Annotated in this window: 59 protein-coding genes and 1 pseudogene (2 of these 60 running past the window's edge); 39 read left to right on the top strand and 21 right to left on the bottom strand. The window is 54.5% G+C overall.

Annotated features, from left to right (window positions below; translation table 11 throughout):
- Positions 1-272, bottom strand: the 5' portion of a protein-coding gene (locus QMG93_RS01120; RefSeq protein ID WP_281933060.1) for a hypothetical protein. It extends 184 nt beyond the left edge of the window; only the first 272 of its 456 coding nucleotides appear in the window; it begins with the start codon at positions 270-272; the stop codon falls past the left edge of the window.
- A 79-nt stretch (positions 273-351) separates the two neighbouring features.
- Here QMG93_RS01120 and QMG93_RS01115 point away from each other — a divergent pair, with 79 nt between their 5' ends.
- Positions 352-1635, top strand: coding sequence for an NCS2 family permease (locus QMG93_RS01115; RefSeq protein ID WP_281933059.1), 1284 nt, complete (start codon positions 352-354; stop codon positions 1633-1635).
- 4 nt (positions 1636-1639) lie between these two features.
- Here the strand turns inward: QMG93_RS01115 and QMG93_RS01110 are convergent, their stop codons facing one another.
- From QMG93_RS01110 to QMG93_RS01090, 5 genes are all read right to left on the bottom strand, one after another.
- Positions 1640-2533: an ATP-grasp domain-containing protein gene (locus QMG93_RS01110; RefSeq protein WP_281933058.1), complete on the bottom strand. Its 894-nt coding sequence runs from the start codon at positions 2531-2533 to the stop codon at positions 1640-1642.
- A gap of 72 nt (positions 2534-2605) precedes the next feature.
- Positions 2606-3316: a GNAT family N-acetyltransferase gene (locus QMG93_RS01105; protein WP_413789250.1), complete on the bottom strand. Its 711-nt coding sequence runs from the start codon at positions 3314-3316 to the stop codon at positions 2606-2608.
- Positions 3317-3399: 83 nt separating this feature from the next.
- Positions 3400-4041 (bottom strand): histidine phosphatase family protein, encoded by a 642-nt coding sequence (locus QMG93_RS01100; RefSeq protein ID WP_281933056.1) that lies wholly within the window; start codon positions 4039-4041, stop codon positions 3400-3402.
- A 240-nt stretch (positions 4042-4281) separates the two neighbouring features.
- Positions 4282-4797: a GNAT family N-acetyltransferase gene (locus QMG93_RS01095; RefSeq protein ID WP_281933055.1), complete on the bottom strand. Its 516-nt coding sequence runs from the start codon at positions 4795-4797 to the stop codon at positions 4282-4284.
- Positions 4794-5234: a GNAT family N-acetyltransferase gene (locus tag QMG93_RS01090; protein WP_281933054.1), complete on the bottom strand. Its 441-nt coding sequence runs from the start codon at positions 5232-5234 to the stop codon at positions 4794-4796. Before QMG93_RS01090 ends, QMG93_RS01095 begins: the two co-directional genes overlap by 4 nt.
- A 339-nt stretch (positions 5235-5573) precedes the next feature.
- Between QMG93_RS01090 and QMG93_RS01085 the strand changes: the two genes are divergently transcribed.
- The 12 genes from QMG93_RS01085 (at position 5574) to QMG93_RS01030 (ending at position 20390) form a co-directional block, all read left to right on the top strand.
- Positions 5574-6575 carry a PHP domain-containing protein gene (locus QMG93_RS01085; protein ID WP_281933053.1) on the top strand — a complete coding sequence of 334 codons (1002 nt, stop codon included), beginning with the start codon at positions 5574-5576 and terminating at the stop codon, positions 6573-6575.
- Between the two features lie 12 nt (positions 6576-6587).
- Complete coding sequence (locus tag QMG93_RS01080) at positions 6588-7361, top strand: MgtC/SapB family protein (protein WP_281933052.1); 774 nt, start codon at positions 6588-6590, stop codon at positions 7359-7361.
- A 123-nt stretch (positions 7362-7484) separates the two neighbouring features.
- A complete protein-coding gene (locus QMG93_RS01075) occupies positions 7485-8414 on the top strand; it encodes a metallophosphoesterase family protein (RefSeq protein ID WP_281933051.1) in 930 nt (309 codons plus the stop codon).
- Between the two features lie 346 nt (positions 8415-8760).
- On the top strand, positions 8761-11034 hold the full coding sequence (locus QMG93_RS01070; protein WP_281933050.1) for an AraC family transcriptional regulator: 2274 nt from the start codon (positions 8761-8763) through the stop codon (positions 11032-11034).
- On the top strand, positions 11031-12557 hold the full coding sequence (locus tag QMG93_RS01065) for an ABC transporter substrate-binding protein (RefSeq protein WP_281933049.1): 1527 nt from the start codon (positions 11031-11033) through the stop codon (positions 12555-12557). The genes QMG93_RS01070 and QMG93_RS01065 overlap by 4 nt, the downstream gene beginning before the upstream one ends.
- Positions 12558-12903: 346 nt before the next feature.
- The gene (locus QMG93_RS01060) at positions 12904-14250 is read left to right on the top strand and encodes an ABC transporter substrate-binding protein (RefSeq protein ID WP_281933048.1); all 1347 of its coding nucleotides are present in this window, start codon (positions 12904-12906) and stop codon (positions 14248-14250) included.
- Between the two features lie 75 nt (positions 14251-14325).
- Positions 14326-15252: a carbohydrate ABC transporter permease gene (locus tag QMG93_RS01055; protein ID WP_281933047.1), complete on the top strand. Its 927-nt coding sequence runs from the start codon at positions 14326-14328 to the stop codon at positions 15250-15252.
- Positions 15252-16139, top strand: coding sequence for a carbohydrate ABC transporter permease (locus tag QMG93_RS01050; protein WP_281933046.1), 888 nt, complete (start codon positions 15252-15254; stop codon positions 16137-16139). Before QMG93_RS01055 ends, QMG93_RS01050 begins: the two co-directional genes overlap by 1 nt.
- Positions 16140-16168: 29 nt before the next feature.
- On the top strand, positions 16169-17032 hold the full coding sequence (locus QMG93_RS01045) for a sugar phosphate isomerase/epimerase family protein (RefSeq protein WP_281933045.1): 864 nt from the start codon (positions 16169-16171) through the stop codon (positions 17030-17032).
- Positions 17033-17071: 39 nt separating this feature from the next.
- Complete coding sequence (locus QMG93_RS01040) at positions 17072-18127, top strand: Gfo/Idh/MocA family protein (RefSeq protein WP_281933044.1); 1056 nt, start codon at positions 17072-17074, stop codon at positions 18125-18127.
- Between the two features lie 29 nt (positions 18128-18156).
- Positions 18157-18834: an N-acetylmannosamine-6-phosphate 2-epimerase gene (locus QMG93_RS01035; protein WP_281933043.1), complete on the top strand. Its 678-nt coding sequence runs from the start codon at positions 18157-18159 to the stop codon at positions 18832-18834.
- A 29-nt stretch (positions 18835-18863) separates the two neighbouring features.
- Entirely contained in the window at positions 18864-20390 is a 1527-nt protein-coding gene (locus QMG93_RS01030; protein WP_281933042.1) for a DUF4127 family protein, read from the top strand.
- A 60-nt stretch (positions 20391-20450) separates the two neighbouring features.
- Here the strand turns inward: QMG93_RS01030 and QMG93_RS01025 are convergent, their stop codons facing one another.
- Positions 20451-20909 (bottom strand): DinB family protein, encoded by a 459-nt coding sequence (locus tag QMG93_RS01025; RefSeq protein ID WP_281933041.1) that lies wholly within the window; start codon positions 20907-20909, stop codon positions 20451-20453.
- A gap of 419 nt (positions 20910-21328) precedes the next feature.
- Between QMG93_RS01025 and QMG93_RS01020 the strand changes: the two genes are divergently transcribed.
- The 8 genes and pseudogenes from QMG93_RS01020 to QMG93_RS00990 all read left to right on the top strand — a co-directional run bounded on the left by QMG93_RS01020 (position 21329) and on the right by QMG93_RS00990 (position 25306).
- Complete coding sequence (locus tag QMG93_RS01020) at positions 21329-21538, top strand: PadR family transcriptional regulator (RefSeq protein ID WP_281933040.1); 210 nt, start codon at positions 21329-21331, stop codon at positions 21536-21538.
- A 77-nt stretch (positions 21539-21615) separates the two neighbouring features.
- On the top strand, positions 21616-22260 hold the full coding sequence (locus QMG93_RS01015; protein ID WP_281933039.1) for a DUF4180 domain-containing protein: 645 nt from the start codon (positions 21616-21618) through the stop codon (positions 22258-22260).
- Positions 22227-23120: an alpha/beta fold hydrolase gene (locus QMG93_RS01010; RefSeq protein ID WP_281933038.1), complete on the top strand. Its 894-nt coding sequence runs from the start codon at positions 22227-22229 to the stop codon at positions 23118-23120. Before QMG93_RS01015 ends, QMG93_RS01010 begins: the two co-directional genes overlap by 34 nt.
- Before the next feature lies 1 nt (position 23121).
- Complete coding sequence (locus QMG93_RS01005) at positions 23122-23316, top strand: hypothetical protein (protein WP_281933037.1); 195 nt, start codon at positions 23122-23124, stop codon at positions 23314-23316.
- Positions 23317-23418: 102 nt separating this feature from the next.
- A complete protein-coding gene (locus tag QMG93_RS01000) occupies positions 23419-23829 on the top strand; it encodes a VOC family protein (RefSeq protein WP_281933036.1) in 411 nt (136 codons plus the stop codon).
- Between the two features lie 55 nt (positions 23830-23884).
- Positions 23885-24223: a transposase gene (locus QMG93_RS00995; protein ID WP_281933035.1), complete on the top strand. Its 339-nt coding sequence runs from the start codon at positions 23885-23887 to the stop codon at positions 24221-24223.
- Positions 24199-24646 (top strand): annotated as a pseudogene (locus tag QMG93_RS35290) (transposase). Before QMG93_RS00995 ends, QMG93_RS35290 begins: the two are co-directional and overlap by 25 nt.
- A gap of 381 nt (positions 24647-25027) precedes the next feature.
- Entirely contained in the window at positions 25028-25306 is a 279-nt protein-coding gene (locus QMG93_RS00990) for a hypothetical protein (protein ID WP_281933034.1), read from the top strand.
- Positions 25307-25536: 230 nt separating this feature from the next.
- Here QMG93_RS00990 and QMG93_RS00985 read toward each other — a convergent pair whose 3' ends face one another.
- The 8 genes from QMG93_RS00985 to QMG93_RS00950 form a co-directional block, all read right to left on the bottom strand.
- Positions 25537-26154 carry a hypothetical protein gene (locus QMG93_RS00985; RefSeq protein WP_281933033.1) on the bottom strand — a complete coding sequence of 206 codons (618 nt, stop codon included), beginning with the start codon at positions 26152-26154 and terminating at the stop codon, positions 25537-25539.
- Positions 26155-26362: 208 nt separating this feature from the next.
- On the bottom strand, positions 26363-27211 hold the full coding sequence (locus tag QMG93_RS00980; RefSeq protein ID WP_281933032.1) for a hypothetical protein: 849 nt from the start codon (positions 27209-27211) through the stop codon (positions 26363-26365).
- A gap of 187 nt (positions 27212-27398) precedes the next feature.
- Positions 27399-27740, bottom strand: a complete 342-nt coding sequence (locus tag QMG93_RS00975) for a cupin domain-containing protein (RefSeq protein ID WP_281933031.1) — start codon at positions 27738-27740, stop codon at positions 27399-27401.
- A 32-nt stretch (positions 27741-27772) separates the two neighbouring features.
- Positions 27773-28546: a methyltransferase domain-containing protein gene (locus QMG93_RS00970; RefSeq protein WP_281933030.1), complete on the bottom strand. Its 774-nt coding sequence runs from the start codon at positions 28544-28546 to the stop codon at positions 27773-27775.
- A gap of 39 nt (positions 28547-28585) precedes the next feature.
- Complete coding sequence (locus tag QMG93_RS00965) at positions 28586-28966, bottom strand: hypothetical protein (protein ID WP_281933029.1); 381 nt, start codon at positions 28964-28966, stop codon at positions 28586-28588.
- A 19-nt stretch (positions 28967-28985) separates the two neighbouring features.
- Complete coding sequence (locus QMG93_RS00960; RefSeq protein ID WP_281933028.1) at positions 28986-29816, bottom strand: metallophosphoesterase family protein; 831 nt, start codon at positions 29814-29816, stop codon at positions 28986-28988.
- 13 nt (positions 29817-29829) lie between these two features.
- A complete protein-coding gene (locus tag QMG93_RS00955; protein ID WP_281933027.1) occupies positions 29830-30246 on the bottom strand; it encodes a GNAT family N-acetyltransferase in 417 nt (138 codons plus the stop codon).
- Between the two features lie 23 nt (positions 30247-30269).
- A complete protein-coding gene (locus QMG93_RS00950; RefSeq protein ID WP_281933026.1) occupies positions 30270-30815 on the bottom strand; it encodes a GrpB family protein in 546 nt (181 codons plus the stop codon).
- A 220-nt stretch (positions 30816-31035) separates the two neighbouring features.
- Here QMG93_RS00950 and QMG93_RS00945 point away from each other — a divergent pair, with 220 nt between their 5' ends.
- The 4 genes from QMG93_RS00945 (at position 31036) to QMG93_RS00930 (ending at position 33542) form a co-directional block, all read left to right on the top strand.
- Positions 31036-31578: a DUF1697 domain-containing protein gene (locus QMG93_RS00945; protein WP_281933025.1), complete on the top strand. Its 543-nt coding sequence runs from the start codon at positions 31036-31038 to the stop codon at positions 31576-31578.
- A 118-nt stretch (positions 31579-31696) separates the two neighbouring features.
- Positions 31697-32194: a DinB family protein gene (locus QMG93_RS00940; protein ID WP_281933024.1), complete on the top strand. Its 498-nt coding sequence runs from the start codon at positions 31697-31699 to the stop codon at positions 32192-32194.
- Positions 32195-32247: 53 nt separating this feature from the next.
- The gene (locus QMG93_RS00935) at positions 32248-33246 is read left to right on the top strand and encodes a helix-turn-helix transcriptional regulator (RefSeq protein WP_281933023.1); all 999 of its coding nucleotides are present in this window, start codon (positions 32248-32250) and stop codon (positions 33244-33246) included.
- Positions 33243-33542: a putative quinol monooxygenase gene (locus tag QMG93_RS00930; RefSeq protein WP_281933022.1), complete on the top strand. Its 300-nt coding sequence runs from the start codon at positions 33243-33245 to the stop codon at positions 33540-33542. The genes QMG93_RS00935 and QMG93_RS00930 overlap by 4 nt, the downstream gene beginning before the upstream one ends.
- Before the next feature lie 84 nt (positions 33543-33626).
- Here the strand turns inward: QMG93_RS00930 and QMG93_RS00925 are convergent, their stop codons facing one another.
- Both QMG93_RS00925 and QMG93_RS00920 read right to left on the bottom strand, forming a co-directional pair.
- Positions 33627-33950, bottom strand: coding sequence for a helix-turn-helix domain-containing protein (locus QMG93_RS00925; protein ID WP_281933020.1), 324 nt, complete (start codon positions 33948-33950; stop codon positions 33627-33629).
- Positions 33951-34036: 86 nt separating this feature from the next.
- A complete protein-coding gene (locus QMG93_RS00920; protein ID WP_281933019.1) occupies positions 34037-35107 on the bottom strand; it encodes an FUSC family protein in 1071 nt (356 codons plus the stop codon).
- Positions 35108-35266: 159 nt separating this feature from the next.
- On the opposite strand from QMG93_RS00920, the gene QMG93_RS00915 reads away from it, so the two are divergent.
- The 7 genes from QMG93_RS00915 (at position 35267) to QMG93_RS00885 (ending at position 44286) form a co-directional block, all read left to right on the top strand.
- On the top strand, positions 35267-35896 hold the full coding sequence (locus QMG93_RS00915) for a stalk domain-containing protein (protein ID WP_281933018.1): 630 nt from the start codon (positions 35267-35269) through the stop codon (positions 35894-35896).
- A 272-nt stretch (positions 35897-36168) separates the two neighbouring features.
- The gene (locus tag QMG93_RS00910; RefSeq protein ID WP_253415938.1) at positions 36169-37107 is read left to right on the top strand and encodes a carbohydrate ABC transporter permease; all 939 of its coding nucleotides are present in this window, start codon (positions 36169-36171) and stop codon (positions 37105-37107) included.
- A gap of 16 nt (positions 37108-37123) precedes the next feature.
- Entirely contained in the window at positions 37124-37960 is an 837-nt protein-coding gene (locus tag QMG93_RS00905) for a carbohydrate ABC transporter permease (RefSeq protein ID WP_010493293.1), read from the top strand.
- 112 nt (positions 37961-38072) lie between these two features.
- Entirely contained in the window at positions 38073-39416 is a 1344-nt protein-coding gene (locus tag QMG93_RS00900) for an ABC transporter substrate-binding protein (protein ID WP_281933016.1), read from the top strand.
- A 346-nt stretch (positions 39417-39762) separates the two neighbouring features.
- The gene (locus QMG93_RS00895) at positions 39763-41466 is read left to right on the top strand and encodes a sensor histidine kinase (RefSeq protein ID WP_281933015.1); all 1704 of its coding nucleotides are present in this window, start codon (positions 39763-39765) and stop codon (positions 41464-41466) included.
- A 32-nt stretch (positions 41467-41498) separates the two neighbouring features.
- Entirely contained in the window at positions 41499-43094 is a 1596-nt protein-coding gene (locus QMG93_RS00890; RefSeq protein ID WP_281933014.1) for a response regulator, read from the top strand.
- Positions 43095-43137: 43 nt separating this feature from the next.
- Positions 43138-44286 (top strand): DUF2264 domain-containing protein, encoded by a 1149-nt coding sequence (locus QMG93_RS00885; protein ID WP_281933013.1) that lies wholly within the window; start codon positions 43138-43140, stop codon positions 44284-44286.
- A gap of 108 nt (positions 44287-44394) precedes the next feature.
- Here QMG93_RS00885 and QMG93_RS00880 read toward each other — a convergent pair whose 3' ends face one another.
- The 3 genes from QMG93_RS00880 to corA all read right to left on the bottom strand — a co-directional run bounded on the left by QMG93_RS00880 (position 44395) and on the right by corA (position 47720).
- Positions 44395-45492: an acyltransferase family protein gene (locus QMG93_RS00880; protein ID WP_281933012.1), complete on the bottom strand. Its 1098-nt coding sequence runs from the start codon at positions 45490-45492 to the stop codon at positions 44395-44397.
- 169 nt (positions 45493-45661) lie between these two features.
- Positions 45662-46555 (bottom strand): putative RNA methyltransferase, encoded by an 894-nt coding sequence (locus QMG93_RS00875; protein ID WP_281933011.1) that lies wholly within the window; start codon positions 46553-46555, stop codon positions 45662-45664.
- A gap of 214 nt (positions 46556-46769) precedes the next feature.
- The gene (gene corA / locus QMG93_RS00870) at positions 46770-47720 is read right to left on the bottom strand and encodes a magnesium/cobalt transporter CorA (RefSeq protein WP_281933010.1); all 951 of its coding nucleotides are present in this window, start codon (positions 47718-47720) and stop codon (positions 46770-46772) included.
- A 313-nt stretch (positions 47721-48033) separates the two neighbouring features.
- Here corA and QMG93_RS00865 point away from each other — a divergent pair, with 313 nt between their 5' ends.
- On the top strand, positions 48034-50139 hold the full coding sequence (locus QMG93_RS00865; protein WP_281933008.1) for a methyl-accepting chemotaxis protein: 2106 nt from the start codon (positions 48034-48036) through the stop codon (positions 50137-50139).
- 60 nt (positions 50140-50199) lie between these two features.
- Here the strand turns inward: QMG93_RS00865 and QMG93_RS00860 are convergent, their stop codons facing one another.
- On the bottom strand, positions 50200-50535 hold the full coding sequence (locus QMG93_RS00860; protein WP_281933007.1) for a L,D-transpeptidase: 336 nt from the start codon (positions 50533-50535) through the stop codon (positions 50200-50202).
- 258 nt (positions 50536-50793) lie between these two features.
- Between QMG93_RS00860 and QMG93_RS00855 the strand changes: the two genes are divergently transcribed.
- The 6 genes from QMG93_RS00855 to QMG93_RS00830 all read left to right on the top strand — a co-directional run.
- Positions 50794-51882: a putative 2-aminoethylphosphonate ABC transporter substrate-binding protein gene (locus QMG93_RS00855; RefSeq protein WP_413789249.1), complete on the top strand. Its 1089-nt coding sequence runs from the start codon at positions 50794-50796 to the stop codon at positions 51880-51882.
- 221 nt (positions 51883-52103) lie between these two features.
- Positions 52104-53132: a putative 2-aminoethylphosphonate ABC transporter ATP-binding protein gene (locus tag QMG93_RS00850; RefSeq protein ID WP_281933005.1), complete on the top strand. Its 1029-nt coding sequence runs from the start codon at positions 52104-52106 to the stop codon at positions 53130-53132.
- Positions 53133-53155: 23 nt separating this feature from the next.
- Entirely contained in the window at positions 53156-54868 is a 1713-nt protein-coding gene (locus QMG93_RS00845; RefSeq protein WP_281933004.1) for a putative 2-aminoethylphosphonate ABC transporter permease subunit, read from the top strand.
- An 18-nt stretch (positions 54869-54886) separates the two neighbouring features.
- Positions 54887-55714, top strand: coding sequence for a phosphonoacetaldehyde hydrolase (phnX, locus tag QMG93_RS00840; RefSeq protein WP_281933003.1), 828 nt, complete (start codon positions 54887-54889; stop codon positions 55712-55714).
- Between the two features lie 33 nt (positions 55715-55747).
- On the top strand, positions 55748-56848 hold the full coding sequence (gene phnW, locus QMG93_RS00835; protein ID WP_281933269.1) for a 2-aminoethylphosphonate--pyruvate transaminase: 1101 nt from the start codon (positions 55748-55750) through the stop codon (positions 56846-56848).
- Positions 56849-56934: 86 nt separating this feature from the next.
- Positions 56935-57164 carry the 5' end (the start) of a DeoR/GlpR family DNA-binding transcription regulator gene (locus tag QMG93_RS00830; RefSeq protein WP_281933002.1) on the top strand. 556 nt of this gene lie beyond the right edge of the window, so the window shows 230 of its 786 coding nt (coding positions 1-230); the start codon lies at positions 56935-56937; the stop codon falls past the right edge of the window.

The raw sequence follows: 57164 nt of genomic DNA, 5'->3' as shown, positions 1-57164 counted from the left end.
ACAATAAAGCAGATTGCATAAAGAAAGGCGCGGAGGCTGAACTTATGCTTCCGTCGTCTTTGGCGGGGCAAGGCATCAAAAGCCGCATGAAAGGCCGTATGAAAAGCCGTATGAAAAGCATCCGTATCTTTGGCAGGCATCCACGGTCCGCCGGTCGTTGCCCTTACGTTCGTGAACCCGTCAATGATGCCGTTTGCAATCAAGTGTTCCATTTCCGTTTGCGAGAAAGGGCCTTCTGCAGCGGTTGCTTGATAGTACCAAGTCCGTTTCATCGCCGTGATCATCCTTTGGCATTTTAGGTGTGGAACTAAATGATATAGGGCGCGGGTTGTCGCTCGGGAGGGATGCCGCATGCTAACCAAACGGTTTTTTCTACAACAGCACGGTACAACCGTCCGTACGGAAATGACCGCGGGCGTCGTTTCGTTTGTTACGGTGGTTTATATTGTCGCCGTCAACGCATCGATTCTGGCGGATGCGGGCATTCCGTACGAGGCAGGGGTGATCGCGACGGCGCTCGCGGCATGTTTCGGGTCGCTGCTCGTCGGTCTTTGGGCGAACAGTCCGCTGGTCATCGTCCCGGGAATGGGCGTTAACGCGCTGTTCTCGTACACTGTCGTCCAAGGAATGCGGCTGTCGTGGCCGGAGGCGCTGGCGGCCGTCTTCGTATCCGGCTTACTCGTCTCGGCGCTTGCTTTTACGCCTCTGATCAAGCGGCTTGCCGCTACGATTCCCGACTCGCTCAAGCATGCGATCGGCGCGGGTGTCGGCTTATTTTTGGCTTTTATCGGACTGCAAAAGGGGGGCATCGTCGTCCCCGGCAGTTCGTCGATCGTTGCGCTCGGCGATTTCGGTAGTGCGCACACGCTGCTGACACTGGCCACGCTGGCCGTGACCTTGGCTTTGTACGTCCGCGGCGTCCCGGGAAACCTGCTGATCGGGATCGCGGCCGGTACCGGCTTGGCGGCCGTGACCGGGCAGCTTGCTTGGGACGGCGTGGGGACGGAATTATCGCTGGCGGCTTACGGCTCCGTGTTCGGAGCGATGTCGTTCTCGGGGCTGTCGTCCGTCGTATTCTGGACCGCGGTGTTTTCATTCGTGCTTGTTGTGCTGTTCGAAAACATCGGGCTCATCGACGCCCAGCTTCGGCTCATCGGGCAACCGGGGAAGGCGGCCCGCAGCCTTCAGGCGGGAGCCGTATCCGTAGCTGCTTCCGGCGTTCTGGGCACGAGTCCAACGGTGACTGCGGTAGAGAGCGCCGCAGGTATCTCTGCCGGCGGTCGGACCGGCTTAACGGCCGCAACGGCCGGAGCGCTCTTCGCCTGCGCGGTGCCGCTCGGTCCGGTCATGCGGCTGATTCCCGATTCGGCCATCGCGCCAGTGCTGATTTTGATCGGCGGATTGATGCTCCGAGGCGTGAAAGATATTCCGTTCGACGATTTGTCGGAATGGCTGCCTGCCTTTCTGATCGTGGCCGGAATTCCGCTCACCTCCAGCATTGTGGACGGCATGGGGCTCGGCTTCGTGGCTTTCCCGATCCTGAAGCTCGCGGCGGGCAAACGACGGGAAATTTCCCCAGTGTTCGTGGCCATCGCTGCTTTGTTCGTCTTGAATTTTGCCCTGCCGTTTATCTGACCTCTCAGTCCAGAAACGACCGGTAAAAAGTCTCCACATCCGTCATATCCTGAAGGCCGGATACTTGCCCGTCGCCGATCTCGATGATCAACCATTCTCCCGCGGTCGTTTTTGCGATGTCCATGGTGAAGAAGCTGCTGCGAATCCGCTGTGCGATCGTGACAAACACGTTTAAATCCGGCTGTTCCGCGTCGTAGGCTACTTCCTCCCAATAATTTTGCGCCGCGATCAGCCGGTGCCGGTAGAAGAAGAGACGGTATTCTTTCGATAGGGGCATACCGCTTTTTTCGTGCGCTCCCAGTTTTTCGAGCTCGACGTACTCTCGGAACACGATTCCGCCGTTCAACCCGTCGCCCTGCCGCTCGATGAAGGTTCGCAGCACCTTCTCGACCTGCTGCCGATCGGACGCATCGGGAATATAGCAGGCTTCCGCCCATTCGTGCTTCCGCGATTTGACGTAATCCTTCAGAAGAAGCGGCCGGCTGCCGAACGAGGCTAGCATGTTATGGACGCGGTTGATGTCCGAGTGGACCGCAGCGATGTCCAGCCAGCGGCTCTCGGGGGTATGCTCTTGAATGAAGCTGTAGCTGTGAGGAAAATGATGGCAGAGTACGTACTGTTCCGGCGTATTGACCAGATGGATGTTTTTTTGTCGCAGAGCCATGTACAGCTGCTCGTAATGCGCGGGCTTCAACATCCATCCGCGGTAAATCGCAGGCTCAGCCGTGTCCGCTTCCCGGACCCGCCGGACGGCGCGAGCCGCCTGTCCGTCCAGCAAGTCTTCGAGCGAGATCAGCTCGACGGGGAGCCCCAGTCCTGCGGCCGTGCGGTATTCAAGTTCGTAGTCGGCATCCGCCGTTTTCGGGTCCAGAGGATCGCTGCAAAATACAATGTTCACCGTAAGTCTCTCCTTCGGCTCTGGATCGGGGGCTTTCGAGGGTATCTACCCTGGATAAAACCGCACCCACTTCTAACCCTGCGGCTCCCCGAGCGTGTTCCACAGCTTATCGAATTTGGCTTTCGTCAAAATCTCGTGCGTGACAAACCGTCCGTTATAAAACGCACTGTACGTGGTGAAGGCGGAAGGGGCATTTTGCGCCTGCTCCTTGGTCGTGAGCTTCACGCGCTTCACCGGAATTCCGTACGCCCGTTCAATGGCATCGAGCTCTTCGCCGGTATAATGATCGGTAAAAGGGCACTGGTCCGTATACAGCACGACCAGGCCGTCGCCGTCCGCAACGGTCTGCTGCTTGGCGCTTTCCTTGAACCGGGGAAGCGGGGCGTTCGGATCGAACCGCTTGACGAGCAGCTCGAAATAGGGAGGAGCGGTATCGCACACCTCGAACCCGTGTTTCACGTAGTAAGACTTCTCCGACAGATATGGCCGCTTCTTGTGGCTCGATACCGCAACGATGCCTGCTTTGCCCTCCGAATCCCGGATGCATTCCTGCAAAAGCTGCGCCCCATGGCCTTGTCCCTTGTAGCTTCCGGACACCCAGAAACAGTTGATGAACGTGTAGTTCGGCGCATCGATCGGCACCCAAGCGTTCTCGGCAGGCAAGTATTCGATGAACACTTTTCCTTTGGCGTCCAGCTTTTTAAAGACAAGCCCTTCTTGAAAACGGCACGCCAGCCACTCTTTCTTCAGGCTGACGCCGTGCTGGGCTTTCTTGTCCGACATGGCGCAGCAGATGTGCTCCCGAGCGATATTATCTGAGGTAACTTGTAAGATACTCATTCCCAGACCTCCCGATCCTACGTCATTTATCCTTCTACAGGCTGAATCGCTTCCTGATAATGGCTGATGTCGCCGTGCTGCTTGATGTCTGGCTTGCCATCCTCAGTAAACTCAATCTTACACAGGCAGGCCGGATGAATGTACGGGAGCTCCCACAATTGCTCGATCGGCCTTTGCTCGAAGGCGGCCATCAGCAATTTGACCACAACCGTATGGGTAACGATCAGCACGGCTTGCCCGGCATGGTCGCGTAGAATATGCTGGAGCTTGCCGAAGGCGCGCCGCTCCACCTCCGCGAACGTCTCCGCTTGGGCCGCGCGGAAGCGGTCCGGCTGACGCCAGAAGTGCTCGTAAGCCTCCGGGCAGCGCTCCGCAATTTCAGTAGCGATCTGGCCTTCCCATTCGCCCAGATTGATTTCCTTCATCTCATCGCATTCCGTAATGGCAATCGTCCGGCTGCCGCGGATCAACTCGGCGGTCTTGACGGCCCGGGGACTGGAGCTGCTGTAGATCCAATCGAGCGGCTGCTCCAGCAGCGCTTCGCCCAGCCAACGAGCCTGCTTCAAGCCAAGCTCCGTCAGCGGAGAGTCCTGATGACCTTGAAACCGGTGCTCCACGTTCCATTCCGTCTGTCCGTGCCGGACTAAATATACGGTTGTTTTGTTCATCCGAAGCCTCCTAACTGATCCAATGAAAAAGATCGATAAGTTCGTTCCGTTCGTCCTCGGACAGCTTCCAGTCCGTCATCTGCTATCCAGAGAACGCATGGGTTAATAAGGAAACTTTATACGGAAAATGATCCGGCGCCGCCTGGTTGGTTTGCGCGGGCTTCGTTGACCGCCTCCGGAGTCGTGACCGGCTGGATGGCCAGCAGCCATGCGAGAAGGAGCAGGAGGTGCTTCATGGCGCTAAGCCTCGACCTCCTTGTAATAAAACACGGTATCGTTCAAGCTGCCGTCCACGGAGCGGGCATAGCGGGGAATGCGTCCCGCCTCCACATACCCGAGCGACCGGTACAGCAGGTTGGACGGATCGCCTGCGCGCGTATCGAGCACAAGCAGCGTTCGGCTTTCGGTGCGGGCGCATTCTTCGGCAGCCAGCATCAGAGCGTGGGCGATGCCGTTTCTGCGGCTGCGCGTATGGACCATCAGCTTGGCGATTTCCGCCCGGTGGGCTGCATTCTTTTTTTGCGCGAGCTGGAGCTGCACGGTGCCGACAATCGTCCGATCGAGCTTGGCCGCCCACAGGACGACGCCCGGTTCCAGCGCACTTTTCCAATAATCTACCGCTTCGTCCTTGCTTAACGGGGGCAAAAAGCCGACCGAAGCGCCGCTCTCCACGGCATCGATCAGCAGCTCGGCCAACTGCTCCAACGCTTCCGGCTCGTACGCCCGGATTTCGACGATTTCAACGGCTGCGATCATGTTTCCCGTTCCTCCTCCGGCTCAACCTCATAGGTGCAGCGAAACCGCTCCGCACCCGGATATTTTTCACCCAGACTGACGATCTCGAACCCAATGTTCCGGTAAAAATCGACCGCGTCCTCATCCGTTTCCGCGACGATTTCCGTGGGGCTTTTGAGATGAATCAGCTCCAAAATTTGGCCCCGGCCATAGCCTTGTCCCCGATAGTCCGGCTGGACCGCAATGTGCCGCAGCTCCATCACGCGCCCGGAATCGATCCGGAAGCCGACGAGGCCGATCAGCTTCCCGTCTTTTTCGTAACCGTACATTTCAAGTTCTTCGCTGCGCTTGTAGTCATCCAGGATTTGCGCCAGCCGAACCGGGTCGGGAAAAATGGAGTATTCGAGAAGCTCCGCAACTTCGGGCTGGTCCAATCTGGATTTGATATTGATTAGCAAGGGGATCGCTCCTTTAGGTATTTTACTATTTATCATCATGATGATAAATCCCGTTAACCGCTGATCGGCTTTGGCAGAAAAACTTCTTATTTATTCAGTATAAAGGATTTGAAAAGTTTTTCCAAAGCCATCCATGACCGTCCTGCCAAAATCGATTGTCTATGCCCGATTCATTTTGAGATTGACGGATGATGGAGAAAGGACTACAATAATCAACAAGAAACAACAAAAATAAAGTAATATATGCAACAATCAACAAAAAGATGATGATCGATCGTAAAAGCGTTGGAACACTTTTCGTGAGAGTTTTTTAAATCGACGGAGTGAGGAGGAAGCGGGATGAAGCTGGATTTTCATTTTCACCTGGAGGAGGGGCCGTACTCGACCGGCTGGCTGCAGCGGACGGCGAGGGCGTTGGAGAACGTGCACCAGAAGAGCGGGCGGTTGGGCGACCGGCCGCATTCGCTCGAATGGATGAACAAGCTGGGAGAAGTGCTTCAGCAGCGGCTTGCGGCGGGCTGCTTCAGCGACGAATGGCTCGCGTTCTATTTCGAGCAGGGGCGGCAGCGCGGGATCGAGCGGTTCGGGATGGTGGATCACCTGTACCGGTTTACCGAGTTCCGGCCGTATTACGAACGGCACATGATCGTGGACGAGACGCCGCTCGGCCGGCTGCAGCAGTACTGGTTGGACCGTGTCTGCGTAAGCTCCATCGAGCCGTATCTTCAGGCAGTGCGCCGGGCGAAGGCCGCGGGCGTACCTGTATCGCTCGGGGTCGAGACGGACTTTTTCCCGGGCGGCGAGGCGGAGCTTGGCGAGCTGCTGTCGCGGTACGAGCTGGATTACGTGATCGGATCGGTCCATTTTCTGGAAGGTTGGGGCTTCGACAACCCGGAAACCCAGGAGCTGTTCAAGGAAAAAGACCTGCTTGCGCTGTACCGGCAATTGTTCGACTACGTGAAAATGGCGGCTTCCAGCGGCTTGTTCGACATTATCGCGCATCTGGACAATCTGAAGGTGTTCAATTACCGGCCGGAGGAGAGGCTGCTGCTGCCGATGTACGAAGATGTAGCCCGTGCGCTTAAGCAGGCCGATGTGGCGACCGAGATCAATACCGGACTTGCTTACCGGTACCCGGTCAAAGAAGCTTGCCCGAGTCCGGCTTTTCTGGACATTTTGCATAAACACGGCGTTCCGATTACGTTGAGCTCGGACTCCCATTTTCCGGACGATATCGGTACGCAATTGGACGAGGCGATGGATTTGCTGGCCCGGACCGGGTACAAGGAAATCATCTACGTGCACGAGAAGAAACGGATCGCCGTTCCGCTCGGGCGGTAAGGGGAGGTCCCCATGGAACTGTCGTTGACCCCGGATGTGTGGCATATCGGCTATGCGGAGCTGACGCTCCGTATTGTTACGGCGCTGGTGCTGGGCGGCCTGATCGGCTTGGAGCGGGAAATCGGCGGGCATTCGGCCGGATTTCGCACGCATATTCTGGTCTGCATGGGCTCGGCTCTGATTGTGCTGCTGTCGAGCTACGGTTTTTCCGATTTTGCGGTGGAAGCGAACGTGAGGCTGGACCCGGCCCGTCTGGCCGCCCAGGTGATCAGCGGCATCGGCTTCCTGGGGGCCGGAACGATTATACGCACGGGGCCGACCGTGTCGGGGCTGACGACCGCGGCTTCGCTATGGGTCGTAGCGGCGATCGGCCTTGCGGTCGGCGCCGGTTTTTACTATGGGGCCGTCGTCTCGACGGCTGCGGTCATTGTTAGCTTGTTCCTCTTGAACAAGGTGGAAAAGGCGGCTCTGGCGAAGACGAAGCGCAAACGCGAGGTGGAGGTCGAGCTCTGGGACGGGGATGGAAATCTCGGCGCGATGCTGAACCGGATCAAGGCTTCGGGCGCTTCTGTCACTGTGCTGCATCTGGAGAGCCGGGCGAAGGAAACGGAGGAAGGCTTCCGCCAAGCCTTAAGCGTACGCATGGCGCTCAAGACGACGGCCGGGCAATACGAGCACGTCGTGCAGGAGCTGGTCGTGCTTCCGGGTATGGTGAAGGTCGAGACGCCGGGATGGAAGCCGTTCGAGCACGAAAATAAAACGAAAGCGGCGGGGAAGACGGCCTGAGGTTCGCCGCCGTTGCACGGAGCGGGTCCGACGCCGGCGGAAGCGATCCGCGTCAACAAGAGAGCATGTGTAGCTTCCGGCAAACGGTAACGCGATTGACATTAGCGAAGAGGAGCGATTCGAATGCAAGCTTTAACTTTTCGGGAAGACCGGACGTTTACGATTGTGCAGTTCACCGACGTGCATATGAAATCCGGAGGCGACGCGGACCGGCGCACCTTGGAGCTGATGGAGCACATTCTCGAAGCGGAGCGGCCGGACCTCGTCTACTTCACCGGAGACGTCATCGAAGACAAGGAATGCGACGATCCGCTTGGCCGGTTCGACCGGGCGGTTTCCGTCGTCGAGAAGCGGCGTATCCCGTGGGCGGTCGTCTTCGGCAATCACGATACCGAGATGAAAATCACCCGGCAGCAGCTGATGGACAAAGTGTCGGACTACGAATACGCGTTAGCGGCAAGCGGTCCGTCGGACATTGCCGGAGAAGGCAACTACGTGCTCGAAGTTCGGGATGCGTCCGGCCGTCCGGCTGCGTTGCTGTACGGCTTCGACTCCGGCTGTATGTCCACGCTGCAGCACGTGCAGGGCTACGGCTGGATTGGCCGCGATCAGATCGATTGGTATGTCCGGCAATCCGCCGCCTATACGTCGGACAACGGCGGCACGCCGCTGCCGGCCTTGGCGTTCTTCCATATCCCGCTGCCGGAGTACGCGGAAGTATGGGAGCGCGAAGTGTGCTGCGGGCACAAGTACGAGAACGTATGCTGCCCGAAGATCAATACGGGATTATTCGCAGCACTCGTCGAAATGGGTGACGTCATGGGCACGTTCGCCGGGCACGACCACGTCAACGATTACTGCGGCACGCTTCACGGCGTCCGCCTGTGCTATGGCCGGGCGACGGGCTACAACACGTACGGCCGGGACGATTTCCCGCGCGGAGCGCGCATCATCCGGCTGTGCGAAGGCGAGCGCGGCTTCGAAAGCTGGCTGCGTCTTGCGGACGGTACGGTCGTGACGGAGCAGCCGGAGCATCGGCCGGAGACGCGTTAGGACCCTCAAAATAAAGCTGAATTTTGGACAGGCGAACGGCTGGAGGAGCACCTCTTCGGCCGGCCGCCTGTTTTCGTTTTACGGTTATCGAAGACGGCATCCGTCCGGCAAACTCCGTTCCGACCTCGCGCGGAACCCTTGAAAATAGCGGGTTTTCGCCATTTGAGAACCGTTTTGGGCAAATGAGAACTGGGCGAATCCGGGGGACGAATGCTACGATGTGGACAGGAAATCCAATACGCCAACTTGCCCTGTCTCGATCAGTCCAATACGAATATCCGCTATCGGATGTATAGTATAATGAGAACGGTGACTACGACGACAGACTCGCAAGGAAGGTTGGACGATGCGACATTTATTCTCCAAGAACTACGTTCGGATTTATTTGTGGATCGGAATGATTTTTACGATGATCATTATTCCGTTCTCCATGTTTTTGGCGAACCAGTTCTCGAAATACGCCTACTCGCAAATGGATCTGTTCAACCGAGATACGATGCTGCAAACGGCAAGCCGCACCGAGTTTCTGCTAAACAAGCTCAAAGCGTACGGGCTACATATGTACCAGGACCGTACGGTGCAGGAATGGCTGCAATCGGCCGGCCGCAGTCCGTTGGACGACATGGATGCGCTTCATGCGCTGACGAATTACATGTCGACCGAGCCGTTTATCAAGCGCGCCTATCTGGTGAACGTCCACAAGGAGCAGGTGATCGATTCGCTCAAGGGGCTCGTTTCGTTCGAGAAATTCGGGGATGCGGCGATACTGAAGAAGATCCGGGAGGACCGGCCGCTTTTTTTGCAGTTTTTTTATCATGAAACCGGCGGCGAGCCTTATCTCGCGCTCATCGTTCCGTCCACGCCGGCCAGGAAAGACCATCGCGGCTATCTCGTGCTTCTGTTGGATAATAGAGCGCTGCAGGAAAACCTGCTCGGTCTGAACAAGGAGCCCGGCATGGACCTGATGATTGTGGACGGCCAAGGCCGGAATGTGCTGGGCACCACGGAGAACGAGGCTGCAATTCTGAACGAGCTGCGCCACCTGAAGCCGGCGGGTTCGGAGACACAGGTCATGACCGTGCGCGGGATGCAATTGTTTGTCAATTCCGCACCGCTGGCCTCGCAGAAATGGACGGTGTATTCGTTAACCGAGTTGAAAGCGTTTAAGCATCAAGCGCAAGCGTTCCAGACAAAAATCGTCGGCTACTCGCTGCTTCTGCTCGTCCTGCTGCTTCTCGCCGCATTCTGGAATTCCCGCCGGATGGTGAAGCCTTTCCGCAGGCTGGCGGACCAGTTGCAGCGCCGCATTGTGCAGGAGTCACGCCATTCTGCGCTGGCTCTCCCTGCTGCGGGAGACGAGTACAGTATCTTGAAAAACGGGATCGAGCTGCTGTCCAGCCGGGTCGACGAAATGCACCAATCGCTTCGCGGCCATTCCGGCTTGATCAAGGCGGAATATTTGCGCCAGTGGCTGCTGCAGGGAAGAATGAATAGGACGCTGCGGGAAGGGATTGCGCGGGAATCGGAGCTTCTGGCGTCGGATCTCATCCGGCTCGCCGTCGTCAAAATCGATGCGTACCGGGACGTTGCCGAAACGTATGATTTTGCTTCCCGGCAGTTACTGAAATACGCGATGGGCAACATTGCCGGAGAAATCTTCGCGGGCGAGGGCGGCACGCTGGAGACGATCGATCTGGCCGGCGACCACATCGTCTTCCTGATCGGGCTGGATCGGGACGATGCCGAAGTCCGCAAGCTGCTGGAGACGATCAAGGGGCATATTGCAACGTATGTCCGGCTTCAGGTGACCATAGCGGTGAGCGATCTGAAGCACTTGGAGGACGATTTGCGTTCCGTCTACGACTTCGTTCTGGAGCTTACGCTGCTCAAGTTCATCAGCGGCGAAGACAAGGTGTATACGGAGGGCGATTACGAAAGCTACGTTCGGCTGCTGCAGCCGCTATCCGATCCGAAGAGCCTCGACAAGCTGCTTGTCGCGGTCAAGTCCGGGAAGAAGGACCAGGTCGTCCTGCTGCTGGAGGAGCTGTTCGGGCAGATGGCGGCGGTCAAATACTCCGAATGCAAGGTAAGGCTGACCGTCATTTTATTTACGATCATGAAGGAATTCGACAAGCTTCGGGCGCTGCAGGGCGTGGACGGTATCGACAAACAGCTCGACCGGTTCTCGACGCTGCAGGAAGCGCGCCACTGGCTGGAGGCGGAGCTGTTCGCCGTCATGGATCAGCTCAGCTCCCGCAAAGGCGGTGACCGGAAGGAGAAGCTTGCGGAGGAGATGATCAACTACGTACTGTACCATATTCACGATCCGATGCTGTCTGTCGAAGCGATTGCGGAGCATGTCTCGCTGTCGGCCAAGTATGCCCGCAGCATTTTTCAGGAAGTGCGCGGCGTGTCGCTCTCGAACTACATCCTGAATACCAGGATCGAGAAGGTAAAGGAACTGCTTGTCACGACAACCATGTCGGTGGCGGATATCGGGGAGCGCTCGGGATTTTTGACGCGGAGCCATTATTTCACGGCGTTCAAAAAAGCGACGGGGCTGACCCCGAACCAATACCGGCTGCACCATACCGAAGGGGAAGGAGGGGAAGCGGAATGAACCGTTCGCTGCGATGGGGATGCTTGCTCGCTGCGCTTCTCTTGCCTGCGGGGTGCGGAGGGCCTTTCGCTTCCGATGCGGGCCGGCCAGCCCCGGCCGCCACGCCTTCTCCGGTGACGCTCCGCATCATGCTCCCGGGCGATCGGGCCGCCGATTACGATCTTGTGCTGAAGGAAGCGCAACGGCGTCTGGCGGGAACGCTCAATGTGAGCCTGGACATCAAGTTCGTGCCATGGAACGACTTCGGCCGGGTATCCCAGGTGGCGCTGGCTTCGGGCGAGGAGATCGATCTCGTTTTCGACGCGCCGTGGCTGCATTTGAGCGAGATGATCTCGAGCGGCTACTACGAGCCGCTCGACGTGCTGCTGGAGAAGTACGGCGAGACGATCCTCGCCAAGCGGCCCCGGCCGATGTGGGAGGCCAACCGGTACGGCGGCAAAATTATGGCGGTCCCGCTCGGCGTCTCCTATGCGATGGGCCACTCGTATTTTGTCCGCAAGGACCTTCGCGAGAAGCTTGGCGTGCCGCCGATCCAAAGCTACGAAGAGCTGATCCGGTTCGCCTACCTGCTGAAGCAGAAGGAGCCGGACATCGTGCCGCTGATCGCAGCGGGGAACACGTCGCAGCAGCTCTACAGTCAGGCGGCGTTCCGGCATTACGATGATGTCCAGAACCAGGTCCGGCCGACGCAGGCGCTGGGCAGCAGCCTGATGCTGTATTACCAGCGCAATGACGGCAAGGTGCACAATCTGTTTCGCGAAAAGGATTCGCCGGTCCGCGACTGGATTCGCGAGGCGCGCCGGCTGTATGTGGACGGCGTCATGCATCCGAACGTGCTTGGCATCAAAGATTTTCAAGACCCGGGCTTCTCGGGCGAGGCAGCGATCTTCCCGGCAGGCTCGTTCTCGGTTGACGAGGGAAATCAGGAAAAGCTGAAGCAGTATGCAACTGGCGGAGAGCTGGAGAGCGTGACTTTTTATCAGGACATTCCGAAAGCGAATCTGTCGAATTTCGCTCAATGGAATTTTATCGCGGTTCCGGTGACCAGCAAGCATAAAGAGGAAGCGATCCAGTTCCTCAATTGGGCCAACGAGAAGGACAACTACGACCTGCTGGCGTACGGACTTCCGGGCGTCCATTGGGAGCCCGTAGGGAGCGACCGTTACCGGACGCTGAAAAGTGGCTATCAGCAGTTCCCGTACGTCTGGTTGTGGAACCCGGACAACGACCGCGTTCCGGCGACCGATGACCGCACCGAGGCGCTGGACTGGTTTATTCGGCGGGCGGAGCATTTTACGCCGGATCTGCTGACCGGGTTCCAGTTCGATGGAACTCCGGTACAGAACGAGCTGAACGCGTACGCAAGGATCGAGGCGGAGTACTACACGCCGCTGTTTAACGGAGTGCTCGACCCGGAGGAAGCGATGCCGCGGTTCGAAGCGGACGCTGGCGTGCTGCTGGATGCGATCGGGTCGGAGCTGCAGCGCCAGATCGACGCGTTCCTGCGGAACAAGCGGCGCTGACGAGTTCGGCGCGGCGGTGGAGGCCGCTTCGCGACGCGAAGCCACCCTCTCTAGGTCCGATATTTCGACGTAGAGAGGGAAGCCACAGCCGGTACCCAAGTGCGGCGAATTCGTGCAGAGGGGGCAGACGGAGGAAAATTGTCCCGAAGTATGTCCTTTTGTGGAGGATTATTCCGTTTTTATATTCATTGTAGGAGGTGGTTTTCATTTAATCTTGTCCGATGAGCTGAAGGAGACAGGGCAGGCGACTATTTGGCATTTACCTGCCCGAAGCGGAAAGCCCGGAGTGTTCCGGCGCGTCGTGGTGGCAGAGAAGCGTAAACATACGATCGAAAGGGTGGCTGACATGAAACGGAATACAACGCATAAAACGATGACGGCGCTGCTGGCGACCGTGCTGGCGGCGGCAGGACTTAGCGGATGTGCCGGGGGCAAGGACGCGGGCGGAACGGGGTCTGGGGCTGCTTCCGGCGACGGAAAGGCGGAAGGGAAAGTAACGGTTCAGCTCTGGAACCATTACACCGGCGATAAAGCGGCCGTCCTCGATCAGATGGTGTCGGCTTTCAACGCCAGCCAGAACGAAATTATGGTCAAGGCGCTGAGCAACCAGGACCCGCAGAAGCAGCTCACCGCGATCTCCGGCGGCAGTGCACCCGATCTGATGTTCACGTTCTGGAACAACATCGGTCCATGGTCCGAAGCAGGCGCGGTGCTGAACCTTGACGATTTCGTCAAGCAGGCGAACTTCGATACGAAGAAAATCATTCCCGCCGCCTTGGAGCGTATGAAGGTGGACGGCAAAGTATACGGCTTCCCGATCTCGATGAGCATGGCAAGCCGGCTGTACTACAACAAGAAGATGTTTCAAGACGCGGGCATTTCCAAGCCGCCGGAAACGCTCGAAGAGATGTTCGAGGTCTCGAAAAAATTAACCAAGAAGGACGGCAAAAACGGCTACGAGCAGGTCGGCTTCATCCCCGACTATCCGTGGATCGACAACGTCTTCTGGCCGATCATCTTCGGCGGCTCCTGGGATGACGGCAAGGGCAAGCTGACGGCCGCCCAGAAGGCGAACGTCGATGCGATTGCTTACCAGACGGAGTATTACAAGGAGTTCGGCAGCGAGGGCATCTCCAAGTTCAAATCCGGCATGGGCAAGGCCGACACGCCGCAGGACCCGCTTGTCACCAGCAAGCTCGGCATGATGATCGGCTGGGAGAACATGTACAACGACAAGCGCGGCGAAGGCGGAGCGATTGGCGTCGCTCCGTTCCCTTATCCGAAAGAGCGGCCCGAGCTGAAGAACGCGGGCATGGTCAGCCCGGTCGCCATGTTTATCCCGGCGAAAGCGAAGAACAAGGAAGCGGCCTGGAAAGTGATGCAGTATTTCTTGTCGGAGGATGTGCAGATCGAGTACGCGACCAAAGCGAAGACGATTCCGGTGCTGCTGAGCGCGCTGGATAACCCGAAGCTGACCAAGAATGAAGCGACGAAATCGCTGTGGGAATTTTACGAGAGCGCGAAGAGCGCGAACCTGAACGGGTTTCCGAACAGCGTCTACATCAACGAATATTTGCAGGCGCTGAACGAAGAGACGGAAAAAGCGCTCAAGGGCCAGATCGCGCCGCAGCAGGCGATGGATAACGTCGTGGCCAAAATCCAGCCGAAAGCGGATAAAGCAAGCAAGAAATAAGAAACGGTGAGGTTCGCGCGTGCGGTTATCGTGCCGTTCGCGCGAACCGGACATCGAAGAGGAGGAGGACCGGAGATGGATGCAGTCAATCGAATCGGAATCAAACGCAGAGAGCGTCAGCGTCTCTTCGTCGGGTTGTGCTTTATCAGTCCGTGGCTGATCGGATTTTTGCTGTTTCAGCTGCTGCCGATCATATCCTCGTTCTATTACAGCCTGACGGAGTACAACCTGTTCGAAGCCCCGCAGTGGGCGGGCGCCGCGAATTACACGGAGCTGGTCACGGACGGCAAGGTGTGGCAATCGCTGTACAATACGCTTTTTATGGCGGTGTTCGGGTTGTTCCCGCATCTGGCGTTCGCGCTCGGCATTGCCATGCTGCTCAACAAAGACGTTAAGGGAAAATCGCTCTACCGTACGATTTATTTTCTGCCTACGCTCGTGCCGACGGTTGCCGCGACGCTGCTGTGGATGTGGCTGCTGAACGCGCAGTACGGGCTGATCAACGAGCTGCTGGGCATGCTGGGACTGCCGCAGCCCGTGTGGCTGCTGGAGCCGCAATGGACGAAGCCCGCGCTGATCCTGATGGGCTTCTGGGGAACGGGGACGGCAAGCATCATGTATTTGGCCGCCCTGCAGGACGTGCCGCGCATGTATTACGAAGCGGCAGAGATCGACGGAGCCAACGCCTGGCAAAAATTCCGCCACATTACGCTGCCGGCGATCTCGCCGATGACGCTGTTTCAGGTCATCATGGGCGTTATCGGGGCGCTGCAAATGTTCACCCAAGGCTACGTGTTCGCGGACGGCAACGGGCAGGCGATCGGCGGACCGGAAAATTCGCTTTTGTTCTACGCGGTGTACTTGTACCAGACGGCGTTCTCGTTCCTGCGGATGGGCTACGCGTCTGCGATGGCCTGGGTGCTGTTCGTTATCGTCTTTCTGTTGACCTTTCTTGTCTTTAAAACATCGGCCCGTTGGGTGTACTACGGAGGTGAGCGCTAATGTCCAAGGCAACTGCCGCAACGTCTTCCTTATCCGTCAGCCGGAATAAGCGGAAGCACGCCTTCGGGGCACGTCCAAGCTGGGTGACGCATCTGCCGCTCGTGCTCGTCGGCCTGCTGTTTCTGCTGCCGTTCGTCTGGCTGGTCATCACGTCGCTTAAGACCGATGAAGAAATTTTCGTCGTGCCGGTCCGGTGGTGGCCCGAGACGGTCCAGTGGAGCAACTACGTCAATGCGATGAAGGCCATCCCGTTTTTCCAATACACGATGAATACGGTGTTGATTTCCGGCCTTTGCGTGCTTGGCGTTGTGGTGATCGCGCCGCTTGTCGCTTACGGGTTCGCACGGGTTCATTTTAAGGGCAGAAATGCGTTGTTCCTCGTCATGATGAGCACGCTGATGCTTCCTTTTCAAGTGACGATGATTCCGCTTTACGTGCTGTTCAACAAGCTGGATCTGATCAATTCGTACTGGCCGATCGTGCTTTCCTCGTGGTTCGGCACCGGCATGGCGTACTACATTTTCATGGTGCGGCAGTTTTTTATGGGCATCCCGCACGAGCTGACGGAGTCGGCGAAAATCGACGGCGCTTCGGAGTTTCGCATCTATGCGCAAATCATCCTTCCGTTGGCGAAGCCAGCGATCTTGACCGTGGGGCTGTTCACGTTTCTGGCGGCGTGGGGCGATTTTCAGGGACCGCTCATTTATTTGAACGATCCGGAGAAATGGACGCTATCCATCGGGCTGAAGCAGTTCATCCGCGAGAATCAAGTGGCTTGGGGGCAGCTGATGGCAGCTTCGACCTTGTTCACCGTTCCGATCGTCATTCTGTACTTTTTTGTGCAGAAAAAGTTTATCGAGGGCATCTCCATCACGGGGATGAAATAACCAAAGCAGTATCCGGGGAGGAAATGACAATGAAGCTGGGTATCAGTTCCTACAGCTTGTATCAGGCGGTGCAGCGCGAAGGCTGGACCATCCTGGACATTATCGAATGGATTGCGGAGAACGGGGGCGAGCATGCGGAAATCGTGCCGCTGGAGTATGACTTGCTGGAGCAGCCGGAGCTGGCGGACCGGATCCGGGAAAAAGCGGCGCAGTGCGGCATCGAGCTGTCCAATTACGCGATCGGCGCGAACTTTGTGACAGAGTCTGACGAGGCGTACTTGGCGGAAATTGAGCGGGTCAAAAAGCACGTCGAGCTTGCGCACCGCATGGGCATCCGGCTCATGCGGCACGATGCGGCGTCCCGGCCGCTGCCGGAAACGACGATCTCCCGATTCGAAGCCGATCTGGAGCGGGTAGCGGAGGCTTGCCGTCAGGTAGCCGATCATGCCGCTTCGTACGGAATCGTCACGAGCGTGGAAAATCACGGGTATTACATCCAGCACAGCGACCGGGTGCAGCGCCTGGTGGAACGGGTGGGCCGGGACAATTTTCGGACGACGCTCGATGTGGGCAATTTCCTATGCGTCGACGAGCTGTCCGTTCCGGCCGTCAGCAAAAACATTCCCATCGCCTCGATGGTGCATGTGAAAGATTTTTACGTCCGGCCTTCGTACCGGAATCCCGGCGAAGGATGGTTCCGGTCGGCGGGCGGCGGCTACTTGCGCGGGGCGATTGTCGGTCAGGGCGACATCGATATGCCGGAGGTGCTGCGCATCATCAAGGCGTCGGGCTACGACGGGTATGTGTCCATCGAGTTTGAAGGCATGGAAGATTGCAGGCAGGGAGCCAGAATCGGCATGGATTATGTTCGCGCACTGTGGAAGGAACTGTAAATTTTAAGCTTGAACATATTCGGATCGGGAGGATTCGTCATGAGTAAAGTGAGAATCGGTGTTATCGGAGCGGGAAGTATTTCGGAAATGCATTTGAAGGCTTATGCGGGCAACCCGGAGGTGGAGCTTGCGGCGATCTGCGATTTGAACGAGGGGCGGGCGAAAACTAAGGCGGAAGCCTACGGAGCGGGAAAAGTATTTACGGATTACAAGCAGCTGCTTGCCGATCCGGACATCGACGCGGTGAGCGTGTGCACATGGAACAACAGCCACGCCGCCATCAGCATCGCCGCCTTGGAGGCGGGCAAGCACGTGTTGTGCGAGAAGCCGCTGTGCAAGACGGTGGAGGAAGCGCTTCAGGTGGAGGAGGCGGTCGCCCGAAGCGGCAAGACGCTGCAGATCGGGTATGTGCGCCGGTATGGCACCAATGTGCGCGTGCTAAAGAAGTTCATCGATGCGGGCGAACTGGGCGAAATCTATTACGCCAAAGCGACCTGCTTGCGCCGGCTCGGCAATCCGGGCGGCTGGTTCTCCGACATCGAGCGCTCGGGCGGCGGTCCGCTCATCGATCTCGGTGTTCATATCATCGATCTGTGTTGGTACTTGATGGGCAAGCCGAAGGTCAAATCCATCAGCGGCAATGCGTACCGGAAGCTGGGTAACCGGAGCCATATTCAACATTTGGATTACTATAAGGCAGCCGACTACAACGAGCACAATACGGTGGAGGATCTGGCCAACGCGATGATCCGTTTCGAGAACGGAGCTTCCTTGCTCGTTGATGTCAGCTTCACGCTTCAGACCAAGAAGGACGAATTCGCCGTCAAATTGTACGGGGACAAAGGCGGGGTCGAAGTGGAGCCGGAGCTGACGATTGTCACGGAGCGGCACGATACAATTTTGAACATAACGCCGCAGATCGATCATCTGACGTTTGATTTCGAACGCGGCTTCCAGAACGAAATCGACCATTTCATCGCGTGCTGTCAAGGCCGAGAACAGACGATCAGCCCGGTGCAGGACGGCGTGGAAATGATGAAAATGCTGTGCGGCATCTACGAATCGGCGCAGTCGGGCGAGGAAATCCGGTTTTAGCATCCTATTTGCGGTTGGGAGATCATAAGATGAGACAAAGAATTACGGAGAGAGGCCTGGTCGTCTCCTGCCAAGCGTATGAGGGGGAGCCGCTGTTCGGCCCCCACCATATGGCCGAGATGGCCAAAGCGGCCGTGCTTGGCGGAGCGGTCGGCATTCGCGCGAACGGGCTCGCGGATATTTTTGCCGTGAAGCAAGCCGTCGCCGTACCGGTGATCGGCTTGAACAAACGAAGCTGCGAAGGCAGCGACGTGTATATTACGCCGACGCTGGAGGATGCACTCGCCGTCCATGCGGCCGGCGCGGATATTGTTGCGCTGGACGGTACGAACCGGCCACGGCCTGACGGACGGACGCTGGCGGATACGGTGAAGGAGCTTAAGCGGCGGGACATCCTGATTATGGCGGATATTTCGACTGAGGAGGAAGGGCGGTACGCCGCGCAGCTCGGCGTCGACTGGATATCGACGACGTTGTCGGGCTACACGCCGTACAGCGCGCAATCGGCCGAGCCGGACATTGTGCTGGTGGCCCGCTTGGCTGCAGCCGTGCAAGTTCCGGTTGTCGCGGAAGGAAGATACGGCAAGCCGGAGGATGTCAAGCGGGCGCTGGACGCGGGGGCGCAGTTCGTCGTCATCGGCGGGGCGATTACCCGTCCACAGCACATTACCGAGCGGTTCGTACATGCCATTCGGGAGAGCGGCTAGAGATGACGAGGCCGGGGGAGGGGGAAGCCATGCGAACCATACTGTACGTTCCGCTGGACGAACGTCCGTGCAACTTCGATTTTCCGGCCGATCTGGCCGCCGGTACGGATTTTCGGCTTGTGAGGCCGGAGCCGGAGGCGATGGGGCGTAAAAAGTCGCCTGCAGACGTGGAGCAGCTATGGGCTTGGTTGTTCGAGCGGGCGGCCGAAGCTGACGGCGTAATCGTGTCGCTGGATACGCTGGTGTACGGCGGCATCGTGCCGTCGAGACTGCACCAGTTGTCCCCGGAGCAGTGCCGGGAGCGGTTGGATCGGCTGCGCAAGCTGAAGCAAATTAATCCGAAGCTGCGGCTGTATGCTTTCAACCTGATCATGCGCTGTCCGAGCTATTCGAGCGGTGACGAGGAACCGGATTATTACGAAGCGTGGGGGAAGGACATTTTTCGGCGGGGATATCTTAGGCACCGGGCGGAGCTTGGGCTGGCGGACGAGAAGGAGCTTGCGGAGCTGAAGCGGCTGGATACGGCTATCCCTGACGTCGTATGGCAGGATTACACGGAGCGTCGAGACGTCAATTTGCAGGTCAACCGGTGGGCAGTCGAGCTGGTGAAGGAGCGGATCGTCGACTTCATGATCGTGCCGCAGGACGACTCGGCGCCCTTCGGGCTAACGGCCGTAGACCAGCAGCGCGTGCGCGAGCATATCCGGAGCCTGAGCCTGCAGCTTCAGGTCTATATGTACCCGGGAGCCGACGAGGTCGGCTGTACGCTGCTGGCCCGTATGATCAACGGGTTTATGGGCGTCCGGCCGCTCATTTACCCGCATTTTTCGAGTGTGCAGGGTCCGTTCGTGACGCCGTTGTACGAAGACCGGATGCTGTACGAGACGCTAAAATGCCACATCGTGGCCGCAGGCGCGCTGATGGCTTCCTCCGTCAGCGAAGCAGATCTGGTTCTGTGCGTGAATTCGCCGGGGGAGCAGATGATCGAAGCCGGCGAGCAGGCTTTACCGAATACGAACCGTGGATATACCGTGCTGCGGAACCTCGTCGAATTGACGGAAATGGCGCACGAGGTCGTTCACCGCTGGAAAAAGCCTTGTCTGGTCGCCGATGTCGCCTATGCCAACGGCTCTGATCTGGAGCTGCTTGCGCTGCTGCGGCAGAAGGGGCTGCTGTTCCGCTTGGCCGCCTATGCCGGCTGGAACACCAACGGCAATACGCTCGGCACGTGCCTCTCGCAGGGACTCATTTATTACTTATACGGCGATACGCCGGGCCATCGCGATTTTCTGGCCATGCGGCTCGTGGAGGATGCGGGCTACTGCGCCTCCGTCCGTCAGCAGGTCACCCAGTCGTGCCTGCCGTCCATGGGGCATACGTACTTCTCGGTCGACGGAGAGCGTGGGGCGGTGGCGGACCTCGTGAAGCGGGAGCTGCAGGGGTTTGCCCGGGAGCAGATCGACGACGAAGGGCATCGCGTCGTGATTGACGACTGCCGCATGCCGTGGAGCCGGATGTTCGAAGTCGGCCTGCGCGTGCGTGTCGAGAGGAGGTAGAGGGGGTTAGTCCCACAGCTTAGGCACCCGCTGGCCCCCAGAGAGCCGGCGGCTGCCTATCTATAAGCCTCTGCGGATGAAGTTAGCCGAAACCGCCCGCAAACCCAATTCCTTGGCCCAGACGGACAATTGTCCGACATGGTGGATTTCATGGGCGATCACATGTCTTAAAATTTCGCCTTGGGTAAACGTTTCTTCCGCCCCGGAAGGCGTGACCGGTTCGCCATCGGACTCATTGGTCCAATGTACGAGAAAGTCCTCGACTTCGCTCCGATACCGCGCAGACAGCTGCCGGACTTTGTCCAAGCTCGCGAAGTCATTGAAATCGGGCTCTGGGTCCGGCTCGCCCTTGATGACCCGAATCCAGCTGCACTCCACATCGACGATATGAAACAGCGTCTTCAGGATGGAGCCGACTCCGCCGGTGCGTTCGCGCAGCAGCTCTTCCTCACTTATTGCCCCGAAGGTCTCAAACCATTCGTCCCGCACCATCCAATTGTATCGAAATAACCGCAGCATTCATTTTCCTCCTCAGACCGGTTCAGATTACTTCCATAATCTTTTCACGTTTAATAAAGCTTTGCCCTGGAAATCCAGCTTATAAATATCCGGCATGGTCGTCGATTCCCAGAAATCAAAGTGATATGCCGGGTTAAAATAGTTGGGTATTCGGATTTTGTGGTGGAATTATTTACATATATCAATAGCCTCGAGGTAAGTCAACTCCAGTAATTATTCACCTTGCTCAATCAGCTATTTCAGAAAAAGTCCTATGCATGCCTATTTGAGTCTTCAGCTGATCGTAGTAGTATCCATTCCAGAAGTACTATAGGTCCTCATTAAATACCTTCGTCTTAGGTCAATTAAAGATAATTCGATTTACATCCACAATAACATGTGTTACTATTAACCTATGTTATTGATAACGAGGTGTAATTATGTCAATTCAATTAGCAATATTAGGCATACTGAGTTGGAAGTCCTCAACAGGATATGAACTAAAAAAGATTTTTGAGGATTCTTCCTTCATGTATTGGTCCGGTAATAATAATCAAATTTACAAGGCTCTAATGAACATGGAAAATAATGTATTTGTTTCCAATGAAGTGGTCCATCAGGATAACTTTCAAAAAAAATATATTCCATAACAGAAGAAGGACTTAAAGAACTAAAAAAATGGCTTGTATCATCACCAGATGCTCCTGAGATAAAAAAAACATTTTTGGTGCAGCTTGCTTGGTCAGATATGTTAAGTAATCAAGAATTAAGTAATGTACTCTCAGAATATGAAAATGAAATCAAACTGCAATTGATTATGCAGAATGAGAAATACAGACGTGCTCTTCATTCACCTAATAGAAGCACTAGGGAAAGCTTAATATGGGAAATGATTTCAGAAAACATTATTTCAACCTATAATAATGAACTAAATTGGGTCCGTGAAACCCGTCAGAAGTTGTTTGAAAATGAAGTTGTGGAGGAAGCGGAGAAAATGAACTATCAAATTAGAGAAATAGAAAGTAAAAAATATATTGAACTGATCTCTACTACTGAACCTTTAAGCACAGAGAATGATGCACTTGATCTAATAGCTTTGTGTTGGGAGCATGAGACAAATGCGATTATGATACACTATGCAGCATTATCAGAGGACTTCTTCAAACTTAAAACCAAAGTTGCTGGTGATATTATTCAAAAATTTATAAATTATGGTATAAAGGTTGCTGCTATTATTCCTCAGGAGACCATTCAAAATGGCAGATTTAAAGAAATGGCCATGGAAACGAACAAAGGCCATCATTTTAGAATGTATGAAAGTAAAGAAGAAGCTGAAGAATGGCTTCTGAAAAAGAGAGAAGGCGAGAACTGATGGAAAATATATATAAGTCAGAAGCAGGTAAACGAGAAGTTTTAGGACAGTACCGAAAAATACTTGCCAGCTGGCCGGTGGAAAACCGCAAATATGAAGTTGAGACAAGTTTCGGACCGACTTTTGTCATTGAGTCAGGATCGAAGGACAATCCCCCGCTGATCCTCCTGCATGGAAGCGTATCGAATTCTTACACTTGGTATGGCGATGTAGCTTCTCTTTCTAAATCTCACAATGTTTATGCAATCGACATTATTGGAGAAGCAGGATTATCAGCGGCAAGCCGGCCAAGCTACGAAAGTGGTGCATATGCTCTATGGTTGAACGAAACAATAAACGCACTTAGATTAAGCTCCTGTTCAATTGTAGCTATGTCATTAGGCGGCTGGATGGCGTTGAGTTTCGCTACCACGTATCCCGATAAAGTTGAGAACTTGGTTTTGCTTTGTCCCGGAGGGCTTGCGCATGAAAAAGCCAGTTTCCTATGGAAAGCAATCTTCTTCTCACTTCTTGGAAAATGGGGTCAGCTACAAACTCTTAAATTAGTGGGTGCTGGTAATCTTTCTTCATCATCGGCCGGATTGCAAGAAGATCTTGCATTCTCATCACTTACTTTCAAATATTTCAAGCCACGTACTGCAAAAATGCCACTATTTGATAATCAGTCACTTAATCAATTAACGATGCCGATATTAATGCTTTTTGGCGACTCTGATCAATTAATACCTGCTAGCAAGAGTATTAATCGACTTCAACAATTTGCACAACAAGCTAAGATTGAGCTGCTGCCGGATACGGGCCACCTTATTGTCAACCAGGCAGTTAGAATACTAAAATTCTTAAACCCTCAGGGCAGTTGATATGTTACTACTCTTTACCGAAGGGCTTGCAAAGGAACGTAAGCCTAAGTATCAGCGGCGGATCGATAACTATGAACGGGAAGAATACTTCCCAATGTTCAAAATGCCACCAGTTATTCGTGAACCGGAAGAAACAACCCTGCTTGGTATCGATCTTTCCACCTTAATCGAGAAATTGGAGAAGGGCGAATTATAAGCTCTTTTCCACCATAAAATCCGAATTTGAGCAATCGAGAAGAAGTTATACAGGAATTGAAATGCTAGAATAAAAGGGAATAAAAAGAAGGAGAGATGTTCGATGGTTAAGGTAAACGTGTATTTGAAATTTAATGGTCAAACAGAGGAGGCTATGTCGTTTTATAAAGATGCGTTGAAGGTTGATTTGGCAGGGCCAATTGTACGCTATCAGGATATGAGTGACAAAGAATTACCGGATGAAGAAAAAAATCTTATTTTAAATATGGGTCTTGATTTAGGTGAAAGTAGGTTAATGGCAAGCGATACTAAGGAACCAATGCACTGGGATTTGATTCCAAATGTAACAATAAATCTCAATCCAAAATCCCGAGAAGAAGCTGACCGCTTATTTGCAGCGTTAAGTGAGGGGGGAAATATAATATATCCGCTTGAAGATCAACCATGGGGAGACTATTTTGGTCATTTTAGGGATAAGTTTGGTGTAGCATGGGATGTTATGGTTAATGACTGAATTCTCCTCTCATTCAATTTAACATTCGGTATTCCCCAAACGGGTGCGATTCGATATGCTAGAGAATCGCAATAAGGAAACGATTGTAAAGTACCTCAGCAGGCTTCCTAACAAGGAATTAATACAATATGTCGCCATGGATATGTGGAATCCCTATAAAGACGCTGTGAAGGCGTTTCTACCGCAAGCTATGATTGTCGTTGATAAGTTTCATGTGGTTCGCATGGCTAACACCGCCTTAGAGGATATTCGCAAAGCACACCGCAAAGAAATTGAACCAAAACAATGCCGACAACTCATGCGTGACAGATATGTACTGCTGAAGCGTCAATATGACCTCACTGCCCAGGATATGCTACTGCTGGACTTATGGACGGCAACTATCCCAAGCTGAAAATGGCTTATGACCTCAAGGAAGATTTCTTCAAGATATGGGACTCCAAAAGCCGCCTGGAAGCCTACGACAAGTACCAGCATTGGCTAAGACGCATTCCTGATGAGATGCGAGCTCCATTTAAGTCTATCGTTACGGCGATGAAGAACTCATCCCGTCACAAACGCCTATACGGAGTCTGTGAATAACCTTATTAGGCTTGCTAACCGTATCGGTAGGGGCTACTCTTTCGAATCCTTAAAAGCCAAAATACTCTTCACAGAGGGCATACGTAAAACCAAGACAACGAAACATTCTATGAGGTCGCAGTACAACACCTACTACTCGTTGATGTCCTACAACTGCCAAGGTTACGAGGAAACTGTGTTCCTCGGATCAGACATTTCAACTTTCCGCTACCGAATGATTATGTGGCACAAATAGAAGGATTATTTATTGAATTACGGCTAATTGTGATAATGAACGCTCTCGGTGTGCCTGAAGCGAACAATTGGCTGCCGACCGATGTGAAAAAGTCTGCATCTCGTGAATTTAGCAGGTATGCAAATGGAGAAAGCTTTTTATTTACTGGTACACCATTTTGGGAATGATAAGCAATTCTATATATAAAATAATTCACGATTTCAGGAAAAAGATAACTTGATTACGCTTACGGAGCGATAGCTCAACGAAACAAGTAACAGTTTGCCGCGGCAGCTGTTCTTTGTTTTTATTACGCTCTAACGGGCAGCATAGTTTAACAAACCTCCACGTCAATTAGCAAAAATTGTTATAGTATGGATAGCAATTTGAAGGAGGTCTAAAATGAATAATCCTTCCTACAATCCATTTAATGACGAGACGCTTCACTCTACTGTAAATCAAACCCAATCGAATTCTTTAGACGAGAGAGTTCCCTATAACGATGTAATCAAACATGGGGATATTGTTCAAGGTTTCCAAGCCCCTAAGCGATTGGAACAATTTCCAAAGTGGTATCAGAATCCCCGAAGAATTTATGCAACTATCTCGGTACTTGGCTTCGCTTCGTTTATGATATATCAGATTATCCAAATTATCACAGCTATTGCATTAGGGAAGTAGCCCATTTGTATATCGACGGTAACTTGTTGAAGTAACGGTGAACGATAGCTCAATGGTTAGTCTACAATTATATTATTCGAATTTTATTAAGTAATATCTTTCAATACTGCATTGAGTCTAAAACTTTTTTTAATATTTTGAAAAATAAAATGACCGAGATTCCTTGATTGATAAGGAGTCCCGGTCTACTACTTTATTATCACTAAACACTAGGGGCAGTATTCCCAAGCTTAATAGGTAGATTTACTAGGTTGTCCCTCCGGCGTCAACTGATAGAAGCCGTCCTGTACGTACAACCGGTAGGCGCGGCTTTCCTCATCGTAAGCGGCTGCGTGCTGCCATGCCTCTTCCAGCGATTCCGTCTTGATCAACCGATGGAAAAAGTGCATGATGAACAGCGCGGCCGATTCTCCCGAAACGTCGATATCGGCGGCGATATACGCTTTAAGGTTTCCTTGCATAAAAGCCTTTCCCGCCTTTTCCACGCCCGCGGAGCAGGCCGTATTGATAACAACCGTTCCCGGCAGGTTGATCGCTTGGCCTATCGTCTCCGGAAGCATAACCTCATCGTGCAAGCTCGAAACGTCGATTTCTTCGATATATTCGCCGAAAATAATTCCGCCCTTGTCCCCATGAGCGCTAATAATAAGGTAAGGCGGAGCATTCTCTTCTCCTTGCCCGATCACTTGAAGAAAATCCCCCGGCGTGCCGATCGCATGAAACAGCGTAACCGTATTGAATTGTTCCAGAACCGTACGAATAAAATTAGCCTCGCCGCCGTCGTCGATTGCAGCGATCGCAACAGGCAATCGTTTGGCGTAAAATCGGGTATCAACAGGCTTCCACATGGTGTACCACTCCTCATCTATTTTTATATGCTTACGACGAGGGGGTTCCATGGTTTCGCTATTTTTGGATTTAGACCCCAAGGCGGGACGCAAAAAAAGCACCTTTCATGAAGGACGAGGCCAGCCGTTTCATGCCGCCCGTCCGTTCTAGAAACGTGCTTTATTTTGTAAGTAGTTGTGTCGGAGTCCGGTACTTGTACGATGAAGCTTACAGCGTCAAGTTCACGATCGTTCCGACGGGTGATTTATTTGCTTTACGCTTCTCCGAGTACGTCTCGATTTCTTGCGCCGTTAGCTGTCTCCTCCCGGATTGCTGCGGCTTATCCGAGTTTTCATCTTCCTTCGTTTGTTTTGCGGGCTTGGCAGAAGCGATCTTATCGTCCTCCCGGACCGCTTTAGCGAGGTCGCTTGCGATATTACCGGACAGTTCCATAAGCTTGCCGTTTAAGTTCTCGGCTTTTTCCTTCAATTCGCTTGAGCGCGCAGGGTTGCTGTGTTCCCAGCCTTTAGCCTCCGTTCGCAGCGTATTTTGCGCCATCTTGATGCGGCCGAAGTTCTGCTTCTCCTGGCTCGCCGACACAACCGCTTGCATTGTGTTCGAAAATTCAACGGAGTCTTCTTGGGATCGTTCATTCGGGTAGCTGCCGCCAGGACTGGAGGCGTTCGACTTCTCGCCCTTTTTCTTGCTCTCTTCGTCTAATCCCGCTGCCTTCCGCTGTTCTTCGAGCTGGATTTTTCTCATTTGTTCTTCCAGCTCCCGGATTTGCTTGTCGATGTTTTCGAGTTCCGCTTTCATCGATTCCGCACTGGTGCCTTTTTTCAAAGCCTCGCTTAAATAGTTGCCTCGTCGTTCCATCAGCCCTTGCTTTTGTTCCATTAACCGCTCCATGGCCACCATTTTTTGACCGGGACCGTTAAGGAAAGGCTTGCGGATGGTAACCTTGTCCTGCTGCTGTTGCTTGTGCTCCTGCTGTTCGTTCGCATTGGATCGCCGAGCGTACGTGTGATTACCATGTGCGCCGACAAACGAAGACCGTAAGTCTAGGGAAACGCGCATGAATAGGATCCTCCTCCTTGATTTTTTTGTAAAAGCAATCCTTATTTTACTATATCGTCTAATCCCATTAATTTTTAAAACGATTTACTAAAAAAATTTATTGAAATAGATTTTTTGCTTCCAAATCCCGTCCCTAATATGCCGACTTTAACCACATGGCATCCTCCATATTTTCGTTGTAAGAGCCTTAAATAAACACCGTGTCGGCATCCGTATGCTCGAAGCACAGATTAACCGTCCGCACGTTCGATCTGGTCCGGTGAACGACTCCGGCAGGGATGGTGATGGAATCGTTGGCTTTCAAAGATACGGTGTCGCGGTCTTGGAAATCGATGAGCAGCTCGCCTTCCAGCACGATAAACAGCTCGTCGGAGGTCGGGTGATAATGCCATTGATATTCGCCGGTGAAGACGGCCAGCCGAAGGCAGCTTTCATTGACAGTACTGACGACAACGTTGCGGTACTGCTCTTCGACGCTGCCGCTTAATTGAGACAGATTGACAACTTCGAGTTCTTGGGCTGATTTCACTGTGTACCATCCTTTGCTATTCGTAGTGGAAGCTATGATTTTTTTCGGGCAATGAGGTGGGTGAATACCGCAATATCTCTATACGGACTTAGACGTCCTAATTCGAGCTCCAGTTTTACGGCCCGGCGGTGCCACTCTTCCTGCTGCTTGATTTCGTTATCGGCAATGTATCCGTAGATGTTGTGGATGCCGCACCGGTCGAGAACTTCGTAACCCGCTTCCTGAAGCCACTGATACAGCCGTTCATAGGGATACGTGGTGATGCCCGTTTCAATGACGCTGCTATATTCCTGATCGCTTTCGAGGCCATGCAAGGCTTCCTCGGGATCTTTAAGGATGACCGCTTTCTTCATTACTTTTCCAACCGGATTATGAGCGATGAGGGATAAATAGCCGCGTTCATTCTGCTTCGAGCCGATTTGATTGAGCAATTTTTCGGGCTCCTCCACATATTCCAGGACGTTATGGCAAAATATCCAGTCATACTGTTCCGGTAAGGCAAGCTCCTCTTGAAGCGTGGACACCCTGTAATCGATACTTATGCGGTGGTCCGCTGCGGATTGCTTCGCGATTTCGATCATTTCCGGCGTAGGGTCGATGCCCGTTACCTGATTCCCTCTTCTGGCATACTCCAAGCTGGTGATGCCGAAGCCACAGCCGATATCCAGGATCGATTGTCCGGCCTCTTCGAGAAAACGGTCGATTTGATGCCAGGCTGTCGCATAGAACAACTGTCCCCAGGGCATCTGGGTAGAAGTTAAGTAGGACTGAATCGATTGGGAGAACGAGGAGGTCTTGGAAGCCATAGGATATCGCTCCTTTATGTATGTTGGTATAAAGGCGAATTAACTACTAAACGGATCTTTTCCTCTTGAATGTTGCATATGGTAGTCAATCCATTTGTCTAACGTGCTTTTGCTGTAATATCGGTGACCGTTCATTTGGAAGAACGAAATATACTTGTGCGTATCATAAGCCGACAGCTTCTCTCTGATCGCTTCCGACTTGTTGACCAGCTCTTTGAAGCTGGCTTCAGGCAGCCCCACATAGCTCGCCGCCTCTTCGTCCGTTAGGAGCATTGTGGTGGACAGTGTTTGTGGCTTGCTCGAATGCTTGGGCACGAAGGCAGCCTGAATGGCATCGGCGATGAGCTTGGCTCCGTAGATGAAGGACAGGCAGCACAGAATAACCAAAACCACATGCAAAATGGGATAGGTTTTATGCATTGGCAACGCGATCCTTTCGTTACGGCTTGTGTTGAACAGTCACGATAGGTTGCGGTACTCCGTCATTCTCGTCCGGATAACCCAGCGATGCATTAATAAACCGGCAGCCATGGCTGGTGTAATCCATTCGGCTGTGCACATGCCCGAAGCACCATATCTTATTGTGAATGTGCCCAAAGTACTCCGAGCCGTCAAAATAATAAAAGCTCGTCGCTAGTTGTTCTGCCCGGTCGGCAGGGACATGCGTCCAGTCCGGCGATACATGGGTTACGATAACATCACTGTCCGGGAGAACTTGGTGAAGCTTCCGATTCTCTTCCTGAAACATCCAGTTCACCAATCGCGGTCTTCCTTCAATTAACGCGGAATCGTTCGAAATGGTTTTCCAATGGTCGTAGATCTGGTCCTCGTCGGCTTTTAATACTTGGAGACCGTACTGGAAATCGTACCACATGCCGCAGCCGCCGAACCGAATCCCGTCGATTTCGATCGAGCTTCCATCCAGGATATGCACGTCCGGCAGTGGCTCAAGGAGCCGCTTCATTTCGGCCCATCGGTGGAACGAGTTCTTTTTGTATTTATTTTTGATGGATTTCGATACTAAATAATAGTCGTGGTTGCCTGCTGCAATGATTATATGATGGTAGCGCTCCTTGAGCCTTGTAAGCATCATCATATTCTGCTTATTGAAGTGTCCGAGATCACCGGCGATGACTAGGGTGCTTGAGGGAGAGGCAGGCAAAAGCAACTGAATAAAAGCATCCAACTGCCGGTTCATTTTCGTCAAATTCCCCGAATGCTCCACCCAAAAGTCCAAGTGAACGTCCGATATCAGGTCGAATTTCACCATTTTCCATTACCTGCTACAGAGTCTTCTTCAAAAAGTATTTCGTGCACCCTTGGACCGGAAAATCCTCCAGAGTCCCGAACACCTCGAAGCCGTGCTTTTTATAGAAATCCGGAGCCTGGAAGCTGAAGGTGTCCAAATAAATGAGTTTTACGTCCTGCTGCCTTCCGGCTTGTTCGATCTCTTCAAGCAAGCGCGAACCCAGTCCCAATTTACGCGAGCCTTCATCTACCCACAGCATTTCAATAAAAATACCTTCACCGAACTGACGGCTAAGCAGTCCGCCGATGATCTTTTGGCTTTCGTTTTTTACGATGAAGTTTATGAAATCGTAGGAAGCGTCCACGTTCTTGAGATTGTAGGCTATCAATTGATTCCGAACGAACCCGTATTCGTCCGATTCGCTGTCGACTCTTTCTAAATGGTAGTTCATGTTTTTCTCCTCCGTTTCGTGGTTTACCTGTCGCTATTTCCGGGCTTCCATCCCGTTTTTTGAGACCAGGAATGCGCTTGCTGCAAAATGCTCCAGATCACAGGGGTTTTCCCTTCCACGTAGCTCTCCCGCTCATTCCGGTATAGCTCCATGAGACGATGCTTTTCCTTGACGTAGGCCGTACAAGCTTCCGGATGGGAGCGCAAATAGTCTCTAAATAGAAGGGTCAGCTGCTCGGACCAACTGCCATGCTCCCTGACATGGATATGGGTTCTTTTCGCTCCCGGGCGTTCTCTGAAATAGGCTTTGGATTTGTCGGGGTTATCCTCCCGGTGAATGAAGCCGATGCTTTCCAACTGCGGCTTGTAAGTCTCCGGGGATGTAAGCTGCTTCACCGAAATTTGAATGTCGATGATGGGCTTCGCATCGATCCCCTTCACGGAAGTGGACCCGACATGGTCGATTCGTATGGCGGCATCTCCCAAGGCTTGTCTTATGCGCTCTCCGATGATTTTGAATTCATCAGGCCACGAATCGTTGTAAGGCAAGACGATAACCGGGTCTTTCATGATTCACCTCGCGCTGTTCCTTTTAAAGTTAGTATACCAAAAATTGGCTCCCTGCGAAAAAACAATACCGTACTAGCTCCGGTCCGTCATGGACAACATATCGTTCCGACCTATGACAAACATATTCAAAAGGGGGCGGCGAAGGTATACTAAGAATTAGCAAATTCACGGCCAAGCACAACCCGATTTTATATTTATACTCCGAAGAAGAGGTGGCAGAATGACTATTTATATCGCACTGCTGCGGGGAATTAACGTGAGCGGACATAATAAGATCAAGATGGCCGAATTGAAGCGCATGCTGGAAACGATGGGCCTGCATCGGGTCCAAACGTATATTCAAAGCGGCAATGTCCTGTTCGAATCGGAAGAGAGCCCGGAGACGCTACGTCAGCGGATCGAAGAGGAGATTAGAACTGCTTTTGGCATTTCGATCACCGTTGTCATAAGAACGGCCGAGGAGCTGGAACGAATCATTGCGGATTGCCCATATGCGGATATCCCCTTGGCGGAAGGCGAGAGCATCCACGTTTCCGTCTTGACCGAAACGCCGCCGCAGAAGGTGATCGACCTATTATCCGCCAGCGAACGAGATAACGATGAATACCACATCCATGGATGCGAGATTTACTTCTTGTTCCGTCGAAGCATACTGGATTCCAAGCTGGCGAAGCATTTGAACAAGCTGGGCGATACGGTAACCACGCGCAACTGGAATACGATGAACAAATTGGCCGCGCTGGCGAAAGCGATGCAGGCTTAACTGGAAAACTGCCGTCCGGAAAAGAATGAATGGCTCATCAGAATGACTGACCGTTTCTGTCAGGGATCTGAAATTATACTCATAATGAGGATAAAAAAAGATCCCGGGAGGAATGGGTATGTTTACGACGATAACGAATTTTGCGGCGGAGTGGGAGAAGGAGGCGGAATTGACCGCTCAGGTTTTGAGCGGACTGACCGACGAGTCGTTACAACGGAGGATTGACGCCGATCGCCGCACGTTGGGAGCGCTGGCTTGGCATCTGGTCACGTCGATTGATTTTATGACCTCGTTGGGTCTTGATTTCAAGGGAGTGAGCGAAGGCGCGAAAGCTCCGGAATCGGCGGAAGGCATCGCCGAGGAGTACCGGCGCATCAATCAGGCTTTGCTCGAAGCCGTAACGACGCAATGGACCGAGAACACGCTTCGCGAGTCGCGCACGATTGGGGGAGGGAAATGGCCGATCAGTGCTGCTTTGCGGTATTTCCTTATGCACCAAGCCCACCACCGGGGCCAGATGACGGTGCTGATGAGGCAAGCCGGATTGCGTCCCCCTGAAATCTACGGTCCGACTTACGACACTTGGGTGGATAAGGGAAAGGCGCCTTTGGACTGACCAGCGTACAAAAGAAACGTTTCCAGACGATTGCGGGAAAGAAGGTTTGGACCATGACGAAAGCGGACAACATGTTATCGATCCTCTGGATGCTTCGCTCGGGCAAGCGGATGACTGCCAAGCAGTTGGCGGACGAGCTGGAGATCCATGTGCGGACAGTCTACCGCTGCATCGATTCTTTGTGCGCCAGCGGAGTGCCGATCGTCGCGGAATCGGGTCCAAACGGCGGCTACAGCATTCTGAGCCGTTTTGCCGATTCCCCGCTCGTCTTCGATGCCGAGGAGCAGAAGGGGCTGATCCATGCCACGATCTTCGCCAAGGAGGCCGGGTATCCGTACTCAGACGCTTTGGCCCGGGCAGTGGACAAGCTGAAGCGTTATGCGAACGAGAAGCAGCTAGACCTGCTTGAGCGCCATAGCGGCGGCTTGTCGGTCATTTATCCGCCCGCCGACGGCGGGGATCAGAGCCATCTGCAAGTGCTGGAGGAGGCGGCCGGACAGGGGCGGACGCTGGAAATGGAATATGACCGGGGCAAGGGGGAGGCCTCTCCTCCGCGGCTGTTCGATCCTTACGGCATTGTCTTCTGGAAAGGGAGCTGGTATGCGGTCGGGCATTGCGGCTACCGGGGAGAGATCCGGAGCTTTCGCGTGGATCGCATACGCCGGCTGCGGGAGACCGAGGGACGCTTCGAGCGTCCGGCGGGGTTCTCCGCCAAGGATCATATGCTCAGCAGCCTGCTTCCTGATCCGTCCGGGCCCGCAGAGTTCGAGACCGTGCGTATTCAAGGGAAGGAGCAGGTGCTGAACGAGCTTTGCCGGCATTGGTTGTTCGGCCATGCGCTTGTGGAGCGTCGGCCTGAAGAAGCCGTATTCCGGTTGGAACGTTCGACGCTGCAGACATACGTGCCCTGTTTTCTGATGCCGTACAGTACGGCATTGCATATTGAGTCGGAGCTGCTCGTCCGGAAAATGTCGGAGACTAGCGCCCGCATATACGCGCATTACGAAGCGATGCTATCTAACCACACAAGCAGAAAGGAAGATGAATTATGAGTAAATACGCCATGTTCGGAAAATTGACCGCCCACCCGGGGAAACGGGAAGAGCTTGCGAAGATGATGCTGGAAGCCGATACGCTGAACGCCATGGAAGGCTGCATCTATTATATTCTGCATGAGGCTGAAGAAGATCCGGACGTCTTGTGGATCACGGAGCTGTGGGAAAGCCAGGAGGCGCATGCCGCGTCGCTGAAGAACGAAAAAGTGCGCGAGCTCATCGGGCGCTGCCGGCATTTGATCGCGGAAGCTAGCGGCGTAAAGGTCCGGCCGATCGGGGGAAAAGGGTTTTGATAAGGTAGTTCTACGTATAGGTAAGCGAAAAACCAGGAGTGTGCGTCACAGCGCATCCTGGTTTTTATTATGTCAGTCATGTCATTACTTATTTCTAATCCGTTGTATGAATCCTAGCACGTATTCCTTATCTTCATCGCTTAAGATGCGAATCGCTTGAAATAGCTTCCGATCCAGCTCATCTAATGCCGGAAACTGGACATGGTCCGATGCTCCGGTTAAATAATCTGTGGTCACTTCAAAGATTTGTGCAAGCTTGACCAACGTTTCGGTATCCGGATCACGTATCCCATACTCCCAATTGGCGTAAGTGCTGCTGCGTTTGATACCTAATCGTTCGGCTACATAGGTTTGGGACCAGCCTTTATCTTCTCTTAGGTGCCGCAATCGTTCGGCAAGTACGGACATAGCTCGTCACCTCACATTTCATCCCGCGCGGTTACTTGATGCAAAAGCCCTCCTACAGCGCATCGTCTGCAAAAGGGCCGTTTCCCCTACTTCTTACTAATCCACGCTGACACGGATTCCAGCAGCTCGTTCTCCTTATCCTCCGCGCCGCGGTCGAACTGCTCGACCAGCTTGTTCAGCCTGCCGGTTTGGTAGCCGTAATCATACATGGCCGCGGCTACGATCGAGAGGCGCAGGTCGCCGTCGCTGGCATCGGCGTACCGGTTTATTAGGCTCTTCAGGAAACCGTCATTCTCCACTTCGATAACTGCGGCTTCGGAAATGTTCTCTTTCAGCTTATTCTCGAATTTCAAGAGCACGTGCTCGTGGAACTTGATCAGCTTCTCCAGATGGCGGTCGAATTCCCGGTCGATCTCCGCAGTGCGGTTCGCTTGAAAATAATGCTCCTCCACCGCTGCCAGCACGGCCATCCCTTTATGCAGCGTGTGCAGCATTTGCTTGTAGACGACCAAATGACGGGCCTCGCTGAATTTGGCGCGCTTGAGCTTATGCAGTTCTTCTTCGAACAGGGTGTACTTGTCCGTCAGCGATTTAAGGGCTCCTTCGAGCGCCTGCTTTTCGTCGCGGAATACGCTTTCCTTGATTTCGTCCGAAATGACCGTGCGCAGCAGCAGAGACATTTTGAAGAAAATCGATTCGATCTGCTTCACGAACTGTACTCTGGGACGGGGAGGGAAGAACGTAATGTTGATCAAAAAAGCGGAGCCGATCCCGATTAAGCTGAGCAAAAACCGGTTGAGCGCAAAGTCCCATTGCCCGGACGCTTCCATGACGGCGATGACGGTCACCAGTGTCAGCCCGACGGTTTCTTCCATTTTGAGTTTCAGACAGATCATAATGGCAAGGATACAAACGATACCGACCGCGACCGGGTCGTTCGAGAAAATCATACCGGCGACCAAAGCCAGTACGGCCCCGAGTGTATTCGTTTGCAGCTGTTCGAGAAAATAACGCCACGACCGGTAAATGGACGGCTGCATGGCAAAAATCGCAGCGACTCCGGCGATGACGGGGGGCGTGAAACCGACCAGTACGCTAATATACAGTGCCAGGGTAACCGCAATCCCCGTTTTCAATACGCGGGCTCCGAACGTCACAGTCACCCCTCCTTTAATAATAGTATTCACGACTATCTTACACGGAATCCGGGCTCGTTGGCAAAATGAAAAATAATAGAAAAAAGTGAAACATTTGTCGTACAACTTCCGTCTTACTTATATGAAAATTATTCCACATTTGGAGAGGAGTTTACTAGAATGAAAAAACTCATAGTCGGTCTTACCGTGGGAATGATGCTTGGTTCGGCGGCAACGGCATTTGCAGCAGAAGATATCGGCAAAGAAATCAAGGCGGTCTTTGCCAAATTCAATTTCAAAATCAACGGTGTGGACACTCCATTGGAAACGGCTCCGCTTGTATATGAGGGCACGGCTTATTTGCCGGTTCGCGAGGTAGGGAAATTAACCGGATACACCGTGTCGTATAAAGAGGACACCCAAACGATTGAACTCACCAATGTGACAAGTACGACCTACACACCCCTCGCCAAGAGCGAAAAACCGGCCACAGAAACCGTAAAAAAAGTTGATGCGGACGTAAAGAAAGACACGGGGAAAGCGGAGGAATCCGTAAAAAAATCGAATGAGGCCGCAAGCAAAGCAGACGGTGCGGCTTGGGTTGATCTCAGAGACTTGCTGGATGCCCTGGATAAAAAATATAAAGGTACCAGAGGCGGGGCAACAGGCGACGAAGCAACAATCGTGATCAATGAAAAGGAGTACAAATTGAAGCTTATCATCAACGGCATGAACTTTAGTGTGGAGATCACTCCGCTGATCGAAGCGAATGTCATCACCCTGGAAGAAGTGAAAAAGGGCAATAAGTAATAAGTAAGTACCCGGCTGCTACATTATCCACACGATATGAATGGAAATTACGAATAATACCCCGAAGAGGACAATTCGGTTGAGACTCAACCCGGATTGTCCTTTTTGCTATGCCCGACGCCGAACAAAACCGCCCGCCCCGCCTCCTTCCAATCTACCGGCATGGTAAAAATTTTGCACAACTCGGTCAGAATCGTCCGCAGCGCGGGGGGAGGAGCCTCTTATATAGTAAGAATCAACAATAGTATTGTTCACTTACAGGGGTGATAACGATGGAGACAAACAAGCTTTCGAACCGGACGGCGGGCGACGCGGCCAAATCCAAATGGAACAATTCCAAAAAGGAAGCGCTTGTCGGTTGGCTGTTTCTGGCTCCCGAATTTGTCGGGATCGTGCTGCTTTACGTATTTCCGGTCGTGTTCTCGCTATATCTCAGCTTCAGCGATTGGAATCTGGTCGGAGGCATTTCTTCCATTAAATTCGTCGGACTCGAGAACTTCGCGAAGCTCTTCGATGACGAGAAAGTGCTGATGGCGCTCAAAAACAACTTGATTTACACGGTGCTCACGGTGCCGGTCGGCATGCTGCTCGCCTTGATTCTAGCCGTGCTTATTCATTCGCGCGTTTACGGGAAAAGCTATTTTAAGGTCGCTTTTTTCATTCCGTACATTTCGTCGCTCGTCGCGCTTGGTGCGGTATGGAGTGCGCTGTATCATCCTTCGAAAGGGCCGATCAACCAGTTTCTGATCAGCCTCGGCATCACGGACCCGCCCAAATGGTTGGCGGATTCGAACTACTCGCTGCTCTCGATCATTATTATTGCGATCTGGGCCGGCATCGGCTACCAGATTGTCATTTACTTGGCGGGCCTGACGAACATTCCCGAAGAAATGTACGAAGCGGCCAGCATCGACGGCGCCTCGCCTTGGCATAAATTTACGAAGATCACGCTGCCGCTGCTCGGGCCGACGACGTCCTTTTTGTTCATCACGCTGCTGATGTCTTCGTTCAAGGTGTTCGACCTTGTCGCCTTTATGACCGGCGGGGGACCGAACGACTCTTCGACGGTTATCGTCTTCCGGATCTACGAGGAAGGCTTCCGCAACTTCAAGATGGGCTACGCTTCCGCGATTTCCTGGCTCCTGTTCGCGATTGTCGGACTGGCGACGCTGGCCACTTGGCAGCTCCAGAAGCGCAAAGTACATTACTAGAGAGGAGTAGAAGGGTATGCCAGTACGAAAATTCGATCTCACTAAATGGCTCCTGACGATCCTTCTCGGAGCGTTCTCCGTATTGTTCCTGGTTCCGCTGATCTGGATGATCTCGGCCGCGTCGAAGTTCGAGAAGGACGTCATGGAGTTTCCGATCCGCTGGATTCCGAAAGATTGGAACTTTATCGGTAACTTCCAAGAGGTTTGGCTGGGCAAGGTACCGTTTTACCTCTTTTACTTAAATTCGCTCAAGCTGGCGCTGATCATGACGGCGTGCACCATTTTCTTCTCGTCGATGGCGGCGTTTGCGTTCACGAAACTGCGCTTCAAAGGCCGGGATCTCGCCTTCGGCATGCTGCTGACGTTCATGGTCATTCCCGAGCAGGCGACGCTCGTGCCGCGCTATCTTCTGATGAAATGGCTGCATCTGTACAACACGCACGCAGGCATGGTTCTTATGGGTATGTTTTCCATCTACTTCACGTTTTTGCTTCGGCAGTTTATGATGGGGATTCACAGTGATTTTATCGAGGCGGCCAGAATCGACGGCGCAGGCTATTTCAAAACGTACTGGAGCATCATCCTGCCGCTCTGTAAGCCGATTCTGGCAACGGTCGGCATCATCAAGTTCATCTGGACGTGGAACGATTACCAGACGCCGCTTATTTTCCTGATCAACAAAGGTCTGTATACGATCCCGCTGGGGATGCAAATGTTCAAGGACGAATTCGCCGACAACTACGCGGTGATCATGATGGCTTCGCTGTCTGCGATTCTGCCGCTGCTGATTATTTTCGTCGTGCTGCAGAAGCAGGTCATTAACGGCATCTCGCTGGGTGGGGTAAAAGGATAAAGGTCAAAATATTGCACGGGACAGGCAAAAATTAGACACATCGTTTTGGGCGTGAAAGCATTAGAATGCAGCTATAGAGACCTACATCATCATGACCCGAGGGGGAGTTCACATGAAGAAAACAAGCGCGTTGCTGTTGAGCGGGGCGGTACTTGCGGTTTCCGTACTGAGCGGCTGCGGCCAAGGGGCGGAGAAGCAGGAAGCGTCCGGCGAAGGCGGACAGAAGAACGTGACGCTGAAATATTACAACTGGGACAATGAGGTTATGGGCGCGACGACCAAGGCGCTTATCGACCAGTTCCAAGCGAAATATCCGAACATCAAAGTCGAGTCCGTGCCGCTCGTGCCGGGCAACTCGGTAGAGACGCTCAAGAAGCTGGACGTAACGATGTCCTCCGGCGAGCAGATCGACTTGGTACTGTTCCCAAGCATCGACGAGACGCTGGCCCGCGCGGCGCAAGGCGTGTTGGCTCCTCTGGATGATATGTACGCTAAAGAGAACGTGAAGCCGGAGGACGAATATTACGTCAATCCGAAGTACAAAGGCAAAAACTACGCCGCCATGTACCAGCGCAGCAACTGGATCGTTCTGCTGAACCAGAAGGCGCTCGACGAAGCGAACCTGCCGGTGCCGGAGGTCGGCTGGACCTGGGACGACTTCCGCGAATACGCGAAGAAGCTGACCAAAGGCGAAGGCAACAGCAAACGATATGGCGCATACTTCCATAACTGGGGCGATTACGCCAACCCGATTCTGTTCAACGAGAAGCGGAATCCGTTCCTGAAGGAAGACGGCACGACCCAATTCGACGATCCGTCGATGCTGTCGTTTTTCAACCTCCGCCGCGCGATGGAGAAAGAAGACAAGTCCACAACACCGTTCGCCGACGTTGTAGGTGCGAAGTTGGCGTACCGGACGGAGTTCTTCAACGAAAAAGCGGCCATGCTCGTGACCGGTAGCTGGATGGTTGCCGACTCGGCCGACGTGACGAAGTACCCGCATAACTTCAAAGTGGCGTTCGCGCCGGTGCCGCGCTCCTCGAAGGATGCGGAGCTCGGTCAAACGAGCATCGGCGGACAGTTCATTTCCGTCGCTGCCGGTTCGAAGTATAAAGAAGAAGCGTATCAGTTCATCCGTTTCGTAACGACGAATACGTCGGATGCGAAGAAGGAATTGTCCGGCTGGAAGAAAGCCGACGACAAGAAGATCATCGAAGGCACGATCGCGAAAAGCAAAGATCTCTTCAACACCGACTCGCTTGACAAAGCGCTGTTCGACAAACGTATTCACGCGCCGGCTCCGTCCGAGGTTGTTGCGCCGTATGCACCGCAACTGAAGAAAGTGCTCGAAGACGGTTTCAGCTCGTTCATTCTGGACGGCAAGTCTGCCGAGGACGCCCAGAAGCAAATGGTCGAGCAAGCGAACAAGGTCATCAAAGAGAACAGCAAAAAGTAATCAAGGAAAGGGGCGCCGCAGGGCGTCCTTTCTTTGCGCCACGACGAACCGGGCGGAAGGTCTTGTGGTAAAAGATAGCGCATCGCAAATGCGTTAATCGCCATGGATCGGGCCGTAAAGAAGGAATAAAGCATCCTGGATGCGTTATATGTGGAAAATGAGGAGTACTGAATCAAATTCGACAAGGATAGGGAATGTGTGTTCCTCTATCGATTCAGCCTTTTGGGTTTGCGCAGGATAGCGGCAGATCCGTTCCTTTATTTTAGCTCGGGCGAAGCAAATACTTGGGTCGATGCAGGACCAGTGATACAATGGGGACAGGAAAGAGAGGGGAGCCTTCGACACCATGAACAGCATGTTTCAATTTTCCTACTACCGGCGTATACAGCTCTCGTTTCTGATTCTCATTTTGCTGCCGATCGTCATCGTGTCGGTATTTTTGCTGTCCATGACGCGGGATGCGGTGATGGATAAAATTCGCCTGACCAACCAGTCGGTCGTCGACGTGATGGCGAAGGATATTACGAAGACGATCGACGATCTGACGTATGCGTCGAATTTTTTCATACAAGACCCGAGCGCGAGGGCTCAGCTTCGCAGCTTCACCGATACCCAGCAAATTACCAGCTTCGCGGATTACCAGAGACAGCAACACATTCAGGATTTTTTTGGTCTGGTGCTGGCGAAGACGCTCAATACGGACATCCGGATGTTTCTGGTCAACGGCAAGGGCTTCATCATCCCGTCCAGCGAGCCTGATCAACTGGCTCCATTCCGGCAGCACTGGGAGCAGCTTCGGTCTCAGGTCGACCTCGATACGCCGAAGCGGCTGCAATGGCTGAGCCGCGTCCAAACCGAGGGAGGCAAGAGCGAGCCTGTTTATTACGCGGCCAGAGTGATCCGGGACCCGGCGGACAATGCTTATTTGGCCACGCTATACATCGGCATTACGAACCCGTACTTCGAGAAGCTGTTCCGGCAGGCGGCCTCCGGCACTTTTGCGCTCTATGATGAGGAAGGGCGGCTTATCGCGGGAGACGCTTCCGTCCGGTTCGGCGGCGGAGGCGCGTCCGACCAAACGCTGCGGAGCGAAGCGGTGCTGTCCAAGACCGGCTGGAAGATGATCTACGAGACGTCCGACCAAGAGGTGGCCGGGCAAATTTATAAAATTTTTTACATGGCCATGTTGTTCGTCGTTCCATTTTTTGCGCTGTTCTTCATCGTGTCGCTGCTGCTGGCGAAGCGGCTGCACCGGCCGATTCAGAAGCTGGACTTTATGGCCAAGCAGTTCGGCCAAGGGAACCGGCTGATCCGGTTTCAGGGCAAGGGCAAGGACGAGATTGCCCAGCTCGGACAGACGTGGAACCGGATGCTCGATGAGATCGAGCAGCTCATTACGAACATCGAGCAGGAGCAGGAGCAAAAGCGCGTAATCGAGCTGCAGGCGTTGTTCGCGCAAATCCGGCCTCATTTTTTGATTAATACGCTTAATTCGATCAAATGCAGCCTGATTCTGGGCGGCGACCAGCGGCACAGCCGACAGATCGATTCGCTGATGAGCCTGCTGCGGGCGTACATGAAGGTGAACGAGCCGACCTCCTTGGCCGCGGAATGCAAGCTGCTTGAGCATTATATGGACATTATGCGTTTGCGCAACGAGCTACACGTCGAGTTGAAGGTAACTTTAGCTACTGAGGCGGCCGAATTCGAGGTGCCGAAGCTGCTGCTGCAGCCGATCGTCGAGAATGCGCTGCTGCACGGCTTTGTCGAGAAGCTGGACGATGCCAAAATCGACATCGAGGCCGAACGGCTGGACTCGCGTCTGGAGATCCGGGTGACAGATAACGGCGAGGGGATGCCGGACGGGGAGCGGGAGGCGCTGAACCGGATGCTGGAGGGGCCCGAGACGGACAAGCCGCAGACATACCGGCGGGTCGGACTGATCAACGTGCTGCAGCGGCTTCGGCTGACGTACGGGCCGGATGCGACGATGAAGCTTCGAGCGAATCCGGCCGGAGGATTGACCGTTATTTTGAATATGCGAGCCTGACGAGCGACTATGGACAACAGGAGGGGATAGTCATGTACAAAGTCCTGATCATCGACGACGATGTGCCGATGCTGAAATATTTGAAGCAGTTAGTCGATTGGAATGCGCTCGACCTGCAAATCGTCGCGGATACGTACTCCAGCGTCAAGGCGCTGCGGCTGTTCGATGAGCTCCGGCCGGACCTCGTCGTGTCGGATATCGGCCTGCCACAAATGGACGGGCTGGAGCTGGCTTCGGAGATGCTGCTGCGGCGGCCGGAGGTGCGGGTTATTTTTCTGACGTGCCATGAAGACTTTCACTATGCGCAGAAGGCGCTCAAGCTGAGCGTCGACGATTACCTGATCAAGGACGAGCTGACGGCCGAGCAGCTGGCACAAAGCTTGGAGAAATCCGTGAGACTTCTGCGCGCGGCGAAAGCGCAGACGGAGCAGCTAACGTACCGCGAGGATTGGAGCCGGCATGCCAATGTGCTGCGGGATTCTTTTTTCAAGCAGCTGCTGCGCGGCGGAGATACCGCTTATCTGACCGATTCCGCCGCGCGGCTTGGCCTCGTTTGGGACCAGCCGTCGTATCTGCTGGCGCTCGGCTACGTGTCGTATTACGACGTGCTCTCGCGCTATGCGCACAAGGACCTGCCGCTGATCCGTTACGGCGTCGCGAATATTGCAGCCGAGCTGGCGGGCGAGTTCGAAGGCATCACGACCTTCAACGACGGCGAAGGGTTGGCCGTGCTGCTCAATTACCGGCCTTCCTTGAAATGGAATGCGCAGGAGCATCTGCTGGCATTTTTGACGAAGCTTCAAGCCAAATGTAAAGAATTTCTCGGCGTAGGCACGACGTTCTTCGCCAGCTCCAGTGCCGACAAACTGGCAGTTACGGAGATTGGCGCAGCCCATCGCCGCATGGCGGCACAGCGCTACGCCGCTTTCTACACGGAGCATCCGGTGACCGTGCTGCCCGCGGCCGGCTTGCCGCAAGCGTATCATCCGGGAGCCGGGGGGTTCGAGCAGGAGTACGCCGAACTGTCGCAGGCGGTCCGGGATCACGACGAGGCGCTGCTGGAGAAAGCGCTGGCGGGCATTCGTCGTTCCGCGCTGGAGCTGCGGCCGGAACCGGCGTCGTTCGTGCATCAGTGCGCGGACAGGCTGCGGCTCGTCGAGCTCCAGTACCGGGCGTTCAGCGGCGAGACGCTGTACGCCTGTCTGCAGCAGACGCTGACACTAGGCGATGCGCTCGGGCTGATGGGGCTGAAGCTGCGGCAGATCATGAACGGCCGACGGCTCGGGGAGCCGCAGGCGAGCAAGGAGCCAAAGCTGCAGACGATCGACCAGTACATTGCGCAGCATTTGGCGGAGACGATCACCTCGATCGATATTGCGACGCATTTGTATTTGAACCCGAGCTATTTTTCGCGGTACTTTAAGAAGCTCTCGGGCGAAAATTTCACGGACTACGTCCACCGGTACAAGATGAAGATCGCCGCCGACCTGCTGGAGAAGACGAAGGATTCCATCGAAGTCGTCGCGCTGCGCTGCGGCTATTCGGACCGGACGTACTTCTCCAAGGTGTTCAAAAAATACATCGGCGTCACGCCCGGGGAGTACAAGTCGAGATCCGGCGTGATGTAGCGGGCGCTTACGGAACAAACATCAAACGAGAGGAAGATCGAACGTGACGACTCATGCCGATGACCGAGACTACTGGCTGCAAACGATGCAGCGCATCGCGAAGCCGGTGCTTGAAGCGCTGTCGCAGCGCAAGCTGAAAGAGCGGATGCCGGTGGAGGCGAAGCTGGACGACCGGGAGCTGTACACGTATCTGGAGGCGTACGGCCGGCTGCTCGCAGGCATCGCGCCGTGGCTGGAGCACGGCCCGCGGACGGGAGCGGAAGGAGAGCTGCGCGGGGAGTACGTTCGGCTGGCGCAGCTGGCGATGGATGCGGCGACCGATCCGCAGTCGCCGGACCGGATGAACTTCTCCGAGGGCTACCAGCCGATCGTCGATGCGGCCTTTCTGGCCCATGCGATTTTGCGGGCGCCGACGGCGTTGTGGAGCGGGCTGGATGACCGCGTTAAGGCGAACGTGAAGGAAGCGCTGAGGGCGACCCGCTCCCGGAAGCCGTGGTTCAACAACTGGCTGCTGTTCGCGGCCATGATCGAAGCGGCGCTCTGCGTGATCGGTGACGACACGTGGGACCCGATGCGGATCGATTACGCGCTGAAACAGCATGAGCAGTGGTATCTCGGCGACGGCATGTACGGAGACGGACCTCATTACCATGCGGACTACTACAACAGCTTCGTCATTCAGCCGATGCTGCTTGATCTTCTGGAGGCAGTTGGCGACCGTTATCCCGAATGGGCGGGCCTGCGGGAACGCGTCCAACGGAGGGCGGTGCGTTACGCCGCCGTGCAGGAACGGTCCATCTCACCGGAGGGAACGTTTCCCGTCGTCGGACGTTCGCTCGCTTACCGCTTCGGCGCGTTCCAACTGCTGGCCCAGATGGCGCTGCGCGAACAACTGCCTGACGATGTCGCGCCAGCCCAAGTGCGCTGTGCACTTACCGCGGTGATGCACCGCATGATCGAAGCGTCGGGCACGTTCGATGCGGACGGCTGGCTGACGATCGGCTTCTGCGGGCATCAGCCGGAAATCGGGGAACCGTACATTTCCACCGGCAGCTTGTACTTGTGCGCCACCGTTTTCCTGCCGCTCGGGCTTTCGGCGGATCGCCCGTTCTGGCAGGACGAAGCGGCGGACTGGACGTCGAGCAAAGCATGGTCGGGCGGGTACACTCCGGCAGATCACGCTTTGGAATAGCTTGGCCGTTGCCGGGAGCCGCCCCCGGCGCGGCTGCACGAGAACCTAAAAAGCCGTTATTCCATAAGGAAGGGTTTCCCTCCTCTTATGGAATACGGCTTTTCGAATCTACGTGGCGCGCGAATAGGCTTCCGGGGCTTTGCGGCGGCTCCGTGCTTGCACGGCTTTTTTGGTCAACGCGTTCAGCGGTCTTTCGACCCAGCGGTACACGGCAAGGCACAGGAGCAGTCCCGACAGGAAGCAAAGCGTGACTGTGAGCGCCGGCCCGATCCGCTCCACCGCATGTGCGGCCCGCGCCAGCTTGAAGGTAACCGACATCATCGGCAGACTGGCGAGCAGGATCGAATAGGAGGCGTTCCCGCACAGCGCGAGCGGCTTCAGCCAGCGGTATGCCGGGCCTTTCCACGTCGTTACCCCGACCAGCACCAACGCCGACCCGAACGTATGCAGCAGATCCGTATACCGCAGACCGGCCTGCTCGAACCGCAGCACCCAGAGAATTGCGTAGACGGTGGCGCCCCCCGCGATCCACCATAGGCTGCGGCCGAGCGAACGCTTGCGGACGAGATAGGCGACGAGCATTCCGGCGAAAAACTCCAAGTGTGCCTCGCTAAACAAAAATTGCTCCAGCAGCCCTGACTTCACCTGAATCCACCCGATCTCGTTCAGGGCAATGATCGTCAGCCACCCTGAATAGATCGCGGCAACGGTTTTTTCCTTCAACAGAAAAACCAGCGAGAACATCAGATAAAACCATACGACGTACGTCAGCGACCAAGCGACGCCCAGAATCGGCGCTTGAGCCTGCGGCCACAGCAGCATCGATTTGAAAATGACCCCGGGATTGCGCTCATAACCGAAGCCGAACGACGGCACCAAAAAATAGATCGGGACGACGGCAGCCGTCATGAGCCAATATAACGGATAAATGCGGTAGAACCGTTTCAGCAGAAACGTTCCGAACAGCTCCGTCCTTCCGAATTGGTCGCGATACAGCGTGAACATTAAATAACCGGTCAAAGCGAAAAAAAACGTATAGGCCCCTGAGCGTCCCATTTCGCTGATCCCGAGATAATTGTATCCGAAATAATGCTGGCCCGTTTGCGAAGCGTGAAACAGCATGACCAACAGAACGGCAACGCCGCGAGCCGCTTGAATATAAAAGAAATTGTGTTTCCGCTCCATTCCGTCCAGCCTTTCTTGCATAGTTTGCCTGCTTTTAAAGCATTATGGCAGACAAAGATGAAAAAATCGTGACATGAACCTGAATGCAAGCTGAAAATGAGTACTCTAAATTTTTCCTTTTTACCAAAAAAACACCTCCGCCTGCTTCAACTGCAGCGGAGGTGTTCTCTATATCCATGCCTGAGCCGGACTACCGGACTTTTGCGCGCCCGACTAGCACGGTGAAATCCGCGGTAACCTCCCGGATCGCCAGCCGCAGCGCCTGCTGAATCTGTTCGTCCCGGGCGCCCCACGACAGCGGCGTCATCCGGACCAGAGGTTCCAGCAGCTCCTTTTGCAAAGTGACGTCGTATCGGATCTGCCGTTCGTCCAACATGTCGAAATGGCGCATAAAGAGCGCTCTCGTCTTGTCGTTGGAATAAGCTTGTCTGGGCGAGCGGTCATCGTACAAAGCGTCCCGCAGCTGCCGCAAATGCCCGCTGCCCGGAACGACCTTGATCAACATGCCATCCTTGCGCAGCAAGCGGGTGAATTCCCCATAATTCGAGGCGGATAACACGTTCAGGATGACATCGAACGACTGGTCCCAAAAAGGACTCCGCGCTAAATCGCCCACGCACCAGATCAAGCCCGCATATTCTCTCGCGGCAATCGCGACGCCTTCCTTCGACAGATCGAGCCCGGCCCCGAGGAAACCGGCAGGCGTTCCGCGCTTCCACACGTCTGCAAGCTGAGCCAGCTGAGAGCCCTCGCCGCATCCGGCATCCAATACCGTGACCGGCTTCAAGCCGCCGCCACTTATATTCGTAAGGATCGTCTCACCGATCCGCTCGATCAGAGGATGAAAGAAGCCGCTTCGGCACACGAGATTCCGGGCTTCAAACATCGTTTTTCCGTAGTCGCTTTTGACGGCCTTCGTTAATAACGAAATATAGCCGGGCTTCGCGGTATCAAAGCCATGCCGATTCCGGCAAAGCAGCGTACGGTTTTCGTTCATTTCCATAGCTAGCCCGCAAACGGGACATTGAAACAGAGAGCTGTACCGGCCGATCAATCGGGCGGCCGCATCGATTTTTTTCAACACCAAAAAACACCTCGTTCATTCGTTTTCGTTGAATGAAGAAGGCACAGCACAAAGAAACCCGTCCCATAGCTCGAAAAAAAATGGGGGGCTGCCTGTTCTGCACCTTACATTAACGATAACGAATGAACTGGATGATCATGAAAACCCGCACTCCTTTATAACGAAACAGAGCTATTCCATAAGCTCTTCCGAAAGTATAGCACGGTTCGCCGGTTCAGTCGAACCAGCCCTTCCGCTTGAACCACCAGAACATCCCCGCCCCGATGGCGAGCATGACGCCGAGCACGAAGAAGTACCCGGCATGCCATTTCAGCTCGGGCATATAATCGAAGTTCATCCCATAAATGCCGGCGATAAACGTCAGCGGCATGAAAATGGTCGTGATAACCGTGAGCGTCTTCATAATCGTATTCATCCGGTTGGAGTTCATGGAGATGTAGCTGTCGCGCATGTCGGCGGTCACATCCCGGTTCGATTCGATCATCTCCGACAGCTTGAGCAGGTGGTCATACACATCGGTAAAATAAAACAGCTGCTCCTTGACCCCTTCGATCCGCTCCGAGTTCACGACTCGGTAAAGCAGATCGCGCATCGGCACGATTGTCCGCCGCAATTTCAGCAATCGGCCGCGAATTTCGAAAATATCGTCCATCATTTGCTGTATCGACCGTTTGCGGCTCCCGGCCTCGATTGCCAGCAGTTGATCCTCCAGCTCGTACACCGCCGGAAAATATCCGTCCACCAGCTTGTCCATCACCAGATACGCCGCGTATAGATGACCTTTTTGCCGGGAGGTGGGCTGCTCTTGCATGCGCAGCCACGCTTCGTCGAGCTCCGGCTGTGGTTCGAAATGAAACGTCACCAGAAAGCGGGTGCCCAGAAACAGGTCCACCTCCTGCGCCGACAGCTTTTGGGGATGGAGCGCATGCAGCACGAAAAAATGAACGGTTTCGTAATGATCCACCTTTGGCCGCTGCAGCAAATGGTAGCAGTCCTCAATCGCGAGCGGGTGAAAATGAAAATGGCTTTCCAGCAGCTCCGCTTCCTGTTCCGTAGGTTGATTGAAATCGACCCAATACCAGGCGATGTCAGGATCGTCCAGCCTGTCCAGTCCAATATCGGTAAGTAACTCCGCATTATGAGTAACGGCGCATATCCGTAGCAAACCCGCTCACCTGACCTTATGCTCAAATGGTTTATCCTGTTAGCCAGTATACCGCATTTTAGGGGTACGCAAAAATGAGGGCATCGAGCGGAAAAGCGGTTTAAAAAGACGCATAGGTTAACTTGGATATTGTCGAAATTAGTCGAATTGTGTTTTAATGATTACATCCAAGCGATAATCGGGGGACATAAGGCGGTGGAAGACAACCCGGCCATGCCGGGACGGAGGGCCAAGTTCGAGACGACAGTGATAACATAGCTGAAGGTTGCGTTAGTGGAAACTACATAAGACTCCGAAAGAGGTCGTCGACAACATGAATATCATACACCAATGGATTTCTGCCACACACATCAGGAAAAGCATTTCCACAAAGCTGGCTATGGCGATGCTTGCCGTCATTATCCTCTCCTCATGCCTTACAGGCTATCTGATTTATTCTCATACCAGCCGTTTGCTGCAGAACGAAATCGAAACGAATCTGGGCACCGAGAGCGGAGCGATAGCCGACGAGGCAGGCGCCCTGTTCAAGGAAAAGGGAATGCTGGTCCGCCAAATGGCCACCAACCAGGAAATCGTCAACTATTTAAAAACTGTGCAGGCCCGCGATCATGCGCAAAGCGGCCCTCTGTACAAAAGTGTAGATACGACCTTGAACGAAATCTCCACAACGGATAAAACGATAGCGTTTACATGGATTGCCAGCGACAAAGGAGGCTTCTATGTCGGCAGCGGCGGCGCGTTGTCCAAGCCGGACTATGACGTGAAGCAGCGTCCCTGGTACGCCGCGGCGTCCAAGGCAAAGGATATGGCCTATACCGAACCGTATCTTGATGCGCAGAGCGGCAAACTGGTCGTTAGTATCCTGCACCCGGTAAGGGACGGAGGAGCATTGATCGGCTTTGTCGCCGTCGATTTATTTTTGGATACGCTTCCGCAAATTATGGAGTCGTATAAGTTCGGACAGAGCGGCTATACCTTCCTTCTCGATAATAACGGCACGATGATGTATCACCCGAACCAAGAATACGTCATGAAGCGGAAGCTTGGCGAGATGACCGGCGATCTCGGCCGGTTGGCGGCGCAGCTGGACAAGAACGACGCAGGCTTGATGTTCGGAAAAGACGACAAGGGGACGGTCGCGTACTTTGGATATTCCACCGTTTCACTCACCGGCTGGAAGGTCGTTAGTGTCATGCCGGAAGCCGAAGCGCTGGCAGGCTTGCGGTCGTTTGCCTGGACGACGATTTTGTATTTCGCAGGTTCGACGCTCGTGCTGATCTTGGCCGTTTATTTCCTGCTTCGTTACATGCTGCGTACCATCCCGAGAATGTCCGAAACGATCAAACAAATCTCGCATGGCGATTTGACTCCGACGCTGGCGGTGGACAGTCAGGACGAGGTCGGGCAGGTGGCCGACAATCTTAACCGGATGCTGGACGCGTTCTCCGTAATGATCAACCGGTTCCACTTGGCTTCCGAGCAAATGGCTGCCGCTTCGGAGCAGCTTACAGCTTCTTCCCTCGAATCGGTCAGAGCCTCCGATCATATCGCAACGGCGGTGAAAGAAATGACCGACGGCGGCGAAAGTCAGTTGAACAGCGCCGTAGAAACGTCGCGGGCGATGGAGGAAATGGCGATCGGGGTCCAGAGGGTGGCCGAATCGTCCAGCATCGTTGCGGAAGTATCGGATGCATCGATGCAGGAAATCAAGGAAGGGCACCGGGCGATTCAGGATGCGGTCAGCCAAATGAAATCGATCCGCGAATCGGTAGGCCAAACAGCGCAGGATATGCAGCAGCTATACGAGTATTCCCAGAAAATTACCGACATTATTGGCGTGATCGCCGATATTTCCAACCAGACGCAGCTGCTCTCGTTGAACGCTTCGATCGAAGCGGCGCGGGCCGGTGAGCACGGCAGGGGATTTGCCGTTGTCGCGGGCGAAGTCAAGAAGCTGGCCGAGCAATCTGCAATGTCGGCGCAAGGAATATCGCAGTTGGTAAAAGATATTCAGCTTTCCGCCCAAAAAGCGACGCAAACGATGCAAAAAGGCGTTAAGGATGTGGAGCAGGGGTCGGAGGTGATCGATTCGGTCAGCGTCGTGTTTAACAACATTACGGAAACCTTCCAGGCGATCGCCGTGCAAATTCAGGACGTGACCGCAACGGCCCAGCAGATGGCTGCCGGCACCGATCAAGTCGCCGCTTCCATGTCGGACGTCGTAACGAATCATCAGAGCCATGTCCGGCATTCCGCCGGGATTTCCGCCTCTGCCCAAAGTCAATATGAAACGATGAAGGACATTTCCGCGTTGGCCGAATCGCTCAGCAAGATGGCGGAAGAGCTCATGCATTCCTTGTCCCGGTTCAAGACAAGGCCGAATGCCGCTTTGACAAGCGATGACAATTCCGCGCTGTAAGGCAAGGCAGAGAGCCGCGGGCAGGAACCGGGTGAGTAAGCTCCTGCCCTGTACGGCAGGTTACGGACGGATCGTGACCCGAGTGCCGATGGGGACAAGGCGGGCAAGCGCCAGCACGTCCTCATTGTACATGCGGATGCAGCCATGGGAGACGGCATGGCCGATGGACGCCGGGTTATTCGTGCCGTGGATGCCGTAATGCGGGCGGGACAGTCCCATCCAGAAAGCGCCGAACGGTCCGCCCGGATGGGGCACCTTGTTTACAATGCTGTACTCGCCTACGGGCGACTGTGTCAGCATTTTGCCGATGGCGATCGGATACGAGTGGATCACACGGTCGCCTTCCAGCAGATGAAGCTTCCGCTGTGACAAATCGACGATAATGCGGTATGGCATGGGGGGCAGCTCCTTCGCAGAAAATTCGCAAGTATGCTACTACCATATGCACGGGAGCCTATCGCGGCGACGGACAGAAAAGCCAGTTGAGGATACAAAACAAAACTAAAAACAATAAAAAGAATAACAACACAATAACTTAACGTGTATTTAATATGTATTTTACAAAACTCTCTTATAGTTAGGATAACGGGCCAAGCTCAAGGTGTCCTATCCAATTAAAGGAGAGATTACGACGTGAAAAAGTCTTTATCGCTTATGATGATCCTCATGCTGGCGGTTTCCATGCTGCTGGCTGCTTGCGGAAAAACGGAGTCTGGGCCAAAAGGGGAAGCTGCGGGAGCGGGCAATACCGGAAACGCCGGCGCCGATGCGGGCATCGATACGAAAAGCAAAGAGCTCACGGTCTATACCGCGCTGGAAGACGATCAGATCAAAAAATATCTGGAGACGTATAAAGCGAAGTACCCTGACGTGAAGCTGAACATCGTTCGCGATTCGACGGGCATCATTACGGCGAAGCTGATCGCCGAGAAGGATAACCCGCAAGCCGACGTCGTGTGGGGGCTTGCTGCAACGAGCCTGCTCGTGCTGGATCAGAACGGGATGCTCGAAGGGTATTCGCCGAAGGGCGTCGACCGGGTACAACCGGACTTCAAGGATAAGAACAGCCCGACGCGCTGGGTCGGCATCGACGCTTGGGAAACGGCGTTTATCGTGAACAAGAAAGAGATGGAGAAGCGCGGCCTCCCGGTTCCGCAAAGCTATGCCGATTTGATTAAGCCGGAGTACAAGGGATTGATTACGATGCCGAATCCTGCCTCCTCTGGAACCGGCTTCCTGACCGTGTCGGGACTCGTACAGTTGGAAGGCAAGGACAAAGCGTGGGCGTACATGGACAAGCTTCACGACAACATCGCGATGTACGTGCATTCCGGCTCCAAACCGGCGAAGATGGCCGGAACGGGCGAATATCCGATCGGGATCTCCTTCGGCTACCGCGGAATCCAAGAGAAGAAAACGGGCGCTCCGGTTGAGGTCGTGTTTCCGAAGGAAGGCTCCGGCTGGGATGTGGAAGCTAATGCGCTGCTGAAGAAGAAGACCGTCAAGCAGGCGGCCAAAGATTTCCTTGATTGGGCCATCAGCGACGACGCCATGAAGGAATACGGTAAAAACTTTGCGATTTTGGCGGTGAAGAGCGACGGCAGCCAAATTCCGGAAGGCTATGAGCAAGACCCGATCAAGCAATTGATCAAGAACGACTTGAACGAAGCGGCGAAAAACCGTGAAAGCGTCTTGAACGAGTGGAGCAAACGCTACGACAACAAGAGCGAAGCCAAGAAATAATAGTACGCAAAACGAACAAATCGCAACTAAATGAAAGCGCGGAGCCGCAGGTTCTGCGCTTTTTTTGCCAACTTCACTTAGGAAAACAACATAAACACAACAAAAAGAAACAAATAACATAATCTTTACTTGCGTTTGATACTCCGTTAACAAAACCGGCCTATACTTGTATTGAAAGCAAGCAAGCCGGTCTCTTGCGGGCCGGTCTGAAGGAGGCTCTTATGCAACCGTATTTATCGATCCGACAGTTGTCCAAATCATTCGGTTCGTTCACAGCGTTAAAACAGGTCAATCTCGATATGTACAAAAACGAATTCGTCTGCCTGCTCGGGCCGAGCGGCTGCGGCAAAACGACGCTGCTGCGCCTGATCGCCGGTCTCGAAAGCCCGACTGAAGGACAGATCGCCGTAGACGGGAAGGATATCACCACTCTGCCGCCTGCGAAACGGAACTTCGGCATGGTCTTCCAGTCGTACGCCTTGTTCCCGAACTTGACGGCTTACCAGAACGTTGCATACGGGCTGCAGAACAAGAAATGGTCCAAGAAAGATATCGACTTCAAGGTGCGCGAAGCGTTCGCGCTGGTCGATCTGGAACATGTCATGCAGCGCTATCCGTCCCAGCTATCGGGCGGTCAGCAGCAGCGCATCGCGTTGGCCCGCGCCATCGTACTGTCGCCGGACATGCTGTTGCTGGACGAGCCGTTGTCGGCTTTGGACGCGAAGGTGCGCGTGAAGCTGCGACAGGAAATCCGCGAGCTGCAGACCAAGCTCGGCATCACGACCATCATGGTGACGCATGATCAGGAAGAGGCGCTGACGATGGCCGATCGAATCGTCGTCATGAACAACGCGGAGGTCGTTCAGACCGGCACGCCGCAGGATGTATACGACCGCCCGAACTCTCCGTTCGTCGCCGATTTTGTCGGGGCGATCAATTTTCTGGAAGACGGGGTATGGCAAGCAGGGCAGGAAGGCAGGCGAGCGATCGCCGTCCGGCCGGAGCATATCGAGGTCAGAGCGGGCGATGTGGGCGAAGGCATCCCGGCCATCGTCCGGAACGTCGAATTCCGCGGTCCGTTCTACCGGCTGAATCTCCAAATGCTGCACTCCGGCGCAGGCGAGCTGGTAACGGTGGACGTTCCCGCCCAAGCCTCCCGCGAGCTGCCGCTGGCTAAAGACGCCCGCGTCTTGCTGAATGTGCCCGCGGAGAAGCTGCTGTCGTTCCAGGCGGAAGCCTTGGCCCATTGAATCCAAACGAAGGAGATTTCATCATGTGGACTGCACGAACCCGGGCGCTCAGCCCGAAAGCGGGGGGCGCGGAGCTCTGGCAGATGTCGCTTGTCGTCATCGTTGTCCTGCTGCTGCTCACGTCCGTTTTGTTTCCTCTGGGCGTCTTGTTCGCCAAGGCGTTTCTGGACCGTGAAGGAGCTTTCGTCGGGCTGGCTAACTTTGTGCGTTACTTCTCGACGCCGGCGCTGTCCCAGTCGCTAACGAATACGATCTACGTCTCGGTCGTTTCGACGGTCATCGCCGTCACGCTGGCATTCTTCTACGCGTACGGGGTCATCCGGACGGCGATCCGGGGCAAGGGATTTTTCAAAACGATCGCGCTTGTGCCGTTGTTCGCGCCTACGATGATGCATGGAATCGCGCTGACGTATTTGTTCGGCAACCAAGGGCTTGTCACGAACGGACTGTTCGGACTGGTACCCGGGTTTAAAATCGAGCTGTACGGCCCGGTCGGCATCATCCTGGCGGAGGTCATCTACTTGTTCCCGCAGGCGTTTCTCATTCTGGCGGCGTCGCTAGCCGTCACCGACTACCGGCTGTACGAAGCGGCGGAGACGCTTGGTGCGGGAAGGCTCAAGCGGCTGCTCACGGTGACGCTGCCGTCGATCAAGTTCGGGCTGATCAGCGCCATCTTCGTTTGCTTCACCGCGTGCTTCACCGATTTCGGGGCGCCACAGGTCATCGGCGGGAAATTCAATGTGCTCGCGACGGATATTTACAAGCAGGTGATCGGGCAGCAAAACATGTCCATGGGCGCGGCGGTCGGCATTCTGCTGACGATCCCGGCGGTTGTCGCCTTCATCGTGGACCGGCTCGTGCAGCGCAAGCAAAGTGCGCTGATCACGTCCAAATCGACGCCGTACCGCATTGCGAACGGCCGTTTGCGGGATATGCTGTTCACGCTGTTCTGCGCGCTGATGTCCATCGGAATCCTCATTCCGCTGCTGACGATCGTTTATGCTTCCTTGGTGAACGTATGGCCTTACAACCTGACGCTGTCGCTCAAGCATTTTGATTTCTCTGCGATGGCGGCGGCCGGTTTCGAGCCGTTCTGGAACAGCTTGGTTCTCTCGCTGCTGACGGCAGTTCTGGGCACGCTGTTCGCGTTCGTCACGGCGTATTTGATCGAAAAAACGCGGATGCTGCGAAGCGCCCGGCAGCTCGGCTATTTCTTGGCCATCCTGCCGCTGTCGCTGCCTGGCATGGTCATCGGGCTGGCGTACATTTTCTTCTTTAATGCGCCGGACAACCCGCTATCTCTGATGTATGGCACCGTAGCCATTCTGGTGTTGGCAAACGTCGTTCACTTTTTCTCGGTGCCCTTCATTACGGCAATGACGACGCTGAAGAAGCAGGACAAGGAGTTCGAGCTGGTGGCGGAATCGATGCGGGTGCCGTTTTACCGGACGTTCCTCAAGGTGACGGTGCCGCTGTCGCTGCCGGCCATTATCGAGATGGCGATGTACTTCTTCGTCAACTCCATGGTAACGGTGTCGGCGCTCGTCTTCCTGACTTCGCCGGACTTCAAGCTGGCGGCGGTCTCCATCGTCCATATGGACGATGCGGGCGATACGGCGGCCGCGGCGGCCATGTCGGTGCTAATCTTGGGAACGAATATCGCCGTCCGGCTGCTCTACGAGCTCATTTTGCGGGGCGTGAGGCGGCGGACGGAAGCTTGGCAAATGCACAAATAATACGGGAGGAATAAAAATATGACGGTACAAGGAGTTATTTTGGATTGGGCGGGAACCGCTGTAGATTACGGCTGCTTCGCGCCGGTGGCGGTATTCGTGGAAGTATTCGCGAAGCGGGGAATTACGTTGACGGCCGAGGAAGCGCGCGGGCCGATGGGGATGCTGAAGCGGGACCATCTGCGCGAGCTTTGCCGCCTCGATAGCGTGGCGGAGCAGTGGAAGGCGGCCTTCGGCCGTGCGCCGGAGGAAGCCGATGTCGATTCGTTGTACGCGGATTTCGAGCTGATGCTGTTCAGCATCTTGAAGCAGTATGCGACCCCGATTCCGGGAGCGATTGAGCTGGTGGCCCGACTGCGGTCGCAGGGAATCAAGGTCGGCTCGACCACGGGATATACGACGGAGATGATGGAGATCGTTGCCGCCGAGGCGAAGAAGCAGGGCTATGCGCCGGACGGGCTGGTAACGCCGGACGAAATGCCTGCGGGCCGGCCGTATCCGTGGATGATCTACGAGAACGCAATTCGGCTCGGTATTTATCCGATGAAGCATATCGTCAAAGTTGGAGATACGATCAGCGACATTCGGGAAGGGCTGAACGCCGAAACTTGGACGGTCGGCATTCTGAAGGGCAGCAGCGAGCTCGGCATGAGCGAAGCGGAAGTGAACGCATGCGATCCCGCTGATCTGCAGCGGAAGCTTGAAGAAATCGAGCAGCGTTACCGGTCAGAGGGCGCGCATTATGTGATCGACTCCATCGGGGCGTTGGACCCGGTAATCGCAGATATCAACCGGCGCTTGGCGGCAGGGGAATCCCCATGCTCCAAAGCGGCCGCATTGAAAGGATGAACTCTCATGACAGAAACGATGACCATTCCGGCGATGCCGGATAATCCATACTTGCTGCTGACGCCGGGACCTTTGTCCACGACGAAGCGGGTAAAGGCGGCCATGCTGAAGGACTGGTGCACGTGGGACCGCGAATACAACGACTTGGTACAGGACATTCGCGGCAGGCTGGTCCGGCTGGCGACGACGGAGACGGACCGGTATACGGCCGTGCTGATGCAGGGAAGTGGCACATTCGTCGTAGAGTCGGTGATCGGCTCGGCGATCCCTGCGGACGGCAAGCTGGCGGTTCTCATTAATGGAGCTTACGGCGAACGGATCGCGCAAATGGCGGAGCGGCTGCGCATTTCGACCGTGCGGATCGCGCTTGGCGAGACGGCGCCTGCGGATGCGGACGCCTTGGAAGCCGTCTTGGCCGCGCAGCCGGACATTACGCACGTAGCTGTCGTTCATACGGAAACGACGACCGGGATGCGCAATCCGCTGGAGGACATCGCCCGGACGGCGAAGCAGCACGGCAAGACGCTGATCGCCGATGCGATGAGCAGCTTCGGCGGCATCGCCATCGACGTGGCGGCGCTCAGCATCGATTTTTTGATCAGCAGCAGCAACAAGTGCATCCAAGGCGTCCCCGGCTTCGGCTTCGTCATCGCCAAGACGGAGGAGCTGACTGCCTGCGCCGGACGCGCCCGGTCACTCTCGCTCGATCTGTACGATCAATGGGAGACGATGGAGCGGCAGCAGGGCAAGTGGCGGTTCACCTCGCCGACCCATGTCGTGCACGCGTTCCATGAAGCGCTGCTGGAGCTGGAGGACGAGGGAGGCATCGCGAAGCGGCAGCGGCGGTACGAGAACAACCAGCGCCTGTTGGTGCAGGGGATGGAGGAGCTTGGGTTTCAAGCGCTGCTTCCGGCTTCGTGCCAATCGCCGATCATTACTTCGTTTGTGTACCCGGCGCATCCGCAGTTTTCGTTCGCGGAATTTTACGCGCGGATGAAGCTCGAAGGCTTCGTTCTGTATCCGGGCAAAATCTCGTCCGCGGACACGTTCCGCATCGGCAACATCGGGGATGTGCATGCGGACGATATCGGGCGACTGCTGGAGGCGATTGGGCGCAACCGATTCTGGTTGTAAGGCGGCGGACCGGAAAATCGTTTAAGCTGCGGCGCTCGAATGCTATAATGCAAATATCATATACGCAGGGCTGGAGGTTGCGCCGGATGTCTTTGGTAGGGGAAGAACGCAAGGATTTCATCTTGAACATGCTCAATCTGGAAGGAAAAGTAAAAACATTTGAGCTGGTAGAGAAGCTGAAGGTGTCTTCGGAGACGGTCCGCCGGTATTTGGAGGAGCTGGAGACGGAGAACAAGCTGAAGCGGGTCTACGGCGGCGCGGTCAAAATCAACCTGGCGCGGGAAGAGCCGCCGCACCTGAAGCGGGAAGAGCTGTA

It is taken from the genome of Paenibacillus tyrphae, from assembly GCF_027925525.1.
In the GTDB taxonomy this organism is placed as follows: domain Bacteria; phylum Bacillota; class Bacilli; order Paenibacillales; family NBRC-103111; genus Paenibacillus_G; species Paenibacillus_G tyrfis_B.
Note: the sequence above shows the minus strand (reverse complement) of the source record. Positions and strands in the feature narration are given on the sequence as shown.

Excerpts from the sequence above, each read along its gene's own strand:
- QMG93_RS01115 (WP_281933059.1), top strand. The coding sequence starts at position 352 with ATGCTAACCAAACGGTTTTTTCTACAACAGCACGGTACAACCGTCCGT.
- QMG93_RS00905 (WP_010493293.1), top strand. The coding sequence starts at position 37,124 with ATGCCAGTACGAAAATTCGATCTCACTAAATGGCTCCTGACGATCCTT.
- QMG93_RS00900 (WP_281933016.1), top strand. The coding sequence starts at position 38,073 with ATGAAGAAAACAAGCGCGTTGCTGTTGAGCGGGGCGGTACTTGCGGTT.
- QMG93_RS00845 (WP_281933004.1), top strand. The coding sequence starts at position 53,156 with ATGTGGACTGCACGAACCCGGGCGCTCAGCCCGAAAGCGGGGGGCGCG.
- QMG93_RS00855 (WP_413789249.1), top strand. The coding sequence starts at position 50,794 with ATGATGATCCTCATGCTGGCGGTTTCCATGCTGCTGGCTGCTTGCGGA.
- QMG93_RS00910 (WP_253415938.1), top strand. The coding sequence starts at position 36,169 with ATGGAGACAAACAAGCTTTCGAACCGGACGGCGGGCGACGCGGCCAAA.
- QMG93_RS01050 (WP_281933046.1), top strand. The coding sequence starts at position 15,252 with ATGTCCAAGGCAACTGCCGCAACGTCTTCCTTATCCGTCAGCCGGAAT.
- QMG93_RS01045 (WP_281933045.1), top strand. The coding sequence starts at position 16,169 with ATGAAGCTGGGTATCAGTTCCTACAGCTTGTATCAGGCGGTGCAGCGC.
- QMG93_RS00980 (WP_281933032.1), bottom strand. The coding sequence starts at position 27,211 with ATGCGCGTTTCCCTAGACTTACGGTCTTCGTTTGTCGGCGCACATGGT.
- QMG93_RS00890 (WP_281933014.1), top strand. The coding sequence starts at position 41,499 with ATGTACAAAGTCCTGATCATCGACGACGATGTGCCGATGCTGAAATAT.
- QMG93_RS01065 (WP_281933049.1), top strand. The coding sequence starts at position 11,031 with ATGAACCGTTCGCTGCGATGGGGATGCTTGCTCGCTGCGCTTCTCTTG.
- QMG93_RS01095 (WP_281933055.1), bottom strand. The coding sequence starts at position 4,797 with ATGATCGCAGCCGTTGAAATCGTCGAAATCCGGGCGTACGAGCCGGAA.
- QMG93_RS01000 (WP_281933036.1), top strand. The coding sequence starts at position 23,419 with ATGGTTAAGGTAAACGTGTATTTGAAATTTAATGGTCAAACAGAGGAG.
- QMG93_RS01100 (WP_281933056.1), bottom strand. The coding sequence starts at position 4,041 with ATGAACAAAACAACCGTATATTTAGTCCGGCACGGACAGACGGAATGG.
- QMG93_RS00915 (WP_281933018.1), top strand. The coding sequence starts at position 35,267 with ATGAAAAAACTCATAGTCGGTCTTACCGTGGGAATGATGCTTGGTTCG.
- QMG93_RS00850 (WP_281933005.1), top strand. The coding sequence starts at position 52,104 with ATGCAACCGTATTTATCGATCCGACAGTTGTCCAAATCATTCGGTTCG.
- QMG93_RS00865 (WP_281933008.1), top strand. The coding sequence starts at position 48,034 with ATGAATATCATACACCAATGGATTTCTGCCACACACATCAGGAAAAGC.
- QMG93_RS01025 (WP_281933041.1), bottom strand. The coding sequence starts at position 20,909 with ATGCTGCGGTTATTTCGATACAATTGGATGGTGCGGGACGAATGGTTT.
- QMG93_RS01075 (WP_281933051.1), top strand. The coding sequence starts at position 7,485 with ATGCAAGCTTTAACTTTTCGGGAAGACCGGACGTTTACGATTGTGCAG.
- QMG93_RS00925 (WP_281933020.1), bottom strand. The coding sequence starts at position 33,950 with ATGTCCGTACTTGCCGAACGATTGCGGCACCTAAGAGAAGATAAAGGC.
- QMG93_RS01035 (WP_281933043.1), top strand. The coding sequence starts at position 18,157 with ATGAGACAAAGAATTACGGAGAGAGGCCTGGTCGTCTCCTGCCAAGCG.
- QMG93_RS01030 (WP_281933042.1), top strand. The coding sequence starts at position 18,864 with ATGCGAACCATACTGTACGTTCCGCTGGACGAACGTCCGTGCAACTTC.
- QMG93_RS01010 (WP_281933038.1), top strand. The coding sequence starts at position 22,227 with ATGGCTTCTGAAAAAGAGAGAAGGCGAGAACTGATGGAAAATATATAT.
- QMG93_RS00970 (WP_281933030.1), bottom strand. The coding sequence starts at position 28,546 with ATGGCTTCCAAGACCTCCTCGTTCTCCCAATCGATTCAGTCCTACTTA.
- QMG93_RS00935 (WP_281933023.1), top strand. The coding sequence starts at position 32,248 with ATGACGAAAGCGGACAACATGTTATCGATCCTCTGGATGCTTCGCTCG.
- phnW (WP_281933269.1), top strand. The coding sequence starts at position 55,748 with ATGCCGGATAATCCATACTTGCTGCTGACGCCGGGACCTTTGTCCACG.
- QMG93_RS00895 (WP_281933015.1), top strand. The coding sequence starts at position 39,763 with ATGAACAGCATGTTTCAATTTTCCTACTACCGGCGTATACAGCTCTCG.
- QMG93_RS01055 (WP_281933047.1), top strand. The coding sequence starts at position 14,326 with ATGGATGCAGTCAATCGAATCGGAATCAAACGCAGAGAGCGTCAGCGT.
- QMG93_RS00965 (WP_281933029.1), bottom strand. The coding sequence starts at position 28,966 with ATGCATAAAACCTATCCCATTTTGCATGTGGTTTTGGTTATTCTGTGC.
- QMG93_RS01105 (WP_413789250.1), bottom strand. The coding sequence starts at position 3,316 with ATGTCGGACAAGAAAGCCCAGCACGGCGTCAGCCTGAAGAAAGAGTGG.
- QMG93_RS00960 (WP_281933028.1), bottom strand. The coding sequence starts at position 29,816 with ATGGTGAAATTCGACCTGATATCGGACGTTCACTTGGACTTTTGGGTG.
- QMG93_RS01005 (WP_281933037.1), top strand. The coding sequence starts at position 23,122 with ATGTTACTACTCTTTACCGAAGGGCTTGCAAAGGAACGTAAGCCTAAG.
- QMG93_RS00930 (WP_281933022.1), top strand. The coding sequence starts at position 33,243 with ATGAGTAAATACGCCATGTTCGGAAAATTGACCGCCCACCCGGGGAAA.
- QMG93_RS00950 (WP_281933026.1), bottom strand. The coding sequence starts at position 30,815 with ATGAAAGACCCGGTTATCGTCTTGCCTTACAACGATTCGTGGCCTGAT.
- QMG93_RS00945 (WP_281933025.1), top strand. The coding sequence starts at position 31,036 with ATGACTATTTATATCGCACTGCTGCGGGGAATTAACGTGAGCGGACAT.
- QMG93_RS01040 (WP_281933044.1), top strand. The coding sequence starts at position 17,072 with ATGAGTAAAGTGAGAATCGGTGTTATCGGAGCGGGAAGTATTTCGGAA.
- QMG93_RS00955 (WP_281933027.1), bottom strand. The coding sequence starts at position 30,246 with ATGAACTACCATTTAGAAAGAGTCGACAGCGAATCGGACGAATACGGG.
- QMG93_RS01070 (WP_281933050.1), top strand. The coding sequence starts at position 8,761 with ATGCGACATTTATTCTCCAAGAACTACGTTCGGATTTATTTGTGGATC.
- QMG93_RS01020 (WP_281933040.1), top strand. The coding sequence starts at position 21,329 with ATGTCAATTCAATTAGCAATATTAGGCATACTGAGTTGGAAGTCCTCA.
- QMG93_RS00985 (WP_281933033.1), bottom strand. The coding sequence starts at position 26,154 with ATGTGGAAGCCTGTTGATACCCGATTTTACGCCAAACGATTGCCTGTT.
- QMG93_RS01080 (WP_281933052.1), top strand. The coding sequence starts at position 6,588 with ATGGAACTGTCGTTGACCCCGGATGTGTGGCATATCGGCTATGCGGAG.
- QMG93_RS00880 (WP_281933012.1), bottom strand. The coding sequence starts at position 45,492 with ATGCAAGAAAGGCTGGACGGAATGGAGCGGAAACACAATTTCTTTTAT.
- QMG93_RS00990 (WP_281933034.1), top strand. The coding sequence starts at position 25,028 with ATGAATAATCCTTCCTACAATCCATTTAATGACGAGACGCTTCACTCT.
- QMG93_RS00860 (WP_281933007.1), bottom strand. The coding sequence starts at position 50,535 with ATGCCATACCGCATTATCGTCGATTTGTCACAGCGGAAGCTTCATCTG.
- QMG93_RS01085 (WP_281933053.1), top strand. The coding sequence starts at position 5,574 with ATGAAGCTGGATTTTCATTTTCACCTGGAGGAGGGGCCGTACTCGACC.
- phnX (WP_281933003.1), top strand. The coding sequence starts at position 54,887 with ATGACGGTACAAGGAGTTATTTTGGATTGGGCGGGAACCGCTGTAGAT.
- QMG93_RS00995 (WP_281933035.1), top strand. The coding sequence starts at position 23,885 with ATGCTAGAGAATCGCAATAAGGAAACGATTGTAAAGTACCTCAGCAGG.
- QMG93_RS01060 (WP_281933048.1), top strand. The coding sequence starts at position 12,904 with ATGAAACGGAATACAACGCATAAAACGATGACGGCGCTGCTGGCGACC.
- QMG93_RS00940 (WP_281933024.1), top strand. The coding sequence starts at position 31,697 with ATGTTTACGACGATAACGAATTTTGCGGCGGAGTGGGAGAAGGAGGCG.